Annotated in this window: 34 protein-coding genes and 1 tRNA gene (1 of these 35 cut by a window edge); 15 read left to right on the forward strand and 20 right to left on the reverse strand. The window is 59.6% G+C overall.

Translation table 11 applies throughout. From position 1 onward, the window contains the following. Nucleotides 1-25 precede the first annotated feature (25 nt). Together RJ40_RS03030 and RJ40_RS03035 are read right to left on the reverse strand one after the other, a co-directional pair. Nucleotides 26-943, reverse strand: coding sequence for a hypothetical protein (locus RJ40_RS03030; RefSeq protein ID WP_265581881.1), 918 nt, complete (start codon nt 941-943; stop codon nt 26-28). 752 nt (nt 944-1,695) lie between these two features. Next, nucleotides 1,696-1,780 (reverse strand) — tRNA-Leu (locus RJ40_RS03035). Between the two features lie 250 nt (nt 1,781-2,030). Between RJ40_RS03035 and RJ40_RS03040 the strand changes: the two genes are divergently transcribed. Continuing rightward, nucleotides 2,031-2,585, forward strand: a complete 555-nt coding sequence (locus RJ40_RS03040) for a TATA-box-binding protein (protein ID WP_265581882.1) — start codon at nt 2,031-2,033, stop codon at nt 2,583-2,585. A gap of 7 nt (nt 2,586-2,592) precedes the next feature. On the opposite strand, the gene RJ40_RS03045 is transcribed toward RJ40_RS03040, so the two are convergent. The 3 genes from RJ40_RS03045 to RJ40_RS03055 are packed head-to-tail and all read right to left on the reverse strand — an operon-like array spanning nt 2,593 to nt 6,777. After that, entirely contained in the window at nt 2,593-5,355 is a 2,763-nt protein-coding gene (locus tag RJ40_RS03045; protein WP_265582598.1) for a DEAD/DEAH box helicase, read from the reverse strand. Continuing rightward, nucleotides 5,282-6,013, reverse strand: a complete 732-nt coding sequence (locus tag RJ40_RS03050; protein ID WP_265581884.1) for a metallophosphoesterase — start codon at nt 6,011-6,013, stop codon at nt 5,282-5,284. The genes RJ40_RS03045 and RJ40_RS03050 overlap by 74 nt, the downstream gene beginning before the upstream one ends. Beyond that, on the reverse strand, nt 6,013-6,777 hold the full coding sequence (locus RJ40_RS03055) for a hypothetical protein (protein WP_265581885.1): 765 nt from the start codon (nt 6,775-6,777) through the stop codon (nt 6,013-6,015). Before RJ40_RS03055 ends, RJ40_RS03050 begins: the two co-directional genes overlap by 1 nt. A gap of 78 nt (nt 6,778-6,855) precedes the next feature. On the opposite strand from RJ40_RS03055, the gene RJ40_RS03060 reads away from it, so the two are divergent. From RJ40_RS03060 to RJ40_RS03080, 5 genes are all read left to right on the forward strand, one after another. Further along, nucleotides 6,856-7,824 (forward strand): replication factor C small subunit, encoded by a 969-nt coding sequence (locus RJ40_RS03060; protein WP_265581886.1) that lies wholly within the window; start codon nt 6,856-6,858, stop codon nt 7,822-7,824. 39 nt (nt 7,825-7,863) lie between these two features. Beyond that, nucleotides 7,864-9,987, forward strand: coding sequence for a minichromosome maintenance protein MCM (locus RJ40_RS03065; protein ID WP_265581887.1), 2,124 nt, complete (start codon nt 7,864-7,866; stop codon nt 9,985-9,987). Continuing rightward, on the forward strand, nt 9,987-12,080 hold the full coding sequence (locus RJ40_RS03070; protein ID WP_265581888.1) for a minichromosome maintenance protein MCM: 2,094 nt from the start codon (nt 9,987-9,989) through the stop codon (nt 12,078-12,080). The genes RJ40_RS03065 and RJ40_RS03070 overlap by 1 nt, the downstream gene beginning before the upstream one ends. Before the next feature lie 1,113 nt (nt 12,081-13,193). Beyond that, nucleotides 13,194-14,915: an immunoglobulin-like domain-containing protein gene (locus RJ40_RS03075; protein WP_265581889.1), complete on the forward strand. Its 1,722-nt coding sequence runs from the start codon at nt 13,194-13,196 to the stop codon at nt 14,913-14,915. A gap of 174 nt (nt 14,916-15,089) precedes the next feature. Beyond that, complete coding sequence (locus RJ40_RS03080; protein ID WP_265581890.1) at nt 15,090-15,500, forward strand: hypothetical protein; 411 nt, start codon at nt 15,090-15,092, stop codon at nt 15,498-15,500. Between the two features lie 642 nt (nt 15,501-16,142). Here RJ40_RS03080 and RJ40_RS03085 read toward each other — a convergent pair. Continuing rightward, the gene (locus RJ40_RS03085; protein ID WP_265581891.1) at nt 16,143-16,937 is read right to left on the reverse strand and encodes an ABC transporter ATP-binding protein; all 795 of its coding nucleotides are present in this window, start codon (nt 16,935-16,937) and stop codon (nt 16,143-16,145) included. A gap of 101 nt (nt 16,938-17,038) precedes the next feature. On the opposite strand from RJ40_RS03085, the gene RJ40_RS03090 reads away from it, so the two are divergent. Beyond that, a complete protein-coding gene (locus RJ40_RS03090; RefSeq protein ID WP_265581892.1) occupies nt 17,039-17,623 on the forward strand; it encodes a HemK2/MTQ2 family protein methyltransferase in 585 nt (194 codons plus the stop codon). A gap of 5 nt (nt 17,624-17,628) precedes the next feature. Here RJ40_RS03090 and RJ40_RS03095 read toward each other — a convergent pair whose 3' ends face one another. Together RJ40_RS03095 and RJ40_RS03100 are read right to left on the reverse strand one after the other, a co-directional pair. Beyond that, on the reverse strand, nt 17,629-18,498 hold the full coding sequence (locus RJ40_RS03095; RefSeq protein ID WP_265581893.1) for an ion transporter: 870 nt from the start codon (nt 18,496-18,498) through the stop codon (nt 17,629-17,631). Nucleotides 18,499-18,596: 98 nt separating this feature from the next. Further along, nucleotides 18,597-18,878 carry a hypothetical protein gene (locus tag RJ40_RS03100; protein ID WP_265581894.1) on the reverse strand — a complete coding sequence of 94 codons (282 nt, stop codon included), beginning with the start codon at nt 18,876-18,878 and terminating at the stop codon, nt 18,597-18,599. 84 nt (nt 18,879-18,962) lie between these two features. Between RJ40_RS03100 and RJ40_RS03105 the strand changes: the two genes are divergently transcribed. From RJ40_RS03105 to RJ40_RS03115, 3 genes are read left to right on the forward strand one after another with little or no spacing between them, the layout of a single operon-like run. Continuing rightward, nucleotides 18,963-20,216, forward strand: a complete 1,254-nt coding sequence (locus RJ40_RS03105) for a 3-isopropylmalate dehydratase large subunit (protein ID WP_265581895.1) — start codon at nt 18,963-18,965, stop codon at nt 20,214-20,216. Between the two features lie 2 nt (nt 20,217-20,218). Further along, nucleotides 20,219-20,716, forward strand: a complete 498-nt coding sequence (locus RJ40_RS03110; RefSeq protein ID WP_265581896.1) for a 3-isopropylmalate dehydratase small subunit — start codon at nt 20,219-20,221, stop codon at nt 20,714-20,716. Next, nucleotides 20,695-21,807 (forward strand): 3-isopropylmalate dehydrogenase, encoded by a 1,113-nt coding sequence (locus RJ40_RS03115; protein ID WP_265581897.1) that lies wholly within the window; start codon nt 20,695-20,697, stop codon nt 21,805-21,807. The genes RJ40_RS03110 and RJ40_RS03115 overlap by 22 nt, the downstream gene beginning before the upstream one ends. Nucleotides 21,808-22,326: 519 nt before the next feature. On the opposite strand, the gene RJ40_RS03120 is transcribed toward RJ40_RS03115, so the two are convergent. From RJ40_RS03120 to RJ40_RS03175, 12 genes are all read right to left on the reverse strand, one after another. Beyond that, nucleotides 22,327-23,499 carry a PocR ligand-binding domain-containing protein gene (locus RJ40_RS03120; RefSeq protein ID WP_265581898.1) on the reverse strand — a complete coding sequence of 391 codons (1,173 nt, stop codon included), beginning with the start codon at nt 23,497-23,499 and terminating at the stop codon, nt 22,327-22,329. 187 nt (nt 23,500-23,686) lie between these two features. Then, nucleotides 23,687-24,682 (reverse strand): tungstate ABC transporter substrate-binding protein WtpA, encoded by a 996-nt coding sequence (gene wtpA / locus RJ40_RS03125; protein WP_265581899.1) that lies wholly within the window; start codon nt 24,680-24,682, stop codon nt 23,687-23,689. Next, entirely contained in the window at nt 24,679-25,263 is a 585-nt protein-coding gene (locus tag RJ40_RS03130) for a molybdopterin-dependent oxidoreductase (RefSeq protein WP_265581900.1), read from the reverse strand. The genes wtpA and RJ40_RS03130 overlap by 4 nt, the downstream gene beginning before the upstream one ends. Continuing rightward, the gene (locus tag RJ40_RS03135) at nt 25,260-26,111 is read right to left on the reverse strand and encodes an argininosuccinate synthase (RefSeq protein WP_265581901.1); all 852 of its coding nucleotides are present in this window, start codon (nt 26,109-26,111) and stop codon (nt 25,260-25,262) included. Before RJ40_RS03135 ends, RJ40_RS03130 begins: the two co-directional genes overlap by 4 nt. A gap of 4 nt (nt 26,112-26,115) precedes the next feature. Continuing rightward, a complete protein-coding gene (locus tag RJ40_RS03140) occupies nt 26,116-27,372 on the reverse strand; it encodes a purple acid phosphatase family protein (protein WP_265581902.1) in 1,257 nt (418 codons plus the stop codon). A 5-nt stretch (nt 27,373-27,377) separates the two neighbouring features. Beyond that, nucleotides 27,378-30,389 (reverse strand): PEGA domain-containing protein, encoded by a 3,012-nt coding sequence (locus RJ40_RS03145; RefSeq protein ID WP_265581903.1) that lies wholly within the window; start codon nt 30,387-30,389, stop codon nt 27,378-27,380. 7 nt (nt 30,390-30,396) lie between these two features. Continuing rightward, nucleotides 30,397-31,137, reverse strand: coding sequence for an argininosuccinate synthase (locus RJ40_RS03150; RefSeq protein WP_265581904.1), 741 nt, complete (start codon nt 31,135-31,137; stop codon nt 30,397-30,399). 113 nt (nt 31,138-31,250) lie between these two features. Next, nucleotides 31,251-36,614: a PGF-pre-PGF domain-containing protein gene (locus RJ40_RS03155; RefSeq protein ID WP_265581905.1), complete on the reverse strand. Its 5,364-nt coding sequence runs from the start codon at nt 36,612-36,614 to the stop codon at nt 31,251-31,253. A gap of 241 nt (nt 36,615-36,855) precedes the next feature. After that, nucleotides 36,856-39,081, reverse strand: a complete 2,226-nt coding sequence (locus RJ40_RS03160) for a PGF-pre-PGF domain-containing protein (RefSeq protein WP_265581906.1) — start codon at nt 39,079-39,081, stop codon at nt 36,856-36,858. A gap of 158 nt (nt 39,082-39,239) precedes the next feature. Continuing rightward, nucleotides 39,240-45,011 (reverse strand): Ig-like domain-containing protein, encoded by a 5,772-nt coding sequence (locus RJ40_RS03165; protein ID WP_265581907.1) that lies wholly within the window; start codon nt 45,009-45,011, stop codon nt 39,240-39,242. Nucleotides 45,012-45,207: 196 nt separating this feature from the next. Continuing rightward, the gene (locus RJ40_RS03170; protein ID WP_265581908.1) at nt 45,208-51,315 is read right to left on the reverse strand and encodes an outer membrane protein assembly factor BamB family protein; all 6,108 of its coding nucleotides are present in this window, start codon (nt 51,313-51,315) and stop codon (nt 45,208-45,210) included. A gap of 233 nt (nt 51,316-51,548) precedes the next feature. Further along, nucleotides 51,549-52,373 carry a nitroreductase gene (locus RJ40_RS03175; RefSeq protein ID WP_265581909.1) on the reverse strand — a complete coding sequence of 275 codons (825 nt, stop codon included), beginning with the start codon at nt 52,371-52,373 and terminating at the stop codon, nt 51,549-51,551. A gap of 722 nt (nt 52,374-53,095) precedes the next feature. Between RJ40_RS03175 and RJ40_RS03180 the strand changes: the two genes are divergently transcribed. The 5 genes from RJ40_RS03180 to RJ40_RS03200 all read left to right on the forward strand — a co-directional run. Further along, nucleotides 53,096-54,091, forward strand: coding sequence for an AAA family ATPase (locus RJ40_RS03180; RefSeq protein ID WP_322743890.1), 996 nt, complete (start codon nt 53,096-53,098; stop codon nt 54,089-54,091). Continuing rightward, nucleotides 54,091-54,954, forward strand: coding sequence for a DUF58 domain-containing protein (locus RJ40_RS03185; protein ID WP_265581910.1), 864 nt, complete (start codon nt 54,091-54,093; stop codon nt 54,952-54,954). The genes RJ40_RS03180 and RJ40_RS03185 overlap by 1 nt, the downstream gene beginning before the upstream one ends. Continuing rightward, on the forward strand, nt 54,955-55,905 hold the full coding sequence (locus RJ40_RS03190) for a vWA domain-containing protein (RefSeq protein WP_265581911.1): 951 nt from the start codon (nt 54,955-54,957) through the stop codon (nt 55,903-55,905). It abuts the gene before it with no gap. Next, entirely contained in the window at nt 55,902-57,362 is a 1,461-nt protein-coding gene (locus RJ40_RS03195) for a hypothetical protein (RefSeq protein WP_265581912.1), read from the forward strand. Before RJ40_RS03190 ends, RJ40_RS03195 begins: the two co-directional genes overlap by 4 nt. 121 nt (nt 57,363-57,483) lie before the next feature. Then, nucleotides 57,484-57,671, forward strand: partial view of an ABC transporter substrate-binding protein gene (locus RJ40_RS03200; RefSeq protein WP_265581913.1) — the beginning only. 517 nt of this gene lie beyond the right edge of the window; only the first 188 of its 705 coding nucleotides appear in the window; it begins with the start codon at nt 57,484-57,486; its stop codon lies beyond the right edge, outside the window.

Genomic DNA, 57,671 nt, shown 5'->3' on the forward strand with positions numbered 1-57,671 from the left:
CGCGAGTTTCGGGATGACTCCGGCGTCAAACCTCTGCCCGGAGCACAATATTTCCATATTCTACAGAGGTTTCACCACTATTAACGATCATACCATCCTTTTCTATGTTGACAGACAGCGGTTCATCGTCATCGCCGGTTTTCCGAACACTCAGGCGGATCGTTCCGCTCACATCCCCTGGATAATATGTCTCATCCTCTCCGAATCCCTCGATAGAGGTGTAATTCCCATCAACGTCATACCGGCCCTTCCATCTCTCTTCTGAGGATACCGATATTTTTACCCCGCTTCTGAAGATGAGATCAGGTTCCAAAACGTATGAAACCGAGACAGAACCGTTCGGTTCGGACGTGCTGTTTACGGCAAGATCCCTGAAATGAGCATCATGGATGCCGATGGTCAGGGAATTATTTGAAGTATCCAGTTTCCGTGCTCCCATCCGCACGGACAGATCACTTGAATTATAGAAATATGTCTGCCACCCGGTCCCGTTCACCGAGCGTGTTCCTTCCTCGGAAGGGATCTCCGCCTCCCATGGCCCCTCATACCACACATTCAAGAGATATTCTTTCGGACCGTCGGTATGAGATTTCAACTCATATCGGCCGGTCGGAATATTGCAGGAGAAAACAACCATCCCATTCGGCACCGAGGTGTTCCCTTCCACAAGCAATTTTTCTCCGCGATAGAGGGAGACCACCATTCTATCCGCAGAACTATCCGTCTTATAGAACGTACATGCAACATCACCGGGATCTGTTCCAAGCGGGACGGTCGCAGGGCCTTCCCCGGAGAGGTAAACGGTTTCGCCATGGTCAGGGACGCAGGACCCGTTCCACGATCCCTCCGTCACGACGTTGATCTCGACAGATTCCGAGAGACACCCGGAGATCAAAAGCACCGATAGAAGGAGCAATGTCAATGATATGACTTTGAATCTCATTGATTTCACATCGGAGACACAACAGATAATCATTTGTATATTTTATTGAATATGACCAGGAGAAATCCCTCAGACCGATCCCAGTACTATCTCTCATTTTTCGGCTCTGTTGAATCTAGACATGAACGTGGGGTTCAAGCATACGGGATGAAAATTTCTCGCCGCTTGATCGCTCTCTTTTCAAGACAGAAGAACTGGTGGAGACCTCACTCCATCGCCGCCCCTGCCTATCTTCGGTTCGTGGGGGGTCCGGGGGGCACCGCCCCCCGGTGCGAGACGGCGGTGAAGGTTCGACGATGGGGGGCGGCCGATCAGATCGACGTGCCTTCCCACACCACCATGCCGGGGGCGCTGCCCCCGGACCCCCCGGGAAGGCGAAATGATGACCGAGAAGGGGGTGGCCAACCCGCGGCACAAACATGTGGGAACGCGGCGGATCAGAAGTGCCGCCCCACCTGAAGGGTTCTCATCTACCGTCTCATAGCAGGTGGAGACTCGAAGACCTTCGGCCTTCTTGAACCCGCTGGCGCTCTCCCCCACGGCGAAGATGGATGGGGGGCAGTGATTGTACAGTGTCCACCCCCGCGGCACTTTCGTGAGGAGAAGGATCAAGGTTGATTCCACAGGTCCGGCATGCGAGTGATGACTCGCCATCAGGACATTTTGGGATATTTTCATTGAGAGGAGTTATGCAGTTGGAACACTCGATCACGGAGGATACCCTCTCTTTCAAAAAACATCACAAAAGGAAGTGCGAGGGGAGCGATTCGAACGCTCGAACTCCTGCGAGATTAGGCCCTGAACCTAACGCCTTTGACCTGGCTCGGCAACCCTCGCGTTATTACCTGTTGTCGCTCCTCGAAAATAAAGATATTGGCCAGAAGGCCTCTCCGACCCGGCACAAGACCCCCAAACACCGGAGAGAGGAGGAGATGATCGAGGCGTGCATGCCGGAGAGCGTCAGACGCGCCCCGGGAGAGAACCGGGCTCCGGGATCTGTCAGATTATGCGCCAATAGCGGGAGCACGCAACGTATCATAAAGATTTCCAGTTAGTATTATAGTGCGAGGGGATGCACCCATATATAATGGATGATTCAAGGTACGAGTCACTGAAGATCGAAAATATCGTTGCATCTGGTGTCATCGCTGATTCCATAGATTTAGGCGACGTTTCTCAGAAGATCCCCAACTGTGAACTGAACACCAAACGATTCCCCGGCGCGGTCTACCGGATCACCAAGCCAAAGATCGCATCCCTGATCTTCTCCTCAGGCAAGGTCGTCCTGACCGGGATCCGGAACAAGCAGGACCTCTACGACGGGCTCAACATCATCGTCTCCTCCCTCAAGGAAGCGGGAGTCGACACCTACGACGAGCCCCAGGTCGGGATCACCAACATCGTCTGTTCGTACGACATCGGCAGGTACATCAACCTCAACAAGGTCGTCATCACCCTCAACCTTGAGAACATCGAGTACGAACCCGAACAGTTCCCGGGGCTTGTCTACCGCATCAAAGACCCCAAGATTGTGGCTCTCCTCTTCTCGTCAGGAAAGATCATCCTCACCGGCGGGAAAAACCTCGAAGACATCAAGCGCGGCCTCGACTTCCTCGAGCAGAAGCTCGAGAGCATTATGTGAAGGCCGGTCACCAGAATCTGCGGGTGAGGACATAGTTCCTCTCCGCCTTCAATATTCCCCGGTAAAAACTCTCTTCGTCCCGTGACTGCGCAAGGATCCGTGCAGCGGTCTCGGGACCGACACCCCGCGCGGCGAGGGCGACGACGGCCGGTTTCCCATAGGAGAGGACGAGGTTTGCGTTCTGCAAAAATCGCTTCTCGGCCGCCCGCTCTTCCGCACTCTTTTTCTTTTTCTTCATGGCGCGGGTCACTTCCTCTTCCCAGGGTTTGAGGGCGGCGACGAGGCGGGCCGAACACTTCGGGCACTGCGGCGTCTCGGCCACCCGCTCGACGCGCGTCCTGCTCGTCCACGCCCTGCAGTGCATGCAGAAGAGGACGACTCCGTCGCCGGCAAGACGGCGCTTGAGCGTCGAGATGACGGCGTGGTCGATGGACGGAGGCGGGATGAGATCGCGCGACGAGGAGAGTCCCTCGGCCCCGATCGCCGACAACCTCCCGATCTCGACGCCGATCTCGCCTGCCTGCACCGCCCTGAAGACCCCGGCGGCCTTCCCGACGTCCATGTACGCCCTGAAGAGTTCGGCATAGGCCTCGTCGGCGACGACCGTGTCGTTGAAGGTCTCCAGCAACCGGTGAAGACTGAACTTCTCGTAATCGGCGTCGGCGTCGATGGCCCCGAACTTCTTGGCCACCTGAACAAGTTTCCACTTGAAGAGCGCCGTGTGCCGCAGGGCGAGGCGGAGGATCCCCTCCACATGCGCCGGGTCGGTGGCAAGGAGGAGGTCGCGGACCTCGGCGGCCCGCACTCCCTTCGGCAACCTGAGCACTGTTCTATATGCCCCGGCCTCGGTCCCGACCGAAGTGCCGGTCCGTGCCGAGATGAGGACCGAGAGCACCCTCGCGATCGCCTCGTTCGCCCGGTGCCCGGCGCAGATGTTGCAGACCACGCCCTCGTCCGAGTCCTCGACGGTGATGAGACGGTCGGTCGGGACCGGCGCCCCGCTTGTGTCCATCCGCACAAACATCTCGCCGGCAAAGGCGATCGCGTCGGCGTCCGGGGTGTAGGCCGCAAGGTCACGCGTCCGCCGCAAGGCCCCCACCTCCTGCGCCACCTCGTACGGCACCGGGATCTGCTCGCCCTCCCATGAAGGAAGTTCGCCCTTCGCCTCCCGCGCCGGTTCGACGGTGAGTTTCCCCTCCTCGAACTCGAGCACCCGCCAGAGTTCGCCCCTCGTGATGAAGACCGCGCCGGTGTGGATGGAACTGACCACAAACGACTCATCCAGTGTCCCGACCGTCCGCCTCGCGACGATGTCGAAGACCGGCACTTTCCGCTCGTCATGGATCATCGAGAGGTTGGAGAAGAGGTACCGGCGGGCGCGGCCGGTGGTGACCACCCGCGTCGCCGGGCCTTCGCCTTCCAATCTGATCAGGCGGTGGTCGACCATCTGCCGGCAGACCCTCTCCAGAAGCGGGCCCGCGTCTTCGAAACATCCCGAGCGTTCGACGACCGCCAGGATCTTTTCCATGGGCACCTCGCCGTACTCCACCGCCATCGCGTCGACGGCATTCGCGAGGACGTCGGCGGCATTGGTGTACGGCTCGACCTCCTCCACCGCGCCGGCCCGCGCCCGGCGGATGAGCACGAGGGATTCCAGGAGATCGTCGAACCCGGTGGCGATGACCGTGCCGCGGGAAACGGCGTGGAGCTGGTGGCCGGCGCGGCCGACCCGCTGGACAAGTCTTGCCACTTCCCTGGGGCTCCCGAACTGGAGCACATGGGCGATGTGCCCGATATCGATCCCGAGTTCCATCGAGGAGGTGCAGATGAGCGCCCGCACCTCTCCGACCCTGAACCGGTCCTCGGCATCGATCCGCACCTCCTTCGAGAGCGAACCATGATGGACCTCGACGTCCCCGCGCTCGTGGAGGGCGTGGCCCAGCGCCTCGGCGGTCACCCTCGTGTTCACAAAGACCAGCGACGAAGACTCGGCCCCGACCATCTCCTCGACGCACTTCGCCTGTTCCTCAAACTCGCCGGCGCAGCACCGCACCCCGAGATCGAGGTGCGCGGCGACCGGCACCTCCACCAGGGTGAAGGGCCGCGCCCCGCAGAGGAAGCGCCCGATCTCGTCAGGGTTCCCGACGGTGGCCGAGAGCCCGATCCGCTGGAACTCGCCGGCGTACTCCTGGAGACGTTCCAGGGCCACGGCGAGCTGGGCACCCCGCTTGTTCCCGGCAAGTTCGTGGACCTCGTCGACGACGACGTGGGTGATCTGTTCGAGATGTTTTCTGAGCCGCTTGCCCATGAAGAGGGCCTGCACCGTCTCCGGCGTGGTGATGAGGAGGTCGGGCGGGTGGAGGGCCTGTTTTCTCCTCTCATTCTGCGGGGTGTCGCCGTGGCGCACCCCGACGGTGAGCCCTAACCGCTCGCACCACCAGGTGAGGCGGCCCAGGATGTCGCGGTTGAGGGCGCGCAAGGGGGTGATGTACAGCGCCCTGAAGCCCGGCCCAGGTGTGGACAAAAGTGTGTTGAAGACCGGGAACATCGCGCTCTCGGTCTTCCCGGTCCCGGTCGGGGCGATGAGCACCAGGTGCTCGCCGGCAAGGAGCGGCGGGATCGCCCCTGCCTGCGCCTCGGAGAGTTCTTCAAATCCCCGCTCCTCGATGAGCGCCCGCACCTCCGGTCGGAGGCGTTCAAGCACGGCGCTGTTCTCTGATCTCCCCGAAAGTTCCGATATATGTCCCGTCACGCAACCATACCTCGGCATGTTCTTCATCGATGCACCGCGCCAGCGGGCCGAGCCCGCTCTCCGGGAGGTCGAGGACGTCCACGCCTCCCGCAAACTCGCAGGACGCCGGGACCGCGAGGAGACGCGTCCCCTCGTACTCGCCGGTGAGCGGGGTGTACAGGTAGGCCGGTTCGGCCCGCAGCGAACACCCCACCTCGTCGCAGAGCGTCACCGCCGGGTGGAGGTGGCCGGCCACCACCAGACCACCGCGGAGGGCGGGCGCCGGGTGGCTGTGGCCGTGGAGATACCCGACCCCGTCGACGACCGTCCCGTCCGCGGGGAGGAGTTCGTCCTCCTCCAGGAACCTGGCGATCCCGCCGTCATGGTTGCCGGGCACGACCCTGAGCGGGGCCAGCGCCCGCACCGCCTCGAAGACTTTCGGGAGTTCGGCGAACTCCTGCCTGCTCGTCAGCGGGACCGAATGTTTCACGTCGCCGAGGAGGAGCACGAGGTCGGGGCTCGTTTCCTCGATGGCGGCGATGAGTCTCGCGGCCCGCGCGCGGCTCCTGCTCTGCACATGCACGCCCGCCCTCGCAAGCCCCGACTCGATCCCGAAATGGAGGTCGGCGACGACGAGCACCCGCCGGCGCCCCTCGACGAGGAGGGCCGGGAGGTCGGGGAGAAAACGCGGCCGCATCAGATCAGCCTGACCTGCCCGGTCGAGGGCATGTAGCACTCGCCCTCCGCCATCAGCGCCTCGATCGCCGCTTCGACGTCGGCCTCCCCGATGCCTCGTTCCACGGCCGCCGCGACCAGGTCGGCCTCCGCGGCACGTCGTCCCGGCGCCTCTTCGAGAAGCGAGATGACGAGGGCGCGGGCGTCGAGGGGCGCTGCCCCGGCTTCGTCACCCTCATGCACTGTTGCAAGAGCGTCCCTGACCATCTGCACAAACTCAGAGAGCGCGTCGGGCGTCAGGTCATAGCGTTCGACCGCAGCGTTCGCATCGGGGTCGTCCCCCTCGCCGCAGAGGACGGCCAGCACCGCCTCGGCCCTGGAGATGGTCAGGTCCGCGGTCCGCAGCACCCAGGTGTCGCGCACCTGGCGAGCGGCCAGCACCACGGTCTCGGGCACCAGACACGGTCCCTCCTCCTCCTGCACCGGCCTCCCGGTCACCGCCACAAAGGCCGGGACGTCCATCGCCTGCAGAGCGGCCGCCGCTTCCGACTCCCGCCACCCCGCAGAGAGGAGGAGCGTCCCGGTCGGGTCGGCCACCCTCGCACAGACCCGCCCCTCCCCGGTCCAGACGGCGGTGAGGGCACCGGCAAAGAAGACCCGCCGCCCGCACGCACCGGTCGGAGAGAGAAAAGTCCCGCCCTCGAAAAACCGCGTCCTCGCGATTTCTCCGGCGAAGAGGCGTACGGCCGGCTCGAGTCCGCCAGTCGGCCTGCTCCGCTCATCCATGGAATAATCGTGTACTCCCTCCGGTAATAAAGATCAGGATGAGAGCATTATTCTTGGGGGGAAGACAATGACTCTGTAATGGAGGGCAACAGCACCATCTGGATCGAGAAGTACCGTCCACACACCCTCGCAGATATGGTGGGCCAGACGGAGATTGTCGAGCGGCTCAAGTCATATGTCCGGAGCGGCGACCTCCCCCACCTGCTCTTCACCGGCACGGCCGGGGTCGGCAAGACCACCGCGGCGGTGGCCCTCGCAAAGGAGTTCTTCGGCGAGACCTGGCAGATGAACTTCCGGGAGTTGAACGCCTCCGACGAACGGGGGATCGACGTCGTGCGCAACCAGATCAAACAGTTTGCCCGGACCTCACCCCTCGGCGGCGCGACCTTCAAGATCCTCTTCCTGGACGAGGCCGACGCCCTCACCAACGACGCTCAGGCGGCGCTGCGGCGGACGATGGAGAACTACGCGATGACCTGCCGGTTCATCCTCTCCTGCAACTATTCCTCCAAGATCATCGACCCCATCCAGAGCAGGTGCGCCATCTACCGGTTCAAACCCCTCGACGAAAGCGCGATCGCCGAGCAGGTGCGGCGGGTTGCGGAGACCGAGGGGATCACGATCTCGGATCCGGCCATCCTCGCGATCGCCGACATCGCCGAGGGCGACATGAGAAAGGCGCTCAACGCCCTCCAGGGCGCGGCGATCCTCTCCAAAGAAATCGACGAGACGATGATCTACGAGACCACCTCCACCGCCCGCCCGGAAGAGATCGCAGAACTCCTCGATTTCTCGATGGCAGGCGACTTTGCAGGGGCACAGGGCGCGCTCAGGTACCTGATGCGCGACCGCGGGATCGCACCCAACGAACTGATCAACCAGTGCTTCAGGACCGTCGTCAGGAGCGAGATCTCGACCGCCCTCAAGGTCGCCTACATCGACCACCTCGGCGAGGCCGACTTCAGGATCTCCGAAGGGGCCGACGCTGAGATCCAGATGGAAGCCCTCATCGCCCTTTTCGTCCTCTCTGCGCAGAAACAGGCGTAGAGAGGCAGACAACCCACTCCCCCACCACAGAGGAGGTACATGGCAGCAAGAGAGAATGCAGACGTGACCGACGTTGTCGCCGACTGGGAGAAGTTCCTCAAGCGACAGTACAACAAGAAAGAGCGGGTCGAACTCGCCAAGGAGTTCCCGCACAAGCGGTCTCTCTACATCGACTACCGGAACCTCGAGGCCTTCGGGCGACGAGGACTGACCCTCGCCGACCAGCTCGTCGAGAAGCCCGAGAAGGTGATGGCCGACGTCAAGGACGCCCTGGTCCGTCTCGGGATCATCACGGAGAAAGACCGCAGACGAGTCCATATCAGGTTCACCAACCTGACCAGGAAGACGAAGATCCGGGACATCAGGTCCAACCAGATCAACACCTTCGTCGCCGTCGAGGGGATCCTCAGGAAGACCACCGAGGTCAGGCCCAGGATCACCGCCGCGGTCTTCAAGTGTCTGGAGTGCGGGACGATCACTCCGCCATATCCGCAGAGTTATGGGAAATACCAGGAACCCTTCCGGGTGTGTGCGCAGTGCCAGAAGAAGACGCCGCTCGAACTCGTCCCCGAACACTCCACCTTCGTCGACGCCCAGAAACTGCGGATCCAGGAGTCGCCCGAAGGACTGCGGGGCGGCGAACAGCCCCAGACCATCGACGTCGACGTCACCGACGACCTCACCGGTTCGTCGGCCCCCGGCGACCGCGTGGTGATCAACGGGATCCTCCGTTCGTTCCAGCGGGTGAACGGCGGGACCAAGTCCACGCTCTTCGACATCTATGTCGAGTGCAACGCCATCGAGGTGGCCGAGAAAGAGTTCGAGGAGGTGAACATCTCCGAGGAGGACGAGGCGGCGATCCAGGAACTCTCCCATGACGAAAAGATCTACTCCAAGATCGCCCGGTCCATCGCCCCGACGATCTACGGCAACACCGATGTGAAGGAGGCGGTGGCCCTCCAACTCTTCGGCGGGATCCCGAAAGAGATGCCCGACGGTTCGCGCCTGAGAGGCGACATCCACATGCTTCTGGTCGGCGATCCGGGTATCGCAAAGTCTCAACTTCTCCGCTATATCGTGCAGCTCTCCCCCCGCGGGATCTATACCTCGGGCAAGTCCTCCACCTCGGCCGGGTTGACCGCGACGGCGGTGAAGGACGAGTTCGGCGACGGGCGCTGGACCCTGGAGGCCGGTGCCCTCGTCCTCGCCGACATGGGTATGGCGGCCGTCGATGAACTGGACAAGATGGACAAAGAGGACCGGAGCGCCCTGCACGAGGCGATGGAACAGCAGACGGTGTCCATCGCCAAGGCAGGGATCACCGCCACGCTGAAGTCGCGCTGCGCCCTCCTCGGTGCGGCCAACCCGAAGATGGGCCGTTTCGACGAGTACGCACCCATCGCCGAGCAGATCAACATGCCTCCGTCCCTCCTCTCGCGTTTCGACCTCATCTTCATCATGACCGACAAACCCGACTCGGCGCGGGACATGGCCATCGCCGAGCACATCCTCAAGTCCCACTCGGTCGGCGAACTGATCGAGAAGAAGAAGCGGATGCCGGTCGAGGGCGTGGACGACGCATACATCGAGCAGCAACTCAAACCGGTCACTCCCGACATCGACCCGCTCCTCTTCAGGAAGTACATCGCGTATGCCAAGCGGACCTGTTTCCCGACGATCGTCCCCGAGGCGCGAGACGCCCTGCGAGACTACTATCTCAAACTCAGGGATCTCGCCGACACCAACAAACCGGTGCCGGTGACGGCGCGACAGCTCGAAGCCCTGGTCCGTCTGGGCGAGGCAAGTGCGCGGATCCGGCTCTCCCAGACGGTCGATCTTGGTGATGCCGAGCGTGTGATCAAGATCGTCGACACCTGCCTGCGGCAGGTGGCCTACGACGCCGAGTCGGGCACCTTTGATATCGACAAGTGGACGACCGGGATCTCGAAGCAGCAGCGCGACATTGTGCGGACCGTGAAGGAAGTGATCAGAGATGTCGGCGGCGAGGACGGGTCGGCGAACCTCGAACAGGTGATCGAGGAGATGCTCAAACAGGGCTTTACGAAGGAGAAGATCGAGGCGGCGGTCAAGATGCTCAGGAACCAGGGCGAGGTGGTCGAGACGCGGCCGGGGATCGTGCGGTTGCTGGAGCGTGACTACTGATGGCCGACGAGATCACCGACGTGGTCGGGGAGTGGGTGGCCTTCCTCTCCAGGTACTGCAAGCGGGAGGTCGCCGAGGTCGAACGGGAGTTCCCGTTCAAGCGCTCGCTGTACATCGACTACCAGACCCTGCAGGCCTCGGGCGCCTCCGGACTGCGTCTGGCCGACGAGGTGATCGAGAAGCCGGGCAAGGCGATCGGGGATATCCGCGACGCCCTGCGCCAGATGACCGTCATCGATGAGGAGAAGATCAGGAAGGTCAACATCCGCTTCCACCACATCGAGCGGGTCACCGGGATCAGGGACATCAGGGCCTATCATATCGCCCGCTTCGTCTCGGTCCAGGGGATCATCAGGAAGACCACCGATGTCCGCCCCAGGATCATCGAGGCCTTCTTCCAGTGTCCGGGGTGCGGGACCGAGACGAGGATACGGCAGGGTCTCGGGCAGTTCGAGGAGCCCGACGAGTGCTCGAACCCCGAGTGCAAACGCAAAAAACTGAAGCTCGTCCCGACGCGGTCGCGTTTCGTCGACTCGCAGAAGGTGCGGGTCCAGGAGTCACCCGAAGGCTTGCGGGGCGGCGAGCGGCCGCAGACCCTCGACGTGGAGGTGGCCGACGATCTCACCGGTTCGGTCGCCCCCGGCGACCGGGTGGTCTTCAACGGGATCCTCCGCTCGAAACAGCGGGTGAACTATGGGACGAAGTCCACGCTCTTCGACCTCTACCTGGAATGTTCCTCAGTGGAGGCGCCTGAGAAGGAGTTCGAGGAGGTGAACATCTCAGAGGAGGACGAGGCTGAGATCAGATCGCTCTCCGAAGACCCAGAATTGTACCGGAAGATCACCGCCTCGATCGCCCCCTCCATCTACGGGAACACCGAGGTGAAGGAGGCGATCGCCCTCCAGCTCTTCGGTGGGGTGGCCAAGGATCTGCCAGACGGTTCGCGCCTGCGCGGCGACATCCACATGCTCCTGGTCGGCGACCCGGGCATCGCCAAGTCCCAGATGCTCAGGTATGTCGTCAAACTCTCGCCGCGGGGGATCTATACCTCGGGCAAGTCCTCCACCTCGGCAGGGCTGACGGCGACCGCGGTGAAGGACGACTTCGGGGACGGCAGTTGGACCCTTGAGGCGGGTGCCCTCGTCCTTGCCGACATGGGCGTCGCAGCCGTCGACGAGATGGACAAGATGGCGAAGGAGGACCGCAGCGCCCTCCACGAGGCGATGGAGCAGCAGACGATCTCGGTGGCCAAGGCCGGGATCACGGCGACGCTCCGCTCGCGCTGCGCCCTCCTCGGCGCGGCCAACCCCAAACTCGGGCGGTTCGATGCCTACGCACCCATCGCCGAACAGATCAATATGCCCCCCTCGCTCCTCTCCAGGTTCGACCTCATCTTCATCCTGACCGACAAACCTGACGAGAAGCGGGACTCGGCGATCGCCAACCACATCGTCTCTGCCCACCGGGTGGGCGAGTTGATCATGCAGCAGCAGACCGGCCCGGTCTCCCCGGACCACGCCGACCTCCTGGCCGCGGAGAGCGTCACCGTCGACCCGCCCATCCCGCCCGAGGTGCTCCGCAAGTATGTCGCCTACTCGAAACGGCATATCACGCCCCTCATCACCGACGAGGCAAAGGAGATCCTCATCGCCTACTATCTCAAACTCCGTCACCTGGCCGACGAGAACAAACCGGTGCCGGTGACGGCGCGACAACTCGAAGCCCTCGTCCGCCTCGGCGAGGCGAGCGCACGCATCCGGCTCTCACGCACCGTCGAGCCCGCGGACGCCGAGCGGGTCGTCAAGATCGTCGACCTCTGTCTCCGGCAGGTCGCCTATGACGCCGAGACCGGCACCCTGGACATCGACAAGTGGGCGAGCGGGATCACCAAGAAGAAACGCGATCTCATCCGCACGATCAAAGACACGATCAAAGAACTCAGCGGCGAGGACGGCACGGCCAGGACCGCCGAGGTGATCGAGGCGCTGGCCAGCGAGGGCTTCGACCGCGAGGAGGTCGAGGAGCAACTGGAGAAGATGTTCCGCTTCGGTCAGGCGATGCAGCCGAGGCGGGGGATTGTACGGTTGATCTGAGGATCAACGGTTTCTCTTTTTTCGGCTCTGTAGAAAACATCCTTTTTCATCACCTCAACCCCCCTTTGAACTGAATCTATCGCCTTCCCTCATGCTTATGCCGAGGGGCTCCGCCCCCGATACCCCCATAATGAAGATTGGGGTGGAGGGTGGAGAAATGACTATGAAAGGGGGTTGCAGTCCACCGCCTATCGCTCACGCGGGGGTTCTCGGGGAGCGGCAAGCCCCTCGTCGAAGAGAAACATCAAGATGTTTTCTACAAAGCCCATTTTTTCCAATATGGGCTCTGTAGAAAACCTCACCTTTTCTTGGTTCGAGTATGATTCAACCGCCTTCCCCCATGCTCACGCCGGGGGCAATGCCCCCGGACCCCCGGGACGAAGATAGGGCCGGGAAGGCATCATCAATGATCATGAAGAGAGGATTGCCGTCCCCCGCCTATCTTCGCGTGGGGGGACCGGGGGGCGGCTAGCCCCCCGCAGAGATAACCACCTAGAGGAATTACCATGAAAATGATCCTGAAAATCGTCTCTCCAGGTTTGCATGATGGATTGAATTCTCCAAACTCCTTCATGTGTGATACGCAGATGACAGAGAGATCTTCTGCCTTCCCGGCCCCATCTTCATCCCGGGGATCCGGGGGCAGCGCCCCCGGCACGAGGGTGCGGGAAGGCACGTCGATCAGATCGGCCGCCCCCATCGCAGACTCTTCACCGCCCTCTCGCGCCGGGGGGTTGCACCCCCCGGACCCCCACGGCGAGGATAGGTGGGGGCGGCGATGGAACAAGATCCCTATCGGTTCTTCAGTCTTGAAAAAGAGAGATCAAGCGATGAGAAATTTTCATCCCGTATGCCTGAGGCGTGCTCTTGCCTCATGCTCGATTCTACAGAGCTCCAATATGTAGAGATTGAGCTCACAAGCCACATATACAAATGGAATTATACTACCTATCGTGGACGCCTGAACAGACGTCCTACAGGGGGTCGGGCATCCTTGATCGGTGTACACGCCCGGCCCCTTGTGACTTCTAGAAGGCCAATCGGGTTGTTGGTTTTCATCAGAGATGGCCGTTGCGATCCTCCGCCTTCCTGGAGAAATAGGGAGGACATCAGATGAACAGAAGGACCAGGATGTGGTCATTCTCCATATTCATGATACTGTTGCTGGTGAGTATGGTGACAGGAGCAAGTGCAGATTCTCTTTCAGAATCTCCAGACGACAAACAGATTTTTGAAGAAAAAGCCCTCAAAGTGGTTTCTGAAAGGGGTGCTATTCCCATAGAACAACTGGAGATCCGTCATTCGACGGTAGCGCAGTCTCCTCTCACCGGTGAAAAAATCTACTCATTTAAGATGAGGGATACGCAGTCCGGGACGTATTATTCAATCAGTCTGGACGAGAATCTGAATGCCGTGGATCTCGATCGGGTTGCAGAAACCGATCATGCAGAGGATCTGGATCGATATGGAAAGTTCTCTCCGGATCTATACAAAAAATTCCTGACAGCAGACCCGGATGAGAATATATCCGTATGGATCTGGATGACCGAACCGGAGAACATGCTTGAGATCGAAAGAGACACGAGCGACGAAAGAGAAAAAGAATTGCGCGCGTCCCGAATTGAAATGTATCTCTCGCATGAAAAGCCGGTGATCGATCGTCTCAGGGCGGAGGGGATCGAGATCACCTACGCCAGCAAACTCTCTCCGTCGATCTTTGCCGACCTGCCTCCTGATATGATACTCGAACTGAGCACAAGACCTGATATCATATCGATCGCCCCCTCGGGATCGGGTGAAGTCGAAAGAGAGGCAGAGGAACCGGCGGTGAATGCACCCGATGTCAGGAGTCGAGGATGGTGCTCCAACACCACATCGAGGTTCGATGTCGACGACCATGCGATATGGCCAGCGGGGTTGCACGCCCTTATCAACCGGATCAGGGCAGTGCAAACGGGATTTTCACCGCCGGAAAACCTCTCCGCAACTCCCCCTCTCCCTCTTGAAACTCCTCCGTCCCCTACTCCCACACTCCACGACGACCGTGGCGTCAGGGTGTTCACCGATCACGAGTCGTACTATATCGGCGGCATCGTGACATTCGGGATCGAGAATAACGGACATAAAAATATCGAGTTCCTGTACGGTGCCCCCGCCGGCGCCCAGATAAAACAGAACGGCACCTGGATCAGTTTCAGGGCATTTGGCGTGAATATGGGGCCGACAGAAAATATCTGGTCTGTTCATCCCGGCGAAACGAAAACGTTCATGTGGGATACCAGTAAAGGCTGCCGGATCGCCGACAAAAAGATGACAACCCCACCCCCTGGTCAGTACAGAATCGTCTTTCACGGGGGTTTTGCATCCGATGAGTTTACCCTCATGGAGAGGCCAGAAGGCGAACCTGAGATGTACAACATATCCACCTTCTCAGACGGTTCCCACCTGGAGATCGTCACCGATGAAACATCGTACTCTGCCGGGGACGTCGTCACGTTCCAGGTCATAAACAATGGTGCTGAAGAAAGTCGTTTTCCTTCAAACACCCCTCTCGAAATCCAGACGAAGAAAAACGGCAACTGGGCCCCTGCCGATATTCTCCCCTGCACAGACTATCATATAATGGCTAAAGGATGGAATCTTCAACCAGGTGAGAAGAAAACGTACTGGTGGGACACAGGCGGCACAAAATGCGAATCCAGGTTAGAGGAGAACATGACCACACCTCCGGGGATATACCGGATTGTCCTCAGGTTCGGTACCTACAAAGGCCCCATCGAGTTCGTATCCGGGGAGTTCACCATTCAAGAGGAGATCCGAACAGGAGATCTATGAGAGGACGGCGAGAAAATACAAAACCTATCACTTCTACTACTATTTCTGATTCTGATCTCAGTCGTAGGGTGCTGTGTCGAGGAGGAGACGGAGACGATCTCTCCTCCTGCAACCACCCCCGAACCGGCATCGACCGCGGAAGAACAGTACGGCATCGATCTCTCCACGATCCCTGTGGACACTCCCGAACTTATCACGACAAACGGATCCTCTATCGCCGGGATCGCGCTTCACGACAAAAGAGCACAGGAACTGATCAGGCGCGGTGGAATTCCGGAAAAAATTGCGGTGATATTTCATTCATGTCCGCGAGATGATCCCTGCTGCGATCGAGATCCGAAACTCTTCATCAGGTACCGGGACATCCTCTTCGCCTTCACCGTCGATGAACAGGCCGGAGAAGTACGAGGCGGAGGTGCGGAGGTACCGAACTCTCCGGATCGGAACAAACCCTACCCGACCTATTGTAAAATCAGGGATAATGCCAACCGTACAGATTCCGTTTATCTGGGCAATGACCTGATGATGAAATATGACGACACGTCATTCCTCTTCTTCAACGAATCGTTTGAGCGGGTACCGTGAACAGAAGAGATACCACGAGAAAAAAAAACTCGTTCGCCATTCTTCTGGTGCTTACCGTCCTGCGGTGAGCATCTCCGCGACGAAGTGCCAAAATGATCGGTTCTCAGGAGCATCGAAGCGATCGGTGAGAAGTTCTCTTCACCCCGGCGCACCGATCCGGGAAGGCACGGGATCAATCCTCACATCTTTTTCCTGGAGAGAAGAACTCATAAGCAAACACTATATTCGATGATCATCATACTGACCTCCATAGACCCCTGAACAACAGTCCCACCGCATGCCGACGAGGAAATGCATCGCCGTCTTGTTTGCACCTGTGCACCGGATTACACCGATTTTGCACTCCGCCAATGCCATCGAATAAGAGATCTTTTGAGCCCTATTCATCCATCAAAGCATATTAACCGGGATTTGATCCTCATGTGCACCCGGATCCCGATCGCACGCACACCCTCACAGAGACCCCGACCGATCGAGCGTGTCGGGTGCTCCCTCAATCCGGTGCAATCTAGTACTATAGGAGAGAGAGATCTCTCTCCTCTCTCTAGAATAGGTACTCTAAGCCCGTTCCTCCGTCCGCTTTCATTGCACTTTTCCGGTGCAACTTCGGTGCAACCAGGGTGCAAACGTGCAACCGCCACCCTAATACCCGGTCGCATAATACCACCCGCCCTCTTCCCTGATATGCACCGGCACATCGAAGAGCCCGCCGATCACCCCGTCGGTCAGCACCTCCTCCTTCGGACCGTCCCCATATACCCGCCCGTCCTTCATCATGACCACCCGTGAGATCTCGGGGATGATGTCGTGGAGATTGTGGGTGACCAGGATCACGCCGGTGCCCGAGCAGGCGATCTTTCGCAGCACCGAGCGGAAAGAATGGAGAGCGTGGAGGTCGAGGCCTGCGGTGGGTTCGTCGAGGATGAGTGCTGTCGGGTCATGGACCAGCGCCCGCCCGATCAGGAAACGCCGCGCCTCGCCGGTGGACATCTCCGTCATGGGACGGTTGCCGAGGTGCTCGACCTCCAGGAACCCGAGGACTTCGTCGGCCCGCTCCTCCATCGCGGCGGTGACCTCGTGATGGTAGAGCCCGACGCTGGCGAAGAACCCGGAGAGGACCACCTCGCGCCCGGTGATCTTCCGGGAAAAAGTGAACTGCAGGTCGGGCGATACGATGCCGAGCATGGAGCGAAGTCCGCTCACGTCCCATACTTCCTGCCCGAGGATTTTGAATCGCCGACCCTCCTGCATCAACGGATAATACTCGCGGGTGATCGTCCTGATCAGCGACGACTTCCCCGCACCGTTCGGCCCGAGGACCGCAAGGTGCTCGCCGGCACCGACCGTGAGGGAGAGGGAGTCGAGGACTTTTTTGTCCCCTCTCATCACGGTGAGGTCGGCAAAGTTCAGCAACGGCGGCGAGTGCGGGGCCTTCATGATACTCTGATCTCAGGTCTGTCCTGATACCCGTTGCGGTGGCGGGTACGCACCCTCACCGCAGGACTCAAGCCTCCTCACATCCTATGATATTATATAACATGTCCCTCTTCTCACGCTCCCCCGACGACCAGGTCTACCAGCCCGCGGAGGACACCTTCCTCCTGCGTGACGCCGCCCTCGACGAAGTGCGGCCCGACGACCGCGTCCTCGAAGTGGGGTGCGGGAGCGGGACGGTGATCGCCGCCCTCAGGGAGCGGGCCGCCGCTGTCGTCGCCACCGACATCAACCCCCATGCGGTCGGGGCCGGGCAGTCCCTCGGCGTCGAGACAGTGCGCACCGACCTCTTCGCGGGTTTGAAGGGGCCCTTCGACCTCGTCCTCTTCAATCCCCCCTACCTCCCGACCCTGCCGGAGGAGCGGATCGACGACTGGCTGGAGTATGCGCTGGACGGCGGCCCGACCGGACGGGTAACCATCGAGCGGTTTGCCGAAGAGGTCGGGCGGGTGCTCGCCCCCTACGGAAGGATCCTCCTCCTCATCTCCTCGCTCACCGGGCCCGACGAGGTGAGGCAACTCTTCGCGGACCTCGGCTACACCGTACTCCTTGTCGCACGCGAGGAGGTCGAGGGGGAAGAACTGCTGGTGCTGCGGATCAGCCGAGACCTCTGCACCTGCCGTGCGTGACCGGGTCAGTGAGAGGCGTCAGGCTGTCCTGGCTGAGTCAGCCCATCCTCAGCACCACTCACATACTCCTCCTCGCTCCCTGGCTGATCGTCGATGCACCGCCCACAGTGCGGGCAGATACGCTTTTTCTCATGCCGGTTTTTGATCTCGTCACCGAAGGCCGAGGCAAGGATCCCGGCCGGGAGCGCGAACATCCCGATCCCCAGGATCGCGATAAAACCGCCGAGGAGTTTGCCGAACGGGGTGATCGGGTAGACGTCCCCATACCCGACGGTGGTGAGCGTCGCCACCGCCCACCACATCGCCATCGGGATGCTGGAGAAGGCCTCGGGCTGGGCATTATGCTCGACACAATACATCACGGTCGAGGTGAGGACAAGGAGGACGACGAGGACAAATCCGACAACGACGAGTGCCTCCTTCTCAGCCTTAACGACCCGCTCAAGCATTTTGAGAGCCTCGGAATACCGATAGAGTTTGAAGAGCCGAAAGACTCTGAGCAGGCGCAGCATCCGCAGTACCCTGAGGTCGAGAGGGATGATCATCGGCAGATAGAAGGGCAGGATGGCGACGAGATCGATGATCGCCATGGGGGACGCGGCAAAACGCACCCGGCCACCCGGACCCACAAACCCGGGGTTGCAGGGCGCCGTCCAGAGGCGGAGGGCGTACTCCGCCGTGAAGATCGCAACCGAGAAGATCTCGAACCAGTCGAAGAAGAACTGATACCTCAGATAGAGGAACGCATCGGTTCCCAGGACGACGGCGGCCACGTTGGCGACGATGAGGGCGACGATAAAAGTGTTGAACACCTTACCCGCCGTACCTCCTTCGTCGGTCCCTTCAAGGATGTTATAAAGTCGGTACCTGGACATATCCTGCAGTACCAGTCCACGTTCATCAAAAAGGGATTTGTGATCTCGATCAGGGAGGGCGACGACCCGGAAGGGAGAAGAAAACTTCTCTCCGACCCTCAGGCTCCCATCACTGTCAGCATCCTGCGAAGGATCCCGACGAGATAATTCAGCGCGATGAAGACGAGAAGGAGGAACCCGATGATCTTGATCCAGCGGTAGACCGAACCCGATTTTTCCGCCCCGGCCCCATCTTCCTCAGACAGCGGCGGAAGTTCCTCATCCGACTCGACGACAAAGGAACCGGTGTACCCGCACCGCTTGCACCGGTACCTCGTGCCTGCATACCCCCCGAGCACCTGGTAGAGGTCGGTGCTCCCGCACTTCGGACACCTGAGCATGGAAGCACCTCACCCCCTACCGCCATCAATCTTCCGTCGCCCAAAGGTTGAAACCCCCACAGAAACCATGAAGGGTGATCATCCATGGGTGCGACGCTTGTCGAGAAGATCTTCTCCTCCCGGTGCGACCGGGGGGTACGGGCAGGCGAGGTGGTGATGGCCCCGGTGGACCGGGCAATGGTCCACGACATCACCGGCCCCCTCGCCGTCAGAGTGTTCAAAGAGATGGATGGAGAGCAGGTCTTCGATCCGGCACGGATCGTGATGCTCTTCGACCACCAGGTTCCGGCCGACTCAGTTCCGGCGGCCGAGAACCAGCAGTTCATGCGGGAGTTCGCCCGCGAGCAGGAGATCCACAACTACGACCTTCGCGAGGGCGTCTGTCACCAGGTGCTCATGGAGAAGGGACATGCCGCTCCGGGAGAGATCATTGTCGGTTCGGACTCGCACACCTGCACCTACGGAGCCGCAGGAGCGTTTGCGACCGGCATCGGGTCGACCGACATGGGCTTCGTCCTCAAGTTCGGCGCCCTCTACTTCAGAGTGCCCGAATCGATCGAGGTCACAGTGAGCGGCACCTTCGCCCCCCGCGTCGGGGCAAAAGATCTCATCCTCTCCATCGCCGGCGACATCGGCGCGGGCGGCGCCACCTACCAGGCGCTTGAATTCTGCGGAGAGACCATCGAGACGATGCCGATGACTGGACGGATGACCTGCTGCAACATGGCCATCGAGATGGGCGCAAAGGCAGGTATCGTCCCACCCGACGCCGTCACCAGGGAATACGTGCAGGCCAGGCGGCCCGGTGCGGAGATCGCCGACCTCGCCCCCGACCGGGACGCCGTCTATGCCGACCGCCGCGCATACGACGTCACCGATCTCGTCCCGCAGGTCGCGGTCCCCCACAATGTGGACCATGTCGTCGACGTCGGCGAGGTCGCCGGGACTCACATCGACCAGGTCTTCATCGGTTCGTGCACGAACGGTCGGTATGAGGACTTCGTCGAGGCCGCCGAAGTGCTCGGCGACCGGAAATTCTCCGACGACATACGGGTGATCGTCGTCCCGGCCTCGAAGGAAGAGTACCTCAAGACCCTCAGGGCCGGACTGATCGAAAAATTCGTCGAAGCGGGTGCGCTTGTCGAGGCGCCGTGCTGCGGCCCGTGCATGGGCGGGGCCTTCGGGCTCCTCGCCCCCGGCGAGGTCTCGCTCTCCACCTCGAACCGCAACTTCAGGGGACGGCAGGGGAGCACCGAGGCGGAGGTCTACCTCTGCTCGCCGGCGACAGCGGCGGCGAGCGCGATCACCGGCGCGATCACCGACCCGAGGGAGTTGTGAAAATGCGGATCTGGAAATTCGGCGACGACATCGATACTGACGCAATCATCCCGGGGCGGTTCCTCACCGAGTACGAACCCGAAAAACTCGCGGTGCATCTCTTCGAAGGGACGAGGGACGACTGCAGAACCGGGGTGCAGCCCGGCGACATCATCGTCGCGGGCAAGAACTTCGGCTGCGGCTCCTCCCGCGAGCACGCCCCTCTCGCCCTCCTCGGCGCGGGGGTGAAGATCGTCGTGGCCGAGTCCTTTGCCAGGATCTTCTACCGCAATGCGGTGAACACCGGGCTCCTCCCCCTGGTCTGTCCTGACACCGGCGGGCTCGAAGAAGGGCACGAGGCGACGGTCGACATAGACAATGGTGTGTTGACGTCCGACGGCGTCGCCTACCCCATCGAACCGGTGCCGCCCTTCATGCAGGCGATCATCGATGCCGGCGGACTGGTCGAATATGCAAAAGAGATGAAGGAGGTGGAATTATGTACAGGGTCGCAGCGATAGGCGGCGACGGCATCGGCCCCGAGATCCTCGACGAGGGCAAAAAAGTCCTCGATGCCGCGGGGGAGCGGTACGGTTTCGATATCGACTGGACCGACTTCGATATCGGGGCCGAGCGGTACCTGGAGACCGGCGTGCTGGTCACCGAGGAGGAACTCAAAGAAATCTCCGGATACCCGGCGATCTATTTCGGGTCCATCGGCGACGAGCGCGTGAAGCCCGGCATCCTGGAGAAGGGGATCCTCCTCAAGATGCGGTTCTCCTTCGACGAGTACGTGAACCTCAGGCCGATCCGTCTCCTGCACGGGATCCAGAGCCCGCTCGTCGGCAAGGGGCCTGAAGACATCGACTTCGTCGTGGTGCGCGAGAACACCGAGGACTTCTATGTCGGGATCGGGTCGCGCTTCAGGCAGAGTGAGAAAAAGGAACTCGAGGTCGTCAGGGACCTGTACTCGGTGAAGTTCGGTCTCGACGTCGAGAGCGACGCCGAGGAGATCGCCTACCAGATCGGCGTCCTCTCCCGCGAGGGCTGCCGGCGGGTGATGGAGTACGCCTTCGACCTCGCCGAACGGCGGCAGCGACGGGTGGCTTCGGTCGACAAGGCGAACGTCCTCTCCGATGTCTACGGGCTCTGGCGGGAGGTCTTCTCCGAGGTCGAGGGGCGCCACCCCGGCGTGGCGACCGAGCTCACCTTCGTCGACGCCGTGACGATGTGGTTTGTCAAGAACCCGGAGTGGTTCGATGTCGTGGTCACCCCGAACATGTTCGGCGACATCGTCACCGATCTCGGAGCGATGATCCAGGGCGGTCTCGGCCTCGCGCCGGGCGGGAACATCAACCCGACGGGCACTTCGATGTTCGAGCCCATCCATGGTTCGGCCCCGAAGTACCGGGGCCTCGGCGTCGCCAACCCCATCGCCACCATCTGGGCGGGCGCCCTCCTCCTCGACTATCTCGGCGAGCACGAGGCAGCGGAGGGGGTCGTGGAGGCGATCGAGGGGACGATCCGGGACGGCGTGGTGACCCGCGACCTCGGCGGCGCGGCAAAGACTGCAGACGTCGGCGACCACGTCGCGGCGCTGTTGCGGGGATAACACAACCTTTTCTTTCGGGAATGGTGTCCCGGCGTTCCGGAGCCTTATTCCCGGTCATCACTCAAATGTTTGATACTTTTTTCGACTCTGTTGAATCAGGCATCAGCCGGGAACGCGCTTCAGGCATACCGCATGAACATTGTTCTGAGCGACACTTCTGAGTGTGGAAGGATCGACACTGTTGAAGCCCTCAGTTCCTCTTCTCCTGGCCTTGAGGATACCGGGAACCGAGCACTTCGCCCCCCCCGGCGCGAGAAAACAGTTAGCATTCCTCATCCTTCTGGGGGGTGGCCCGTCTGAACGAAGTGCCTTCCCCAATACTCGCGCCGGGGGCGCTGCCCCCGGACCCCCGAGATGAAGATCGGGCCGGGAAGGCAGAGAGATGGCGGTGAATTGGTATCGAACCAGGGCGACTGTTCAAGCCCTGGATACTTTTGGGATATACTCTTCGTGAGAGAGGCCAGAGATCTCTATTGTTCAGGCACATTCTCGTGGCGACCTTTTGTTCTTGACTCGCCACTATTCATCGTAGTGCTTCTTGAGGAACCGTCGCACCACACCCGACTCCAGCCAGCACTGGTCAAGGTCGGTGACGAGGGCGTCGATCTCACGAGCATGCCGGATCACCTGCTCGGAGAACTCATTGTCACCTATCTCGGCAAGCCCGACAATGACCGAGAGAGGGTTTCTGATCCGATCATTGAGCGAGGCGAGTTGTGCGAAATTCCGATCGATCTGATCGAGCGCCTCCTTCCTGAGAACCTCCATCTTTCGGCGCTCGCTGATGTCCAGAAGAGAGAGCAGATACAGAGGCCGTTCCGAAATCTTCCCCACGGTCAGGAGCACCTCGACCTCCTTCCCGTCGACCCGCCGGAGTACGACCTCATACTGGTCAGGGGCGGACGCGAGATCCTCCTTCCTGCATCGGTGGAACTCATCAAGCACCTGCTGCCGGTCAGGATCGACAAATGAAGTCCAGCGCCGCCCTTTCAGAAGACGCGGATCTTCCCCGAGAATTTCTCCAAACCGTGTATTGGCATGGACCAGGAACCCGTCGTCCATGACCACCGCCATTGCCGTTCCGGTGTGCTCGAATGCCGTCCTGAGAATATCTTCCGAGCGCTTCAGTCGTTCTTCGACCTTTATCCTATCTCTGGCCTCAACCGCAGACCGATGGGAAAGGGTCAGACCATATGAGAGTAAACGCGCAAGGACACGGTAACTCTTCCTGGCCTGTTCGACCTCCTCTTCAGGGAGTATCGGCACCTCCATCAGAGCATCGGTGTATTCTCGAACCGGATACCCATAACGCTGTGCCATGGCCAGAAAATAGCCTGACTTCTGTTCCTCTTCAGAGCGGAAAAACGGCGGCCCGAGGAGGGTCGCCACATGCCTCTCCCTGAGAACGATCGGGACGGCAACCCGCCAGAGGCGATGAGGACAGAGAAACACAAAAGAATTCCTTGATGAAGCATAGGTGCCGATCCCGGTCATGCATGTCCTGCACGCCCGCCCGCTCGCCGTATGCTTCCTGTGAAAATCCGAGCAGATTCGCATCTCCCCGACAGAGACACACTCATGACCCTCAAGCGTGACGATGCTGGACCTGACTCCGAGGAGTTCGCTGACCTCATTGAGTGTGCGGTACAGCCGGGAGAGTTCAGGAGTTTCGTCAACAAGAGGATCTCTCATACTCGATCAAATCCCGGCTTCTCTGAGGAACGTGCCAGGTCTTATCTTCTGGTTATGATGATAAGGCAATATAATCATTCCCTGAATCCATATAGATTTTTTGAATATTTCAATTATTTTACATGATAGATCGAACAAAAAGGAATAGAATTATAGCAATTTGCCATACTTTCGCGTTCTATCGTGCTCAAAGGGGCGAGGGCCACCCCTCACCAGGGCCTTCCGAGAACCGGACAATCATATAGTCCATGAACTCGCGGGCAAGGTTGGGGTGAGGGGCAGTGTTCGGGACCGTCGCCGCATAGACGATGGGGTTGCCGACCCGCTCGCTCCCGATGGAACCGAACCGCTGAAAACCAAGTTTGACCACGGCCTTCTCATAGTCATCTGCATATGCCGCCGAACTGAGATCGATCTCAGTCGGCAGAGTGACATACTGCAGGCCATGCCCCTCGGCGACGCTCAGGTACTCGAAGGCATAGTCCACCCCGCCGGCGTCCAGGAGAGAGAGAAGATAGATGCTCCCGTCCCGCACCCGCACCATCTCGCCCTCGGCCTTGAGCACCTCGGGGAGCGTGATCACGGTGACGGACCCTTCCTGAGAAACCTCCAGCGCCGGTTTGAGATGGTCGCCAAGGATGGCGTCGTAGATAGAGTCGTTGCCATAGTAGTCTTCGGCAAGCGTCGTCACCATCAGCGAACGGTAGCCTGCGGCGTCGAGCATGGGGTTTGAGATCCCGACGACGACGTCTGGTCTGGCAAGCACCTCATACCAGTTCTCTGAAGTGATCTCATCGGCATACAGACTGTGGTTGGTGTAGGCGACGACCATCTGGTTGGTGGCGAAGGGGGTGTACGAGTCGGTGTAGTTCCCTTCCCCCTCCTTCATCGATCGGTACATCATGTCGGGGATGAGGGCCTCGTCTGCGACCACCACCACATCGATGTCACGGTGGAGGTCGGTCACCTGCCTCACGCACTGGATGGAACCGTGCCCCTCGATCTGGACGTCCACACCGGGGTGGGACGCCTCAAACCCGACCTCCACCTCTTCCATGGGGAGAAGAAGACTCCCGGCCGGGACGACCCGGAGGGTGGTGGGCGTGTTGTCGCCACCGGTGCACCCGGCAGCAACGGCAAAGACCGCTACAAGGGCGAGGAGAACGAGGGGGGTGCCCCTCATGAGCGTTCCACCTCGATCCGGTCCACCCACTTCACCCAAGCGCTCCCCTCGGTGATGGTGCTCGGTTCATCGGTGCCGACCACCATCCTGAGCGGCCCGCCGTCCCCGTCAGGGATCGCCGTCCCGTTGAACTCGTAGGCGAGGACCAGGGTAAGATCTGGTGAGGGTTTTTCCTTGAGGTTCTCGTCGAAGGTCACAAAACCCTTCCCGGCCACCTGTTCGTCATCGAAGACCCAGTAGTAACCGTCAGGTGCCGATATTCCGACCTGATCGCCTTCTCCAAACCCGCCGACCAGATCGAACAGCGTTGTGAGAGATACGCCCTTCACCGTGTACGGCCCGTACTTGATCCCGACCGTGGAAACTGCATAGCCATAACCCTCCCAGGCAGGAAGCGCCTTGATCTCAGAGAAGGAGAGCACCTTTTCCTGGGTGCCGTCCGTGACCGTGAGATTCCAGGCGACATCTTCTCCCGCCTGAGCGGCGGGATCGGTACTCCCGGTGGTTCCAGTACACCCACAGGCGGCCGCAGCGCAGATGAGGGCGAAGACGACCAGGAACCGGACGAAACGAGCCTTCATCCCCGCATCCTCCATGCAAACCCGGCAAGACCAAGCCCGGCCAGCAGTCCGAGAATCGGAGCAGGGCTCTGGGCAGTCTTTGCGGCCGTCGGAACCTCTGTCGTCTCAACCGCAGCAGATCCCTGGAGTGACTTGACCGGGACATTCTTCACTCCATTATATCCTCCTTCATAGACCCGCACCTCATCGATCCACTTTACAGTGTAGCCTGAGGTCGAGGGATAGAGGTCGTTAAAGAGATGGAGACGTTCAGGCGGGAAGCACTCGCGCATATCCTGGTTCCCGAAGACATGCTTGCCCTCCGGGTTGGTGGAGTCGTCGGCAAAGAAAACCAGGCGCATGCCGGCATGATAGTCAGGGGGGTACCCGACGCCCTGCCGCTCGCCGACAGTTGCGTCCTCGCCATTGTACCAGCAGATACCGATCGGTCCCTGGCGCGGCGCGGGTTCATAGACATTCTGATACCCAAACTCGATATGATACCCGTCGCCCGCCTTGATCATCACCTCGTCACCGGGCGCCATCCCGCCGACCAGGTCGCAGAGGTCGGCGACATTTGTGCCCTTCACCGCGCCGCGGTCCTTGAAGTTGGCGGTCTCGTTCCTGTCCCACTGGGCCTCTTTGTCCTCGGCAAAGACCGGGCCCTGGTGGTAGTAATGCGTCACCCCGTCCCCGAGCACCGGGAGGTTTTTCTCCATCCACTGGTAGTCGACTGTCGTCTCGTTGAGCACCGTGGTGCCGTCGTCTGCAAGTTTTACCACATGCACCGAGTCTGTCGATGCGGCCTGCACCCCTGCGAAACATGCACAGAGGAGCAGAATCAGAAATACACTTTTTGTTCTGTTCATACAATCACCTTTCTTTTCTCAGCCACAGAGCGGCGATACCGGCCGCTGCACATGCGCAGAAGGGAGAGAGTGGTGCCTGTGCGGCATCTTCTCCCGCTCTCTGCGGCGTCATCTCAACCCTCTCGAATGTGCTGTTCGGGGGGTAGAGATACACGACCTCCCTGCTATCCTCGGAGAGTCTGGCCACCGGTATCACCTCGGCCGTGACACGATCTGCGGTCACCTGAACTCGCAGGTAGGCGAGGGTGTGCTCAAGGCCGTTAGCGTACCCGACCATCTTCTCCTCCGCAAGGGGGTAGAGCGCCTCCCCGCCGCAGGGGATCACAAAGTATTCTGTCCCATTCACCTCGTAGTGCTCGTAAGCATGGACATGCCCGCTGAAGACTCCGGCGACACCGTGGCGCTCGAAGAGCGGGGCCCAGGATTCGCGCAGGGTGCGGTCCCCGCCCCAGTGCCGTTCATTGGATGAGAATATTGGATGGTGGAAGGCAGCAAAGGCCCACTGATTTCCTGCGCCGGCAAGATCCTCTTCCAGCCATGCGGTCTCTTCGTCAAGCCGTCCTTTTGCCCAGTCATTGGAATCGAGGACAGCGATGTGAGCCTGGCCGCATTCAAAAGAGTACCACTCAGGCACCCCGAAGGTCTCGTAGTACACCGAGCGGTTCCCCTCATGGTTGCCGAGGGCCGGGTAGATCGTAGTGTTTGCAAGCATCCGCCGCCCGGATGCAAAGAACTGATCCCATTCGTCGAGGTCGTGGCCGAAGGTGACGAAGTCACCGCAGTGGAGGACAAAGGAGAGGTTCTTCTCCTCTGCAATCCGGTCGGCAACGAGTTTGTGCCGCTCAAGTGGGGTGAAATACGGGGCCTGGCCCCTCGTGTCGCTATAGACCACAAAGGTGCACGGCCCATCTCCAAAGGTTCTGAACCGGCAGTCCGGGCTGGTCACCTCGTCTGTTCTCACTACATAGTGGTAGACCATCCCTGGTGTGAGATTGGTGAGGGTGATATGGTGAAGGGGAGCTTCTTCCAGGCTGGTCACCTCAACGGTATACTCTCCTTTCAGGAAGGCCGCTTCGTCGGCGTACGCCACCGCACCCCCGGTCGGCTCGACGGTCTTCCATGATATGACCGCCGAAGTCTCGTCGGTCCCGGTGACATACGGCCCCCAGAGGAGATCAGTCCCTGCGGCCGCGGCTGCAGCAGGGAGAAGAAGCATGGCAAGAAAGAGCCATGCTCCGAGATACCTGCGATCTGGTTTCACGCGGCTCACTTTCTCAGCCTGACCTCGCAGGTGACCATCCGGTCAGGGACGACCATCACGTCCTCGACAGTCTTTGAATCCGAGCGCCCGACCACCTTGACTGTGTACTTCCCAAGGTCCATGCCAGTGAAAAGGTGCGGGGTAACTTCCCCGGTGTTCGCCCCGTAGAGGTAGATCTTCGCCCCCGCTGGCGTGCTGTTCACGTACAGGGCGCCGTGGGCATAGGTCTCCAGATTGAATGTGACAGAGCGATCGTCCGTCCCTTTCGGAATATGAACCTCTTCCTCCTTCGGGAGATAACCGGGCTTTGTGACCATCACGCCATGACAGCCATACGAGATATTTTCAAGGAGGTACGGGGTCGCATGTCCGGTTTCGAAGCCGTCGATGAAGATCTCGGCGCCGGACGGTTTAGAATCGACCTTGAACGTGGTGAGGCCGGGCATTTCATTGAGAGATACCGTCTCACCGTCTCCAGCATATCCCGGGACCGGGATCGAGAAATAGGCACCATCATGGTAAAACGAGGCAAATGCATTGAGCACCGGCACCTTCACTTTTGCAGGCATCTTCTTGCCGGTGGGATGCCCGTTGACCGCACAGTACTCACCCTTGAAGGTGGAGGCATCGAGGGTGACCGTCCGTGTCATAGACTGTTCATAACGGTCAAAATAGACCGGGACGATCGTGCCGGGGGTCACCCAGACCTCTCGGGTGTCTACTTTATAAGAAGCCTTGTCTTTTTTGACCTTCACCTTGTGCCGCCCCTCTTTGAGGCCATTGACCACCTGTGGGGTCGTACCCTCGATCTTTTTGCTGTCGATATAGATCGTAGCCCCACCGTCGGTGGCGTCCACATAGATCCCGCCTGAATCCAGGTCGGTTCCCTGAGCGGTGAGGAGTTCCAGACAGGCAGGGTCGACATTGATATTCGATCTGGCGGATTCGAGAGCAACGGTCACGTCGGTCTCTTCGGTGAGGTCGAAGGTGGTCGCATAGGGCCGATAACCCTCAAGGACCAACTCCAGAGAGTGGGCGCCGGTGGGGAGGGCCTCAAGCCTGGCCGGCGTGATCATCCCGAGGTACTCCCCGTCAAGTACGACCTGCGCCCCGGCCGGGTAGGTGATGATGTTGAGGGGTGCATTCTCGGGGAGGGAAGGTGTGGGTGTCGAGACTGGTTCTATGACCGGCGCCGGTGTAAGTGAAGGGGATGCGGTCACCGCTGCCGTCGGTGCCGGGAAGAGGGAGCCAATGAGCGGGATACCGTGCAGCCAGCCAAGAAGGCCTGACCAGAAGCTCCCCTCCTGTGCGGTGTCAACATCGACTTTCCCATCATCAGAAAGGGTGGTGGGCGGAGGAGACGAAGTGGTCTGGAGAGTGGGGGGCGCCGTTGTCTGCATGGTCGTCGGTTCGGGGGTCGGTTCAGCATCGCGGGTTCCGACGATCAGGACGGCGAGGCGGTTCTCCAGATAGTCCCCGCGCTCGTCATAAGATACACTGGAGACCGCAAGCGTGTTCCCGCTCGGTCTGAGATAGGAGGTCACTTCCGCCTCTCCGATCGAGATCGCCTTCTCACCGCCGTCAAGGAGGTTCATCCACTCCCCGTCATGGAAGGTGAGGCAGTTGGTGTAGGTATCGTTCCCGGAAGCCCCGGTCACGACCGAGAAGACCCTGGCATCGATCTCTCCGTCTCGCATAACTTCGTCAGGGAACTCGGCCGTGCTGGTGGCGCCCTCTTCATCGACGCCGGCAGAGGGATCGGCCTCGATGGCGTCCGCACCTTCGGCCACCCAGTACGAGATGCTGGTACGATCGTCCCTGACGACCGCAAAGAGCACCCCGCCGTAGAGGGTGAGTGAAGTCTCTTCAGGGCCGTTATTTTTCACATCGAGTGAGAGATTGCCCTCTGGAACAGAGGCCTTGAGGTCATAACACCAGGTCTCGACTGCCGGATCGTCGCCGTCCGGGCCGAGGTCGGCATAGTACTCCGAGAGGCCGAGTTGCTGCGAGTTCAGAAGAGTGGAGATGTCTTCCCGCTTCGCATCGTCCTTTGCGGTGTTGTTGGTGCCGAAAAGGTACAGGCAGGCGCTCTCGACGTTCTCAAGCCCCGTGGTGTTGAGCGAGAAGTGGGCGGTCTCTCCGGCCGCGATCGTCTGTGCCTCGCCACCGGTCTGGATGAGAGATACCGATCCGTTCACCGTCCCATGAAGGGTCCGGGTGAGTGCTGCGCCCTCAAGGCCGCGGGGCTTGGAAGACCCGCCGTCACCACCAGAGGAGGAACCACCCTGGTCGGGGTCGATCTCGCTGTGGATGATGATCCGGTCGACATGGTAGACCGAGTTGCCGCTTGCCGAGGGATACTGATTGTTAAAGAAATACCAGTACTCCTCATCCCAGGACTCGTGCATGTCCCAGTTGCCCCAGACGTGCTTCCCGGCATCGTTCGTGGTCTCGGCGAGGAAATAGAGGCGCATCCCTTCGGTGAATCCTTCGTCGATGTAGCCGGTGTCCTTGCCATGGTACCAGGCGATCACCATTTTCCCCTGTCGGGGATTGGGAGCATAGATGTACTCAGCCGGCCATGTCTTGTACATCCCGTCGCAGGCCTTGATCTCGACCATCTCTCCCTCTGCCGCCCCACCGACGAGGTCGCAGAGATCTTTGACGTCGGTGCCCATGAACTCGCCATGGTCCTTGTACTCGAGGTTGACGTCCTCGGTCGGGTTCCAGTAGTCGTAATCCTGGCCAGGATGTTCCTTCTCCCAGGCGCCCTCAAAGATCGGGCCCTGGTTGTAGTACATCGTCTCGCCGTCCCCCTGGACATCAAGGTTATCTCTCATCCATTCCCAGGTGATGGACTTCTGGTCGAGGATGGTCTTGTCGTCACTCGCCAGTTTGGTGATGGTCAGTTCGGTCGTCGGCGCTGCTGAGACCGGAACGGCGATCGACGCGATCAGAAGAAGAAAGAGTGCGGTGACGACCAGGAGTCCGGTCGCCGCCCTGTGCATTCCTTTCATAGCCAACTCATCTCCTCAGGGCGGCGACGGCACAGATGGCCAGAAGTCCGGCCAGCGGACCGAGAGGCGATCGGGAGGACGTCGTCGGGACACTCCCGGTGTCGCTGCCGGTGTCGTGTGCGGTGATCGCAAGTTCGTTCACATGCTTGACCGAGAGCCCGCTCGTCGAGGGCCAATCTCCTCCGAAGAGATGCCACTCGTCCTCGGGGAGAGTCTCTTTCATATCGTTGTCCCCAAAGACGTGCCAGCCCCAGGGATTGACCGAGTCGTCGGCAAAGAAGATCAGGCGCATGCCGTCATAGTAGCCAGGGGCATAACCAGATCCCTGTGGATCGCCGGTGAGGGAGTCCTCGCCTACATACCAGGCGATCCCCATGGTTCCCTTTCTGGCTTCCTCACCATAAACGCTCTCATAGGAGAATTTCTTGTAGAAACCGTCCTCAGCCTCCACCTTCAGAGTGTCGCCAGGGGTCATGCCGCCCACCAGGTCACAGAGATCACTGACCGCGGTCCCTTTGACCGCACCATAATCTCTTGTGTCGACGTTCTGGTATTCAGCAGGGTCCCATCTGTCGGACTCGTTGAAGGTCGGGCCCTGGTGATAGTAATGCGTCACCCCGTCCCCGAGAACAGGAAGATTCTCCTCCATCCAAGTATAATCGACAGTCCGCTCATCAAGGATCGTTGTCCCGTCTGAGGCATACTTGACGACATGCACCTCGGTCGTCGCCGCGGCCGCCGGTATCATGAACACCATCAAAAGCAGCAATCCGGCGACTTTCAATACGCCATGCTCTCTCATTGTGTCATTCAACTCCTTTTAATATGCGAGAGAAATTCATTTTGCATAAAAAGAGGGTATTATTTTCTCCTGAGAATCAGGAGCGCACCGAGCGCGATGAGCGACAGACCCCAGAAGACCGGGGTCTTCTTCGGGGTGGTGACCGGCACGGTCGTCTCGATCGTCTCGATCGTCTCGGTCGTCTGGGTCGCAGGCTCAGTCGGGGTCTCGACCGGCGCCTCGACTGACGGGTGGGTCACCTCAGGTCCGGCGGACCCACCCTTCACGGTGGCGATGGCGAAGTACGAGAAGCCCGGAGATTCGGCGTGGTAGAGGGCCTTGCCGCCTTCTTCGCCGAGGAACTCGGTCTCAAGGTGCTTCCAGGCACCATCGACGTATCGCAACATTGCGATGTCGCCTGTGCCGACACCCTGGCTTGCAAGCCAGCCCGAAGGTACGGCAAATTCGATGGTGACCCCTTCGAGGGCGGCCGGATCGGCCCGGTACAGGGTGATCTCCTCGAGTTCATAGACCTGGCCCTCGGGGGTCTGGGCGTCACCCGGGAGGGAGGCTTTCTTCACCGTGACCAGAAGGTCAGAGACCTGGTCGTAGGCGCCGAGCGTGATCTTTGAGATCGCGGTCTCGCCCACCAGGAAGGTCTTCTTCTCACCGGCCTGGAGAGAACCGGCAAAGGCCGAGACTGCTGAGGAACTGCCGGATGATGAGGAACCGCCTGAGATCGGTTTGGGCGTTGCAACGCCGCCGACCGCGAAGAATGAAAATCCTGGCGTGGTCGCTGTGTAATACGCAGCACCATCGCGGTTCTCCAGGTGGGTGGTGGGGAGCTGCTGCCAGGCGTCGCCATGGTACCGGTAGAGTACTACGTCGGCCGGGGCGAGTCCCTGAGCGGAGAGCCAGGTCAGCGGGACTGAGAACCGAATCTCGGCACCATCGATGTCGTCGGAAGCTGTACCGAAGGCCGAGATCTGCAGGGTCTGATAGAGTCTCTCCACCGGTGCCTTCACTTCAGGCGGAAGATCGGCGCTCCCGACCGAAAGAACAAAGTCAGGGACATCTTTCCCTACGGTGACGTTGATCCGGAAGACCGGGGAATTATTAACGGTCATGTTGACGGCTTCGCCCTTCTTGACCGGCCCGAGATCGGTGAACTCGGTATCGAGGTTAAGTCTGATCCGCTCGACGCCGTCGACCTGCATCTCAGAGGTTACATTGGCACCGACAAGGACCAGCGGCCACTGGACCCCCTTCTCGTTCAGGACTTTTCCATCCAGAGTATTTGCGATGATGTAGTCCCTGCTATCGATGATATCGCGGCTTGAAAGTGTTTTGACCGAACCGTCGCGGCCGACGATGTCGATGGTGTATCCTTTCAGGGCGAGTTCACGGTCGAAAGCCTTTCCAGAATGTTCATTTGCATCGTCTACCCAGCCGCAGAGGAAGTACAGCGGCATGCCGCCCCAACGGTTGCCCTGAGCATCGACATACTCGGCCTTGTGGTTTGCACCCATGGTGCAGGTCAGCGCGCTCTCGAAGAATCCCTTGCTGATGTCTCTCGTGATCGCACCTTCAAGGCTCAGGTTCCAGGGTTCCTCGGCGACGGAGTAGATCCTGATCTCGCTGATCCACTTCGGCGAGATACCTCCACAGGAGGGGTACCGGATGCCGTCGGCAGAGTAGTAGTGCCAGTAGGCCTCGTCCATGCTCTCGTGCATGTCCCATTGGCCGAAGACGTGGTCCTCAGGGGTGTAGAAGAGCCGATAGCCCTCGACATAGTCAGGGACATAGCCCTGCCTCTCGGTCCACCAGACGAGGACCGCATCGCCCTGTCTGGGGTTGGGATCGTAGATGTTCTTCCAGCCGAGTTTGGTCTCCCAGCCGTCTTTTGCGATGAAGGAGATCTCGGTGCCCTTGGGCATGCCGCCGACAAGGTCGACAAGGTCACGCACGGCGGTGCCCTTGATGACATCCTCGATCTTCGGCGGATCGAGGGCCTTGTTCTCCTCGGGGTTCCAGAGGTCGTTGGGGTCGAAGGTGACGCCCTGGAACTTGTACGGCTGGTCGTCTCCATGGACCTCAAGGTGGTCCTTCATCCAGCGGTAGTCGACCGTCGTCTCGTTGAGAACCGTGACGCCGTCGGGAGCGAACTTGACAATCCGTACCGTGGGGACCTCGGCCGGCTTCTGGAACTCGGTCAGTTCGATGGAAGCGATGCTGCCGACACTGTTGCTACCGGCGACGTCGGCACCGACGAGCCTCAGGGGCCAGGGCGCCTTGTCTCCGTCGTTCGGGAGAGCGGTGCCGTTGAGTTTGTTTGCGACGATGTAGTTGTTGTTCCGTGCAATATCCTTGCTCAAGAACTCCTTGGAGTAGCCGTCCTTCGCGGTGACGATCACTTTGTAACCGTTATCGGCAACGAGGTCGTTGAAGCCGTTCTGGCCGTGCGGGACACGGTCGTCGACCCAGCCGCAGAGTTCCCAGAGGGCGATACCTTCCCAGCGCTCGCCGGTCTTCTGGTTGGTCCAGCTCACCTTGTGATGCGAGCAGGACGCGGCCTCTTCAAAGAACGCCTGGGTACAGGTGTAGTCGATCTTTCCCTTCAGGTCGAGGTTCCAGGAGCCTTCCGGCGCCGGGCCGGGGATGAGATCGACGAGGTCGATCTCGGCGACAGCCTTCACCGACTTGGGTACGCCGTCACCGACGAGTTTGAGCGGATATGACGTATCATTCGAGGGGATCGGCTGGCCGTCCACCAGGTTTGCAAGGATGTAGCCATTGCTGCGAGCGACCTGTTTGCTCCCGTATTCCTGCGACCATCCGTCTGATGCGATGACTCTGACAGTGTAGTTCGTCGCCGCCAGGGTGTCGTCGAAGGTCCAGTGGTCTTTGCTCTCGATGTCGTCGGAGACACCGAGGAAGTACCAGAGCGGCACGCCGCTCCAGACACGGTTCTTGTTGTCGGTATACTCGACACTGCCATGGCACCCGGATTCCTCGAACTCGGCCTGGGTGACGGTGTCGTTGACCGCACCGCAGACCTTCAGGGTCCAGCCCTCGTCGGGCCCGGGAAGGCCGACGAGTTCGATGGAGGCGATGGCGCCGACCAGTTGTCCGGCGTCGGCTGCGGAGCCCTTGATCTGGAGCGGCCAGCAGGGTTTCTTCTTCTCGCCGATGGTCTCGGGGAGAGGTTCGCCGTTGAGGGTGTTTGAAACGATGAAACCGCTGTTATGAGCCATATCGGCGCTCGGGATGTTGATCGAGTAGCCGTCCTCCGAGATGACTTTCACCGAGTAGCCTTCGGCAGCCAGTTCGTCGTTGAAGGTGTAGTGGCTGCCGCCCTCCTCGTCGTCGACCATGGCGACGAGCATCCAGAGGGGCATGCCGGCCCAGACGTCGCCGGTATCGGGATCGGTCCAGCTTGCCCTGTGGCTGGACAGGCAGGCGATGCCTTTCTCGAATTCGGCCTTTGTGACGGTCGCGTCGCAGGCGCCCTTCAGGGAGAGAGTCCAGTCAGTGCCAGGCGACGGGGGGGTACCGCCGTTGACGGTGATCGCAACCACGGCGGTCGCCGCTTCAGGGGAACCGTCGGGGCCGTAGTAGAAGATCACTTCGTCGCCGTCATGGAGCGGGTAGTTGGGGTAGCCTTCGGTCTCGTAACTATCCCAGTAGTCGAGCATCTTGCCGTTGACATAGCACTCCCAGCCCGCCTCATGCTTCACGAACTGGAAATCCGCGATGGCGTCGAGGATGATCTTTTCGTACTTGACATTGGTGAGGTAGTCAAAGTTGCCGGCAATAGAGGCGGCGTGGAGAGCGCCGAACGGAGTGTAGTTGCCGACTTCATAGGTCTGACCTGCAGACTCCTGCGTGTAGGTGCCCTCGGTCAGGGTGACGCCACCGTTGAAGATGACCGTCTTGCCGGCGAAGGGATCTTCTCCCACCGCGACATCGATCAGAACCGCCGCGACTGCGTTCTCAGGGGTGACACCGTCGGGCCCATAGCAGAAGACGACTTTGTCCCCGTCCTTCAGCGGATAGTTGGGATAGCCTTCCTCGGCATAATTGCCCCAGTAGGCGAGTTTCTTGCCGTTGACATAGCACTCCCAGCCCTGGACTTTCTTTTCAAACTGATATTTATCGATGGCATCGAGGACCAGTTTGTCCTGGTTGTTGTTCACGACATAGGTAAACCCGCCTTTCGTGGCCGCGGCGTCGAGCGCACCGAATGGCGTGAGCGTGTTCACCACATGGGCTTCGCCGGCAACGTCCAGGTTGAAGGTACCTTCAGTCAGGGTGACTCCGTCGTTGAAGATCTCGTCGGCCCTCTCTTCAGGTGGGGCGAGTTCGATCCTCGAGATCTCCTCGACGGCCCGCTGGGTGCCGTCGACACCGGTCCCCTGCAAGTAGAGGGGGAAGAAGACGCGGTCGATATACGTGCTCTGGTTGATCTCGATGTCATTGAAGGTGTTCCCGAGGACGTAGGTCTTCTTGCCGTCCGTCACTTCGGTAGAGTAGAAAGTGGAGACCTTATCCACACCCTTCTTCTTGCCGTAGACCGTGATCGTGTAGTTCTCCGCAGCGAGGGCCTCGTTCACGGTTGCGGGGTCGTCGTCGTCGGCCAGGGCGATGACCGCGGAGAGGTTGGCACCCTCAAGGAGGCCGTACTTGTTCGTCTGGAATGAACCCGGGTGCGCTGCGGCAAGGGAGATGAACTCGTCCCTGCTGAGGGTGCGGTTCGTCGAACCGTTCAAATAGATGGACCAGTCCGCGGCGGCGGGGTCGCGGCTCTGGACGACGATCCGGCTGACATATTTTGCGGCGAACCCTGTCGTCGACGGGTGAGTGGAATCAGACCAGTGCCAGTACGTCTCAGGCAGGCACTCCTTCATGTCCTGGTTGCCGAAGACATGCTGCCCTGCTCCATTCGGGGTCTCGGCAAAGAAAGCGAGGCGCATGCCATCTGTGTACGATGGCACTTCCTGGCCATTGCACTCCCAGGCAACGACCATTTTACCTTGCCGTGGATCAGGGTTATAGACACTCTCATAAGGAAAAGTCGGTGGTTTGTACTCATCTGAAGGGATGACGGTTACCGTGTCTCCTTCGTCCATCCCGACAACCTCACAGAGGTTTTTGAGGGCCGTTCCTTTCAGAGCACCCATATCCTTCAGATTGAGGGTTTCACTTGCATCCCACACATCGGCATCATTCACTATACCCTGAAGCCAGTAGTGAATCGTGCCGTCTCCCTGGATCGGAAGATCTTCTCCACCTGCTTTCAATACATCGAGGCCGATCGATACATTTGCAATTTCTGTACCGTTTTCAGCCAGTTTTATAATAGTCACTTCGGTCGTGGGATCTGCCGCAGCCACGGGTGCGACAAGCATCCCTGCAACTGCAAAGACCAAGAGTGCCAGAATCATTAATCGGTTCTTCAAATTCACATACTCACCTCTTCATCAGGAGGGGGGTCTCCTTTCAAGTGATAAACACAATAAATCTCCCTTCGGAGGCATAAAAAGGATTACCAAATTCAAAATATTAATTTAACATAGTTGACAAAAAATCTCAAAAAACCCATAATAATAGCAATTTCGAAAAAAAATCATAATTAACAACAATTAAACAAAAAAAAAGAATTTATATCAGATATTTAATCAAGAATCAGATCTTTTGTCTGATCAGTAATACCACACCGGCCGCAAAGAGAGATACGACCCATAACGGCGAAGATTGCTGTGGAGTGGTGGCGGGCACCTCGTTTCCGGTCGACCCGGATGCCGCTCTCTCCTGCGCGACCTGCGCATCCCTACCTGGCACTCCGGCGATGGCAAAGATGGAGAGACCATCTGAAGATGCTGAGAACTCCTGGTAACCATCTCTCACCGATCCCGCATCGGTGGCGAGCGGTGTCCATGTGCTCCCAGTATAACGCATCAGAGTAACATCGCGAGGCTCAAGGCCCTGTTCCTCCATCCAGGAGGGGGGGACGCGGAAGGTGACCACAAGTGATGTCGGGTCGGCCCTCGCACCACTCAGACCGATGTCGAGATAGCGATAGACCGGGGCATCAGGGGCCTGCATCGTACCAGCAGTTTCCAGATCACGCACTTCAACATGGAAGGGGGTACGCTGCTCAGGGAGGGTCACCGAGACTTTCTTGACAATCGGATTGTCGGCGATGAAGGCCCGGGTCATCGGTGCAACTGATGATCCGGAATCTCCATCCCCGCTGCTCGGGGGAGTGCCGCTGATTGTGACCAGGACCGCGACCCTGCTTTCCAGCACCCCGCCGCTGGCGGCATCCTTCGTCGCCCGCAGCATGGCGATGTTCTCTCTGGGGAAGAGTACTGGCAGGACATCGAGATCTGCCGTCAACACGCTACCCTCGGCCCGCAGGGCGTCGGTCCACTCGCGGTCATTGAACCCGAGGATGCCGGCCGACCCAGTGCCCGTCACCAGGAGACGGGCGGCGGCAGTCTGATCGAGGTTGAGGGAATCGTCGAAGATAGCCCGACTCACAGCGTCGTCCTCAAAGACTCCTCCCTCTTCATCGATGGCAACGGCATCGCAACCGGCCACGACCTGCCAGATGATCTCAGGGAGGGCCGGGTCTTCACGCACCAGGAGAAGTGCACCGCCGTCGATGGTGCAGACTTCATCACCGGTCCCGGCGTTCTCGACGGTGACGGCAGAGTCACCCGACCTGATCCCTTCAAGCTTGAAGACGTAGGTCGCCGCCACCGGCGCGTCCTTCTTCCCTGCCCGGTCGGTGTAGGTCTCATCCGGCTCGACCGTCTTCCCGTCGATCCGGACGGTCAACTGCGGTTCGGTTCCGGTGCCATCTTCTCCTTTCTTCGAATCGCTCACAAAGAGATAGAAGACCGCAGTCTTGAGCGTCCCGGTGCCGTTCCCGGCGTTGAAGGTCAGGGTCGCGCGCTCGCCTGCCGCCAGGTTTCCACCGGTGCCGGCGACCGGCAGGAGAGAGACTGAGCCATGCAAACACTTGCCGGTGGGGGCTTCCATCTCGTTTCCGGAGAGACCAGAGGCATCCGATGTCCCGTCACTCCCCCCGTCAGGCGAGACATCGCCCGCGCCCGGAGGTGCCGTCCCGACGACGGAATATCCGCTGCTCCCTACCCCTGAGACCCGGTTGGTCCAGGAGATGCCCAGGCCCTGGTTGGACTGGTTGCACCAGCCATAGGAGTTGAAGGAGGCATAGGTGGGGAGGTTCTCGAACTCGTACTCGATTTTTACGGCGCCGTTGTCTCTCAGGTTCTCGATCAGAGAGTTTTCACCAAGTGTCCCGGCATGGAGGTCGATATAGACGGTGTGGAAGGGGTTTGAACCGTCGGAGACGTCCTGGCCGTAATAGATCGGATATGCCCCCGGTTGATTGTTCCCGGCGGGTTTCCAGGTCTGCGGGCTGTACACAAAGTTGTCCTTCGTGATCGTCCCCTCATACGTGCCGTCGACATACTCAACCTCGTCTGCTGCGGGTGGTGCGTTCACCACCGGCGTCGGGGTCCACTGGTAGCCGCTCGCCCGGATATGGAGGGCAAAGTCGTCGGGAATAGTGCCGTTGATCGCGATCATCAGGATCATGTCGTCGGTGAACCCTCTCCCACCGGTGTTGGTGAGATAGAATATACCCGACTGTTCTTCGGTGGTCGTCACCTGTCCGTACGGTTCGCTCTCCGGGTCAGTGCTGATGTGGAGAGCGTTGAGCCCGCCGCCCTCGAACTTGAAGAATTTGGTCAGCCCGTCGGAGAGTTGCAGGTCGAAATTGCTGGTGCCCGGCATCGTGATCCCACCCACATCGTCGGCCGCAACCGGAACGGCGCAGGCGGCGAGCAGGAGGATCACCAGTGCAAGAAGTGATCTTCCCATTTTTTTTCCGATATCATTCATCGTATTCCCACCATTGAAAGAAAGAGGGTTCAGGATATGTTCCTCTATCTTCTTCTCGACAGATGAAATTTGTTTTTTGATAAAAGTTTATTAGATCCGATTAACTGCACCGGAGCGCACAAAAAAAAAAGAAAGATTCAGTCCCTCTTCAGGAGGAAGAGGGCGCCGATAGCGACGATGGAGAGGAACCAGGGGATCGGCGACTTCTGCGTCGGCGCCGCGGTCGCCGGGGCAGTCGTCTCCTCGACGGCCGGTGCTGGTGCATCGGTCACGACGGGGGTCGGCGTGACCGTCTCCCCGGCCTGCCCGGCGGCAGAGGTCGTCTCACCGCTCGCGATCGCGAAGTACGAGAACCCGGAGGCCTCGGCCGAGTACAGGGCCAGGCCGTTCTCTTCCTTCACGAACGTGGTCTTGAGCGGTTTCCAGGCTCCGTCCTCGTACTGGAGGAGGACGATGTTGGCGGTGGAGAGGCCGTGCGCCTTGAGCCAGGTCGTCGGCACCGCGAACTCGAGGGTCACTCCGGCGATGGCCGCGGGATCGGTGTGGTACAGGCTGGCGTCAATGAGTTGATAGGTCTGACTCTCCGGCTTCGGGACGTCCTTCGGGAGAGACGCCTTCTTCACCGTCACCAGCATGTCGTTGATCGAGTCATATGCCTCGACTGTGATCCTGCTGATCGCTGTCTTGCTCACCGCGAAGGTCTGCGACTCGCCTGCGGGGAGGGAACCCGAGATCGAGGTGACGTCGGAACTCCCACTTCCACCAGAGGAGGAAGAGGACGAGCCAACCGGTTCCCCGCCACTGGAGGTTGCTGATACCGCGGTCAGACCAAAGATCGAGAGGCCCTTCGGCGAGAAGGCCTCGAAGACCATATTCCCGTCGGCGTCGGTGCCGACAAGGACGGTCTTCAGGACTTCCTTGGTGCCGTCCTCAGCGGACCTGATGATCCTGACCGCGTCGACGCCACCGTGGGCGTCGACCCACGCCGGGCTCACGGTCATGGTGATCGTGGCGTCGGCGATGTCCTGGCCATTTGCAAGGTTCGTCTTCACGATGTTCATCGTGTAGGCGACCGCGTCCACCTTCAGTCCGTCGCTGCTGGCAGCGAGCTGGAATGCAGACTGTGCATCGGTCGACGCGTTTCTGGTGATGGTGGTGCGGAGTTCTGCACCCTCGGGGAGGTTGGTCAGGTTTGCCGCAATGGATCCGGTGACGACTCCGGCGGCCCCTGCATCGAGGTCTATGGGATTCGTATCGAGCCTGATCCCATCAAGAGCGCCTTCCACCGTGGTACCACTGACAGAAGTGTTGCCCGTGGTCGTGATGGTGAGGTTGAAGGTGTCCCTTCTGATCTTGATCTCGTTTCCTGAGACTGTGACCCCATCGATTGAAGTGTCGACGGAGATGTTCTTCTTGCCGTCGCCACCGTTCTTGACCGTGCATCCGGGAACGTCAAGAACCGACTTCTCGGTCTTCTGATCCTCCTGAGGAGCAAGTGCCCATCCGAGCACTGAATACCCACTCATCTCTGGCCTGCAGAGATCGTTTGTCCACGCCACCATGGTCTTCCCATTGTTGGAGTTTGCACAGTAGGCGTACGCATTGAAGGCAGCACGGTTTTCGAGGTTCTCGATGGTGTACTCGACCCTGACCGCCCCGCTGTCATTCAGGCCGGGAATGCCGCTGCCCGAACCGAGCACGCCGGCGTTCAGGTCGATGAACATGAACCTGAAGGTGTCTTCGGTGTCGGTCATGTTCTGCCCGGCAAAGACCGGGTAGTCGGGGTTCCCGCAGGGCCTCCAGATCTGTGGGCCATAGATGAAGTCATTCACGGTGAAGGTTTCATCCAGCGAGCAGAGGTTGTAGGTGATCTCGTCGGCCAGGGGTGCTTTGTTCGACCGTTCCGGCGACATGTCAGGAGTCCAGGAGTATCCGCTCGCCTTTACACGGACGGTAAGATCCTGCGGGACGGTCCCGTTCACGGCGAGCATCAGGATAATATCGTCATCGTATCCCTTGCCACCGGTGTCGGTCACATAGAATACTCCGGACTGTGTGTCCGTGACGGTTACCTGACCGCCGGCAACATTCGGGTCGGTGCTGATGTGGAGAGCGTTGAGGCCGCGATTCTCTCCTGCGAACCTGATATTGTAACAGGTGTTGTCGTAGTAGCCCTTGAAATCATTGAACCTGACGCCGGCGTCGTTCGCCACCGTCACGTAGATGTTGTTGTAGTCTGAGAGGACGCCGCCTCCGGGCATCACCGTCACCATGGCGATTCCCGGCATGCCGCCGCTCGTTGCGGTCACATAGGTCCTGCCCGGAGTGTGGGCCGAGAAGACACCATGGTCATTGACAGTTCCGACGGTCTCGTTGCTGCTCGACCAGGCAAACGAGACGCCTGCAACCCTTGCACCGGTCTCATTGTAGCGGGCTGCGGTGAAGGTCTGCCTGCCGCCGTCGTTCACCAGGGAGATGCACGGGGTGACGGACACTGAAGAGCGGTCGCTTCCGGTGGCATATACCACAACAGGCAGGGCAAGGGGATAGTTCTCGATGTTTGCCGGGGTGATCGCATAGGCGGTATCGACGATACCGTTCCCATCCGTGTCCGTAACTCTGGGGGTGTCCCAGTAGTTCCCGACGATGCCAGTGTAGACCTTTCCGTTGTAGAAATACTCCACCGGAGCGGAGGACTGCCAGACTTGCGCAATGTCGCCGAAGATGGTGCCTTTATTGTTGATGAATTCGTTGAGGAAGAACACGTTGTCCTTCGTCGTGTCGCCTGCGATGTAAAAAGCATTTATGGATGAATTTACGATGCAATTGGAGGAGAATACGTTGTTCATGGGGCCACCCACACGACCGCCGGTATAACCTGCCATCAGGCCGATTCCCCTACCGTACGCGTCGATAGTGTTCCCGGTAAAGGTGTTCCCCTCGGATACGCCATTCAGATAGATCCCATACAGTCCGGAAACTGAGCCGCCGATCAGCACGTTGTCTGCCACCGTCGTCTCCGTGATCCCATCCAGCCTCATGGCGGAAGTCCTGGCGCCCGAGATTACATTCTCCCGGATGAGGTTGCCCTTTGCGGAGAGCGAGATCCCCGTGGCGCAGCCCTTTTTCTCAGCAGTGCTAGAGATGGTGTTGCCGACGACCGTGGTGTTTTCACAGGGGTTCCTGGCGTACACCCCATTGTTACAGTCGGTAAATGTATTCTCCCTGATGGTGCTGTTGGGAGAGTCTTCCATGTAGATGCCGGCATAGCCGTTCTGATCAAAGACGTTGCCGGCGATCACGGTCTTCTCTGCACCGAGAAGGGCGATGCCCCACTTGCTTATCCCCATGACATTGTTCGTGAGGGTGCAGTGGTCGGCGCCATTGAGTTTGATCGAAGCATAGTTCCGACCGGGCCCTGTTTGTCCACCTTCGATGGTGAAGCCCTCGATGGTCACGCCGTCCACCGTGACGGTGAACACGTCTTGCAGGGGGGTGGGGGCATGGACGACGGTCCCTTCAGGGCCGTGCTCGGACCGGATCGTCAGGAATTTGTTGACGGTCACGCTCTCGTTGTAGGTCCCGTTTTTCACGACGATATTGTCGTAGTCGTACACTCCGTCTACCGCCGCCTGGATGGTGGTGAAGTCGCCGCTCCCCGAGGGATCAACATACCTGACCGCCGGTTCATGGGAGGCCGGGATGACGCGGACGGTTGCCGAACCGGTCACGCCTTTGTCGGATGCCGTGACCGTCGTCGTTCCTTCCTTTATGGCATTGAAGGTGCCGTTCTCGTCCACCGTACCGACGGTCTCGTTGCTGCTTGTCCAGGTGTAGACAGAGGTCGGCATGGTGTTGCCATACTGATCGAGGGTTGCTGCGCTGAACGTACCGGTCCGGCCTTCCTTCAGCACGAGCAGTGACGGCGTGATCGTGACCTTCGCCGGCCTGGGGAGATCGAGCTGGATCTTCTTTACGATGGCGTACTGTGAGTAACCGTCCTGGATGACGATCGGCCAGTATGTGCCAGGACGGATCTCCTTCCCGTCGAGTTTGTTGGCGACGACAGGAACAGAGTCTCCGCCGAGTTTGTCACTAAAAATATCGACGGTGCGGTCCCGTCCTCTTTTCTCATAGGTGATGGTGACCTTGTAGTTCTTTGATGCAAGTGTCTCGTTCAGCGTTGCCGGGTCATCATCGTCGATCAGGCCGACCAGCGAGGAGAGAGACGTCCCTTCCCAGAAATTCCCTGATGAAGTGCATGACGCCGGGTTTTCTGTCGAGATGTCGATGAATCCGGACCTGTTGACGGTCTCGATACCGGCGCCTTCGAGGGTGAGTGTCCAGTCGGGTGCGGTCTGCACGGTGACGTTCACGGTGTCCGAAACTCCGCCGAATGCCGCCTTCACAGAGGTTTTGCCCGCGGCCAGAGCCGTAAAGAGGCCGTCCTCATCGACAGTTCCGACGGTTTCGTTGCTGCTTGTCCATGTGAGTTTGAGACCGTCCATCTCTGCGCCCGAGGCATCGACGGCAGTTGCGGTGAACTGCACGGCCTCATCAGGATAGAGAGATGAGAGTTCATGGGGGTCGAGCGTAATTGAAGTCGGCGGGGGTGTCTTCATCACGCTGACGAGAGTCTCTGCAACGATGGCGCCACTCTTCGCGGTGATCGTGGTCTCGCCTTCGACATGGGCTCTAAAGAGCCCCGCGGTATCGATGGTACCGACGGTCTCGTTGCTGCTCGACCAGACGACCTCAGCACCCGGGATCGGTCTGCCGTCGGCATCGGAAGCACTTGCACTGAACTGCAGGGTCTTGTCGATGATGACGGTCGGGGACTGCGGGGTGATGACGATCGATGCCACTTCAGGGGTATCTTCAGTAACAGTAACCTCTGCGGTAGCGGTCGCGTCCCCGCCTGCAACGGTAACGGTTGTCGTCCCCGCAGCATTCGCAGTGAAGAGGCCGGTATGAGCATCAACGGTCCCAACGGTCTCGTTGCTGCTCGACCAGAGGAGCGATGCACCGGGCATCACCTGGTTGTTCTGGTCATATGCAGTAGCATTGAACTGCAGGGTTTCGCCGGTCCCGAGGACCACGGAGGTAGGGGCGAGTGTCAGAGCGGTCACAACCCGCGGGATGCCCCGCACCGTATAGCCGCTGCTCCCGACTCCGGTTACACAATTCGTCCAGGAGATGCCGTCGTCCTGATTGGAGGCCTTGCAGTAGCCATAAATGTCGAAGGCCGCAAAGGTTTCCAGGTTCTCGAAGGTGTAGTCGACCCTGGCCGCGCCGAGGTCGGTCGTGTTCGAGTCGCCAGAGATGTGCCCCACACCGAGGTCGACGAACATGAGCCTGAAGGTGTTCTCAGTGTCGCTCATGTCCTGGCCATCGAAGATAGGATAATTGTCAGGTTTGGGGGAGGGTCTCCAGAGTTGTGGACCATAGATGAAGTCATCCCTGGTGAAGGTCTCGTCCACCGCCCCTTCGACATACTCCTTGTCATCAAGAGAACCGGGTGACCAGCGGTAGCCGCTCGACGTGATGTGAACAGCAAAGTCGTCGGGGATCGTCCCATTCACCGCAAGCAGGAGGACGACTTCGTCGTTGTACCCTCTGCCTCCGGTGTTCGTGAAGTAGATGGTGCCGGACTGGTCTGGCGAGTTCGTGACCTGACCTTTCCTTACTTCAGGGTCGGTAGTGACGTGCATGGCGTTGAGGCCGCCGCCGTCGCACTTGATGTAGTAGGTGTCGTTCCCGAAGGTGTCGAATCGTGCACCTCCGTCGTTTGCGACCTGCACATGGATGTGCCGGTAGTCGGGCAGCGGTTCGGCCGCTGCCGGTGTGATCACAAGAGCAATCAGGAGGACGAGCATCGCCGCAGCGATGAGCGTTCCCACTGACCTCATGCATTTTCGTTGGTCAACCACGTAAAATCACTCCGCATAGTAGATAGGATCATAAAAACGGCAATATTATAGCCATTTTTGGGCAAAGTTAGCCCTTAAATTATAGTTCAATGCTCGATCAATTAGTTTTTGCCATTTTGAGCACAAAGTTAAATGAACCAAATTAACCCGAAGAGAAATAGGGAGATTGGAGTTTTCACGCCTTTTTCAGGATGAAAACAACTCCAATCGCCACAAGAGAGAGTACCCAGAAGACCGGCGACTTCTGCGTCGGCGCCGCGGTCGCCGGGGCAGTCGTCTCCTCGACCGTTGCAGGTGCATCGGTCACGACGGGGGTCGGCGTGACCGTCTCACCGGCCTGCCCGGCGGCAGAGATGATCTCACCGGTCGCGATTGCGAAGTACGAGAACCCGGAGGCCTCGGCCGAGTACAGGGCCAGGCCGTTCTCTTCCTTCACGAACGTGGTCTTGAGTGGTTTCCAGGCTCCGTCCTCGTACTGGAGGAGGACAATATTGTCAGTGGAGAGGCCGTGCTCCTTGAGCCAGGTCGTCGGCACCGCGAACTCGAAGGTCACCTCGGCGATCGCGGAGGGGTCGGCCCGGTGGAGAGCGGTCTCAACGATCTCGAAGGTCGTCTGGCCGGGGGCATCCATGCCCTTCGAGAGAGAGGTCTTCTTCACCGTCACCAGGAGGTCGCCGATCTCGTCATATGCGTCGACGGTGATCCTGCGAACCGCCGTCTTGCTCACCACAAAGGTCTGCGACTCCCCGGCAGGGATGGAGCCCGAGATCGCGGCGACGTTGGAACTGCTACTCCCGCCGCCGGAGGAAGAGTGCGATGCAGGCGGTTCGGCGGACTTCGTGACCGCGGTCAGACCAAAGACCGAGAGACCCTTCGGCGAGAAGGCCTCGAAGACCATATTCCCGTCTACGTCGGTGCCGACAAGGACCGTTTTCAGGACTTCCTTGGTGCCGTCCTCCGCGGACCTGATGATCCTGACCGCGTCGACGCCGCCGTGCGCATCGACCCATGCCGGGCTCACGGCCATGGTGATCGTGGCGTTCGCGATGTCCTGACCGTTCGCGAGGTTGGTCTTCTTGATGTTCATCGTGTAGGCAATGGCGCCGAGGTTCAGGCCGTCGGTGGTGGCTGCGAGCTGGAAGGCGCTCCGCGCGTCGGCTGAGATGTTCTGGGAGACCGTGGTCTCAAGGGCGGCGCCCGCGGGGATGCCGGTGAGGTTCGCGCCGATCGAGGCAGAAACCGTGCCGACGGTGTCGAGGGTAGTGGTGATGGGGTTGGTCTCCAGGGCGATGCCGGTGACGGTACCGTTCACGGTGCCGTTCACAACCGTGGGAGCGCCCTCGGTCTCGATGGTGAGGCTGAAGGTATCCTCATCGATCTGGATGGTGTTACCGGAGACGGTGGCGTTGGTGGCGGTGGTGTTAATCCTGACCTCGTGCGTGCCGTCGCCGATCTCCGTGATGTTACAACCCGGAACGTCGAGCGACGAGTCCTTCGTCTGGTCGCCGTGCGGCGGGGTCACCGTGACCATGGCGGTGCTGAACACGCCGTTGGCAGAGGCAGTAACCGTCGTCGTGCCGGCCTTGTGGGCGATGAAGACGCCGGTGGCGTTCACCGTGCCCACGGTGGTATCGGACGACGTCCACCCGAAGGTGAGGGGCAACATTTCAGCGCCGTTGTCGTCATAGGCAGTGGTGGTGAACGTCAGAATGTCGCCAGGAGCAAGTGAAGAAGTCTGCGGCGTAAGGACGATCGAGGCCGGGGCGAGAATGACGCCATCCTTCCAGGGGCCACAAAGGGGATAATTGTCGATCTGTGACGGCGACGACGAGATGACGAAAGGTTCGTCGCCGATACCGTCGTAATTCGAGTCATTACAGGTAAAGGATGGGCCCCAGAAGTTTCCGAGGTACGAGGGCCGTGCTTCACCGTGGACCATATAGTTCACCGGTTCGGTGGAGTTCCACTGCCAGGATGCAGCAGGTTGATTGGCTATCAATTCAAGTGTGGATCGGGTGTTGAACGTGTTGAGGTATGCAGTGTTTGAACCACCTTTCCTGATGAAGAAGGCGTATTGTCCACCCGTGAACGTGTTGGACACGAAGAGGTTGTCAGTGGCGTAATATGGCACAATGCCGCCAACGCTGAGATTTCTGAACTGGTTTTCTGAGATAATATTCGATTCCGACCGATAAAGGTACAGGCCATAGCAGCTGGGATCATGGATCTCGTTCCTTGTTATAGTGTTCTCTGTGGCATACGTGATGCAGATCGGACTTAGTGCATCTGTTGCATCGGTGATGTTGTAGAGAACATTGTTGGAGATCGTGTTCCCGCTTGCTCCCCTGCCGTTTTTGTCCCATAAGGACACCTGACCATCCAACCTGATCCCTCTGGCGTACACATCATGAACGGTGTTCCCGCTGATGGTTGAGTTGTGTGCTTTTCTGATGCAAATGCCTAAATAGTCGTCGAAAACCTCATTTCCTGCAACAGTTAGGTTATCGCATTCATAGGAATAGATGGCATTTCGCCAGTTCCACATATCGATACTGGGATCATCATTTGGGTTGGGAGTTGTCCCGGTGAGAGAGAATCCCTCGACGGTGACATTATCCGATTTTATTGTGACGATGTTACCGGTCGGATCCGCCGGCCGGATGATCGTCGATGACGGCCCGTTCATCGATCCAAGATGCACCGACCGGTCGACGACGACATTTTCAACATAGGTGCCGTCCCTGACGATGATGCGATCGCCATCGAACGCTGCGTCGACCGCCGCCTGGATGGTGGTGAAATCTCCTCCGCCGGAGGCATCGACAGACAAGGTGACCGGGCCCTCTGGGTGGACCGTGATGGTGGTGTTGCCTTTCACGGTGCCATTTGAGGCGGTGACCACCGTTTTGCCGGCGGTAAGGGCGGTGAAGTAGCTGGTGGCGTTCACCATACCGACCGTCTCGTTGCTGCTCGTCCAGGCGAAGACGACCCCTTCCATCTGGTTTCCGTACTGGTCGATGGCCGTTGCAGTGAGCGAAAGTCCATTCCCTTTGAGGACTGTGGGCGCCTCCGGTACAAGAGAAATAGTGGTGAGTCTGGGTGCGGTGTTTTCAGTGATCGCATAGAGATTCCTGTCAGTCGATCCGACGTAGATCGTGCCGTCGGCGCCGATCGCCGGAGCGTTGAAGAACCGCGGGCTCACCGGGTCGAGAAAAGTCCACTTCAGGGTGCCGTCCTGACCAAAGGCGTAGAGATTCTTGTCATTTGAGGAAATATAGACAGTTCCCATTGCATCGACAACCGGCGCCGAAGCGATGGCGGCTCCAGTCGCGTACGACCACTTCAGAGTTCCGTCTGGGTTGAGAGCCGTGATGTTGAAATTTGCCGACCCTGCATAGATCATGCCATCTGATCCGATCGCCGGTGACGCAACGGAACCGCCGATTGCGTATGACCATTTCAGCGTGCCGTCAGGGTTCAGAGCGTAGAGATTGCCGTCGTTCGATCCGACAATGATCGTACCGTCTGAGGCGATGGCCGGGGCTGCGTTGACCGCACCGCCAGTAGTGTACGACCACCTCAGGGTACCGTCAGGGTTGACGGCGTAAAGTTTCATGTCGGCAGAACCGGCGTAGATCGTGCCGTCAGAGTCGACTGCCGGAGCTGTGCTTACTGCTCCACCGGTGGTGTACGACCATTTCAGCGTGCCGTCCGGGTTCACGGCGTAGATCTTCATGTCGGATGAGCCGGCATAGATCGTGCCGTCGGAACCGATCGCCGGGGCCGAGGAGACGGCACCGCCGGGCGTAAACGTCCACTTAAGCGTGCCGTCGGGGCTCACGGCATAGATCTTCATGTCACGGCAGCCGAAGTAGACAGTGCCCTCGCTGTCGATCGCCGCCGCCGTATAGATCTGATGGCCGGCGGTATAGGACCACTTCAGCGTGCCGTCTGGGTTGACGGCGTGAAGACTCCTGTCCCTGGAGCCAACATAAATCGTTCCGTTCTGGTCGATCACTGGCTGGATCGTGAGGAAACCAGCCGTAGTGTACGACCATTTCTGCATCGGGTCGCTCGGTCCGGTATATGGGCTCTGTCCGGTATGCCTCAAGTCATGCCCTGCCATCGGCCATGCCGAGTCGGCAAGACCGCCGGAACGTTCGGTGACGGTCACCGCAGCGCTGCCCGAGACCGCACCGTACGAAGCGGTGACGGTGGTCGTGCCAGCGGCGAGAGCAGCGAAGGTGCCGGTGGCGTCAACGGTGCCGACTGTCTCGTTGGAACTCGACCAGGTGAAGACGAGGCCGGTCATCTCATTCCCATCGGCATCGAAGGCGGTGGGGACGAACTGCTGATTTTCACCGACGGTGAGGGATGCCGCCGCCGGTGCTGCCTCGATGCGGGAAGGCTTCGGGCCGGGCCCTGCGCCGACGACCGAGTACCCGCTCATCGTTTTGTCAGGGGTGAGGGCATTGGACCACGCAACCATGTCATCGCCGTTGTTCGAGTTTTTGCAGTAGGCATAGACGCTGAAGGCCGCAAAAGTGTCGAGGTTCTCGAAGGTGTAGTTGATCCGCACCGCACCCCGGTTCTCCAGGTCGGCGTTCGGTCGGAGTACGCCGGCATTCAGGTCGATGAACATCAGATGGAAGGTGTTCTCCTTGTCCTCCAGATCTTGCCCGGCATAGAGGGGATAATCACACTCGTTCCCGGTCGGTTTCCAGATCTGCGGGCCGTAGATGAAGTCCTCCGTGGTGAAGACCTCGTCAAGGGCCGAAGACTGGTAGGTGACCGTGTCGAGGGGCGGGGCCTGGTTGCACTCCGGGTTCGGGGTCCAGGTGTAGCCGTCCGCTTTCACACGGAGCCTGAGGTCTTCGGGGATGCTGCCGTTCACGGCGACCAGCAGGATGATCTCGTCTTCGTATCCCTTGCCCCCGGAATCAGTCGCATAGAAGGTGCCGCTCTGGTTCTCCGTCACGGTCACCTGCCCGAAGTTTACCGCAGGGTCGGTGGAGATGTGGAGGGCATTGAGGCCGCGGTTGATTCCTTCGAACCTGATGTTGTAGGTCTGGTTGCCGAAGGCGTCGTACTTCACGCCGGCGTCGTTGGCGACTTTGAAGAAGATGTGGTTGTAGTCGGGAAGGGGCTCTGGCCCGCTGGGCGCCGCGGTGACGGTCACTTCAGCCGTACCTTTGACGGTGCCGTTTGCCGCGGTGATCGTGGTCGTGCCCGCGGCGACGGCGGTGAAGGAACCGGTTTCGTTCACGGTGCAGACCGTCTCGTTGCTGCTCGACCACACAAAGGTCACGCCGTCCATCGGTCGGTCTCTCTGGTCGAGAGCGGTGGCGGTGAACTGCATCGAGGTGCCGATCCCGACGTCAGCGCTCGCGGGAGTGACATTGATCGAGGTCAGGACCGGGAGGACGCCGATAACGGCATAACCGGACGATCCTGTTGCGCTCAGGCGGTTGGTCCAGCGGACGCCCTGTCCTTGGTTCGAGGAGACCGTATAGACGTAGCCGTCGAACGCGGCGAAGGTCTCCAGGTTTTCGAAGGAATACTCGATCCTGATCGCACCGTTGTCGGTGATCGACTGTTCAGAGAAGTCTGGCTGGGATAGCGTGTTCGCACCGAGGATACCTGCGTTCAGGTCGATGAACATGATCGAGAAAGTGTTCCCCGTATCCGCCATGTCCTGCCCGTCGAAGATCGGGTAATCGACCGCCGCGGCGGGTCTCCAGATCTGCGGACCGTAGAGGAAGTCATCCTTTGTGAACGTCTCATCCAGTGCGTCAGGCACATAGGTGACGTTCTCGAATGTCGGATAGGTGCCCTTGAGTACAGGTGTCCACCGATAGCCGCTCGCCTTGATGCGAACCTGAAAGTCATCGGGAAGAGTGCCGTTGATCGCCAGCATCAGGATGCCGTCGTCGTCCCAGCCGCGGCCGCCGGTGTCGGTGAGATAGAAGACACCCGACTGGTCGTTACTGAAAGTGACCTGACCATTGGAGTTCGAGGCATCGGTCGTAATATGAAGAGCGTTCAGACCCTGTGTGTTACTCTGAGTTGGGCTGAAGAAATGATAGGTGTTGTTGCCGTAGTCGTTGAACCGGGCGTTTTCGTTGTTCGAGATCCGTAACAGCGTATCCTTGTTCGACGGCATAACCGTCGTACCGGTATCGGCCGCCGCCGGGACGATACTGATGATCATAAAGAGCAGGAGGAACGCTACGGCGATCCACCGCAGGTGCCCCCCCCCGCTTTCAGGATAATCTTTTCTCATACGTGTGACTCCTCCCATTTCAGGCTAAAAGAACGGACAATATGCGCGTTTTAGTTAATGCATTCTTTTTAATTGCCACGAATGGTTAATGATAATTTTATCGGGCGATGTTGAAATAAATATGTTGCCATCTTTTCTCAAGTATAACAGATGCAATTAACAAATTGATGCGATGATACTCTTCCCAACGGATTGAAGAAGGATAAAAAAAGAAAAATCAGGGATTTACACGCTCAGAGGCTCACCGTATAGCCACTGCTGCCCGCATCCAAGACCCTGTTTGTCCAGGAGATCCCCTGGCCCTGATTGGAACTGAGGCACCAGGCATAGGCATTGAATGCACCAAATCCCGTGAAGTTTTCAAGGGTGTAGTCGACTTCCGCCATACCGCCACTGCTCAGGGAACTGTTTATCCCGAGTGCTCCGACGTTCAGATCGATGAACATCATTTTCATTTTGAAGGGATCGGTGGTTTGGGACATATCCTGCCCATAGAATAGCGGATAATTGACGACGCTTGACATTTTATAGATCTGAGGACCGTACGAGAAATTCGCCGGGCCGAATGTATCATACAGTGCTGCAGGGACATAGGTAATATCATTGTTCGAGGGAGGGAGTTTGTTGGTGGTCGGCGTCCACTGGTATCCACTTGCATTGATAGTGAGAGTGAAGTCATCGTCAGAACTGTTTGTGGCAAACATCAGGATGATATCGTCGTCATAGCCTCTGCCGCCAGTGTCAGAAACATAGAACGTCCCTTCGCAGAACCCATTATTTCCAGTAACACTGGTCGTCTGCCCATAAGGCAGAGAGGGATCGGTCGTGATGTGGAGAGCGTTGAGGCCGCCGCCATCGAACTTCATGTAATAGTTGTCCTCATAAAAGTCATAAAATCTCGTTCCATTGTCGTTTGCTACTGATATGTTGCAGTGTTTGTACGGCAGTGTAGTCAAAGCAGCCGCAGGTACGACCGTGATCGCAACCATCATCAGGACCATAGAAACCACAAAAAGGCCCCTGATGCCAGAGTAACCGGTAATCTCTTTTTCTTTCATTGATTCACCATTCCGCTCCTTGATTCGATACTCCCGGCACAGGAGTATACCTCTGTTGATTGACAGAGCGGATCAATCAACTACAATCATTTGATCGATCCCCTATAACATATATAATTTCTCAAATAACGCCCGCATTAAATTCTCTATCTCAAAATGCCCGATTTAAAGGAATAAAACGAAATATACATCACCCAGGGGTTCCCATCAACGGGAACCGCCCCGGTGCGTACGTGCAGAAGAGTCTTTTTTCCGGAGGGGAAGGACAGGGGATGCCCCCAGGCGCAGATAATGGAGGGTCTTAACCTTGAGACCGGCCAGGACGATGATAGCAGTGCAAGGGTTCTCATGTATGAAACCAGGATAATTCACCCAATTTCTACCTGGCCTGAATGATTCATGGAGTGTAGTCTGCCCCGGTCCCCTGTCCGGGATGTATCCCTCAAAGGTGTGTGGTCTGCCGATCTGTTCATGGACGTTGATTAACACAAAGCGTTAATCAAACAATTATGTTTGATGACCTTCGAGGAAATATATCTTTCGTTTTGTCCCTCACCGTGAGAAATTCCATTTAAAATCTTTCAAAATCGAAAAAATGAGTGAAATACGCTCACTTTCTCACCGGGAAAATGCAGGTCAACCACCAGACATTAACTGAAGCGACGGATCAACATGATAATAACACTCCATACCGAAAAATATGACACCAAGGCTGTGGTCCTGTGCAGAATAACACAATACCGACAGAAGAAGGAAACGCTCAGATACAGGAGTGCAGAGACGCCCTTATACAGGTAAAAGAGGAAATGCAACGGGTGATCGTCGGGCAGGATGAGACGATCAGAGACCTCCTCACCGCCCTCGTCGCGGGGGGCAACGTCCTCCTCGAAGGGGTGCCGGGTCTGGCAAAGACCCTCACCGTCAGGACGCTCGCCGCCTGCACCGCATGCTCCTTCGCGCGCATCCAGTTCACGCCCGACCTCCTCCCCTCGGATATCACCGGCACGACTGTCTACCGCCAGCACGACGGCGTCTTCTCCCTGGTGAAGGGACCGGTCTTCCACAACATCGTCCTGGCAGACGAGATCAACCGCGCCCCGCCGAAGGTCCAGTCGGCCCTCCTCGAAGCGATGCAGGAGCGGCAGGTCACCATCCAGGGCGAGACCTGTGTCCTCCCAGACCCGTTCTTCGTCCTGGCCACCCAGAACCCGATCGAGTCCGAAGGAACCTACCCCCTCCCCGAGGCCCAGACCGATCGCTTCCTCTTCAAACTCATCATGGACTATCCTGGAGTGGAGGACGAGGTCGAGATCCTCGACCGGTTTGCCGCCAGGACCGAGGTCGCCCCTGCCTGTGTCCTCACCGTCCCCGAACTCCAGAACATTCAGGCCACCGCACGCGCCGTCCGCGCCGACCCGGCAGTGCGGGAGTACGCCACCAGGATCGTGGACGCCACCCGGCACCCCGACATATATGCCCTCAAGACCGGCGAGTACATCGAGTGGGGCGCCTCGCCGCGCGCCACCATCTCCCTGGTGCTGGGGGCCAAGGCCCGCGCCCTCCTGGAGGGGCGCACCTACATCGTCCCCCACGACATCAAGGCCGTTGCCCACAACGCCCTGCGCCACCGCATCCTTCTCACCTACACCGCAGACGCCTGCGGCGTCAGGAGCGACGCGATCATCGACGAGGTGCTCGGTGTCGTCGAGGTGCCGTGATGGAGACGGCCGCCGACCTGATCGCACGGGTGAGGCCGGTACCGCTGATGGCCCTTCTCCAGGCCGGCGGCACCTTTGCCGGCGGGCACCGTTCCCCCCTCGTCGGGCAGGGGATCGAGTTCGCCGGAATCAGGGCCTACGTCCCCGGCGACGACGTGCGCACCATCGACTGGAAGGTCACCGCCCGTCGCGCCGCCCCCTATGTCAGGGAATATACCGAAGACCGGGAGATGAACCTCTACATCGCCGTCGACTGCTCGGCTTCGGGAGGATTTGTCGGGGCCGGACAGAAAGACAAAACGATCATCGATACGGCGGCGGCCCTCGTCCTCGGCGCCGAGTCGTGCGGCGACCGGGTGGGACTCTGCCTCTTCTCCGACCGGATGGAAAACCTCATCCCGGCGCGCCGGGGACGGCGACATGTGGCCGTCCTCCTCTCAAGCCTCCTTGCGCGACTGCCCTTCTCTGGCCGCACCGACCTCCAGGCCGCGCTTGGCGCCCTTGCCCCGTCCCTTCCCCCCCTGAGCACCGTCCTCATCATCTCCGACTTCTTCACCCCGCCCTTCACCGAGGCGCTGAAGGTGCTCGGGAAGAAGCATCGGGTGGTGCTCCTCCGCGTCACCGACCCCAACGAAGAGAAACTCCCCGACCTCGGCCTCATCTCCCTCGAGGACGCGGAGAGCGGGGAGCAGATGATCGTCGATACCGCTGATCCCACCATCAGGCGGCGTTTCAGCGAGGCCTCGGCCGGACACGCACGCGACCTGGCCCTGGCCGCCGGCGAGTGCCGGGCCCCGCTGATCCCCCTCACGGCCGGGAACGACCTCAGAGAGACCCTGATGCAAGAGCGGGGGCGGCGCTGAGTGGCCGGATTCTCTCATCCCCTCTGGCTGCTCGGCCTCCTCGGCCTGCCTCTTCTGTATCTCCTCTACCTCAGGGCAGAGAAGACACGGAAGAGAGAAGCACTACTCTTCTCCGGCGTGACCCTTGTCAGAGAAGCGATCGGGGAGACAAAACCTTCCAGACGACCGCAGGCTCTCTTCCTCCTCACCCTCCTTGCTATCGCCCTCCTGGTCACCGGCCTCGCCGGTCCCCACCTCCCGCTGGAAGGGATGCATGAAGGAGTCTCGGTGGTGCTCGCGATCGATACCTCGGGAAGCATGGCGGCGACCGACTACCCGCCAAACCGCCTCTCGTCTGCAAAGTCGGCCGCAGAAAAACTGCTCGACGGACTGGAGAGCGAGGACTACGCGGGCGTCGTCATCTTCGAGAACGGTGCGATGAGCGCTGCCTACCTCTCACCCGACCACGAGCAGGTCATCGGAAAACTCCAGGCCATCAAACTCAGGGACGGCCCCACCGCCCTCGGCGACGGCCTCGCCCTCGCCGTGGACATGGCCGACGCCATCCCGAACCGGAAGAAGGTGGTCGTCATCCTCTCGGATGGGATGAACAATGCCGGCATCATCTCGCCGGCGCAGGCCGCCGGGTTTGCCGTGGAGCGGGGCGTCCGGGTCTACACCGTCGGCCTCGGGTCCGCAGGCCCGGTCGCCTTCGGGGCTGCGGAAGACGGATCCACTCAGTATGCCCGCCTCGACGAGAAGACGCTCAGGGAGGTGGCGGCGGCGACCGGCGGGAAATATTTCAGGTCGGTGGACGGCGACACCTTGCAGGAGATCTACGCCGCCCTGCCCGCCGAGATCGAGCGGGAACCCGAGGAGACCGATGTCGCCTGGGTCTTCTTCCTGACGGCCGTCATCGTTCTCCTCGCGGAATGCTGGCTGCGATATGGAAGGGGGCGGATCCTTCCATGACCCGACAATTCATTCTCCTTCTTCTTATCCTCACCGCGATCATCGGGACCGGATGCGCAGGGGACATCTCTTTCTCGGCACCGCAGAGCGAGTACGTCTTCCAGATCGGAGAGACCGGAGAGATCACGCTGGACGTCGCCAACTCCCTGGGGGCCGAGGTGCCCGGCACCCTCACCCTGGCGCTGACCCCGAAAGATGGAACCGTCGGTGCCGGCCGGAGCCAGGTCAGGAGCATCAAGGTCGGGGCCGGGGAAAACACCCTCGCCGTCGCGCTCGGCACCTCCGACCTCCCCGCGACCTTCGGGCTCGTGGTCACCTTTGAGTACAACGGGAAGGCGGCACACCTCTCGGGGGTGACCATCCGCTTCGTCGAGGAGGTCACGGAAGAAGACACGCAGGCCGAGGAGGAGACAAAGGTGACCTCGGTCGAGACGGCGGCGCCGCAGTCCCAGGAAGGAACGAGCAGCAGCCGGACCGGTTCTTCGTCGGCGACCGACCGGATGGTCCAGGCCGGGCAGATGCCGCAGGACGCCGACGCCCTCAGAGCAGGGATGGCGGAGGAGGACCGGGCGGTGCGGGAGGCGCGAGACGACCTCCTCGCCAGGGTGATGGCCGACCCGGTGGTCCTGCGTCTCGACCACCGGCTAAAGATCGACGGCTTCGAGAAGGCCGGACAGGACGCCGAGCCCGGGAGCGGAACATTCACCCTCACCTATCTGCGCGGCGAGGGCGAAGAGGCCAGGATCGACGGCGTGATGCACGACGACCTCGCCTATGCCTGCCTGGACTCGGCCGTCCCCATCCAGATCCCCGGCCTCGTGGCCGACAACCGGACCTTCCAGGAGTACGCCGGCCAGGTGACCGGCGAGGGATTGGTCCGCGGCAGGACGGTCATGAACCTCACCCAGGAGGATCAGTTTTATTCCTTCTCGTACGGCGAGGGGACGGCAGAGATCCGCACCTTCCTGAGAGGGGGCGCGATCAGAGAGGTGACTCTGGACTGGCAGATGAACTGGATCCCGCTCATCGCCCTGATGGCCGGATGCACCCTGCTCCTGGTCCTGGCCTACGCCACCTACCGGCGACGGCAGGAAGAGGCGCCGCCTCTTCCCCCTCCTGAAGAGAAGCGCACCCCTGCTCCCGGGCCGTCCCCGGCAGAGATCCTCGCCAGGGCGGAAGCCGACTTCGAGGCCGGCGAGAGGGTGCAGGCCTACCGAGGTGCGGCGCGGGCTCTCAGAGAAGAGATCTCACTGACCTGCGGGGGGGGCACGGAACTCACCGACGAAGAGACGATCGCTCTCCTCGCTGACACGGATCGAAGAACAGCAACCGTCCATGAAATACTTTCAAGGTGCAGCAAAGTCTCTTTTGGAGGGGATTCTCCATATAAGGCTGATTTCATGACGATCGTGACGGAGATCCGGGAGATCATCACGAATAAAGATGAATGTGTTTAATAATTCTGTTTAACATTTTTCATCTCCCTAAACTTCAAAACCCGATGATTTCACTGATGATTCTGAGATCAAATCCTGCAACCTTATTATCAACCTATACGAAAAAGTACACGAGATTTCAATGACAGTCTACGTAGCCATGGACGATACCGACAACCTCAACTCCCGCGGGACCGGGAGGCTCGCCAGGACCGTTGCAGCGGCCCTCGCCGGGGAGTACGAGGTCTTTGGCGTCACACGCCACCAACTCTTTGTCGACGATGCGATCCCCTATACCTCGCACAACTCATGTGCCGTCATCCACCTCCC

The sequence above is a fragment of the Methanofollis aquaemaris genome (genome assembly GCF_017357525.1).
Classification (GTDB): Archaea; Halobacteriota; Methanomicrobia; order Methanomicrobiales; family Methanofollaceae; genus Methanofollis; species Methanofollis aquaemaris.

Bases quoted from the DNA above. Each gene is read 5' to 3' on its own strand.
- RJ40_RS03145 (WP_265581903.1), bottom strand. From the start codon at position 30,389: ATGAAAGGAATGCACAGGGCGGCGACCGGACTCCTGGTCGTCACCGCA.
- RJ40_RS03085 (WP_265581891.1), bottom strand. From the start codon at position 16,937: ATGAAGGCCCCGCACTCGCCGCCGTTGCTGAACTTTGCCGACCTCACC.
- RJ40_RS03135 (WP_265581901.1), bottom strand. From the start codon at position 26,111: ATGAACAGAACAAAAAGTGTATTTCTGATTCTGCTCCTCTGTGCATGT.
- RJ40_RS03110 (WP_265581896.1), top strand. From the start codon at position 20,219: ATGCGGATCTGGAAATTCGGCGACGACATCGATACTGACGCAATCATC.
- RJ40_RS03070 (WP_265581888.1), top strand. From the start codon at position 9,987: ATGGCCGACGAGATCACCGACGTGGTCGGGGAGTGGGTGGCCTTCCTC.
- RJ40_RS03120 (WP_265581898.1), bottom strand. From the start codon at position 23,499: ATGAGAGATCCTCTTGTTGACGAAACTCCTGAACTCTCCCGGCTGTAC.
- RJ40_RS03160 (WP_265581906.1), bottom strand. From the start codon at position 39,081: ATGGGAAGATCACTTCTTGCACTGGTGATCCTCCTGCTCGCCGCCTGC.
- RJ40_RS03050 (WP_265581884.1), bottom strand. From the start codon at position 6,013: ATGCGGCCGCGTTTTCTCCCCGACCTCCCGGCCCTCCTCGTCGAGGGG.
- RJ40_RS03130 (WP_265581900.1), bottom strand. From the start codon at position 25,263: ATGAAGGCTCGTTTCGTCCGGTTCCTGGTCGTCTTCGCCCTCATCTGC.
- RJ40_RS03055 (WP_265581885.1), bottom strand. From the start codon at position 6,777: ATGGATGAGCGGAGCAGGCCGACTGGCGGACTCGAGCCGGCCGTACGC.
- RJ40_RS03105 (WP_265581895.1), top strand. From the start codon at position 18,963: ATGGGTGCGACGCTTGTCGAGAAGATCTTCTCCTCCCGGTGCGACCGG.
- RJ40_RS03155 (WP_265581905.1), bottom strand. From the start codon at position 36,614: ATGATTCTGGCACTCTTGGTCTTTGCAGTTGCAGGGATGCTTGTCGCA.
- RJ40_RS03165 (WP_265581907.1), bottom strand. From the start codon at position 45,011: ATGAGGTCAGTGGGAACGCTCATCGCTGCGGCGATGCTCGTCCTCCTG.
- RJ40_RS03195 (WP_265581912.1), top strand. From the start codon at position 55,902: ATGACCCGACAATTCATTCTCCTTCTTCTTATCCTCACCGCGATCATC.
- RJ40_RS03090 (WP_265581892.1), top strand. From the start codon at position 17,039: ATGTCCCTCTTCTCACGCTCCCCCGACGACCAGGTCTACCAGCCCGCG.
- RJ40_RS03150 (WP_265581904.1), bottom strand. From the start codon at position 31,137: ATGATACCGGCGGCCGCGGCGACGACCGAGGTGCATGTCGTCAAGTAT.
- RJ40_RS03045 (WP_265582598.1), bottom strand. From the start codon at position 5,355: ATGCCGAGGTATGGTTGCGTGACGGGACATATATCGGAACTTTCGGGG.
- RJ40_RS03030 (WP_265581881.1), bottom strand. From the start codon at position 943: ATGAGATTCAAAGTCATATCATTGACATTGCTCCTTCTATCGGTGCTT.
- RJ40_RS03100 (WP_265581894.1), bottom strand. From the start codon at position 18,878: ATGCTCAGGTGTCCGAAGTGCGGGAGCACCGACCTCTACCAGGTGCTC.
- RJ40_RS03075 (WP_265581889.1), top strand. From the start codon at position 13,194: ATGAACAGAAGGACCAGGATGTGGTCATTCTCCATATTCATGATACTG.
- RJ40_RS03185 (WP_265581910.1), top strand. From the start codon at position 54,091: ATGGAGACGGCCGCCGACCTGATCGCACGGGTGAGGCCGGTACCGCTG.
- RJ40_RS03095 (WP_265581893.1), bottom strand. From the start codon at position 18,498: ATGTCCAGGTACCGACTTTATAACATCCTTGAAGGGACCGACGAAGGA.
- wtpA (WP_265581899.1), bottom strand. From the start codon at position 24,682: ATGAGGGGCACCCCCCTCGTTCTCCTCGCCCTTGTAGCGGTCTTTGCC.
- RJ40_RS03060 (WP_265581886.1), top strand. From the start codon at position 6,856: ATGGAGGGCAACAGCACCATCTGGATCGAGAAGTACCGTCCACACACC.
- RJ40_RS03065 (WP_265581887.1), top strand. From the start codon at position 7,864: ATGGCAGCAAGAGAGAATGCAGACGTGACCGACGTTGTCGCCGACTGG.
- RJ40_RS03170 (WP_265581908.1), bottom strand. From the start codon at position 51,315: ATGAGAAAAGATTATCCTGAAAGCGGGGGGGGGCACCTGCGGTGGATC.
- RJ40_RS03175 (WP_265581909.1), bottom strand. From the start codon at position 52,373: ATGAAAGAAAAAGAGATTACCGGTTACTCTGGCATCAGGGGCCTTTTT.
- RJ40_RS03115 (WP_265581897.1), top strand. From the start codon at position 20,695: ATGTACAGGGTCGCAGCGATAGGCGGCGACGGCATCGGCCCCGAGATC.
- RJ40_RS03040 (WP_265581882.1), top strand. From the start codon at position 2,031: ATGGATGATTCAAGGTACGAGTCACTGAAGATCGAAAATATCGTTGCA.